General features: G+C 65.6%; 46 protein-coding genes (1 of these 46 running past the window's edge). 26 read left to right on the forward strand and 20 right to left on the reverse strand.

Annotated features, from left to right (window positions below):
• On the forward strand, positions 1 to 100 hold the end of the coding sequence (locus tag N5C91_RS20460; RefSeq protein WP_279831609.1) for a phage baseplate protein. 497 nt of this gene lie to the left of the window's left edge; only the last 100 of its 597 coding nucleotides appear in the window; the start codon falls outside the window, past its left edge; it ends in the stop codon at positions 98 to 100.
• 3 nt (positions 101 to 103) lie between these two features.
• Positions 104 to 418, forward strand: a complete 315-nt coding sequence (locus N5C91_RS20465) for a hypothetical protein (protein WP_279831611.1) — start codon at positions 104 to 106, stop codon at positions 416 to 418.
• 3 nt (positions 419 to 421) lie between these two features.
• On the opposite strand, the gene N5C91_RS20470 is transcribed toward N5C91_RS20465, so the two are convergent.
• Complete coding sequence (locus N5C91_RS20470; RefSeq protein ID WP_279831613.1) at positions 422 to 850, reverse strand: hypothetical protein; 429 nt, start codon at positions 848 to 850, stop codon at positions 422 to 424.
• Positions 851 to 884: 34 nt separating this feature from the next.
• Between N5C91_RS20470 and N5C91_RS20475 the strand changes: the two genes are divergently transcribed.
• A complete protein-coding gene (locus N5C91_RS20475) occupies positions 885 to 1,859 on the forward strand; it encodes a hypothetical protein (RefSeq protein WP_279831614.1) in 975 nt (324 codons plus the stop codon).
• On the opposite strand, the gene N5C91_RS20480 is transcribed toward N5C91_RS20475, so the two are convergent.
• Positions 1,856 to 2,224 (reverse strand): hypothetical protein, encoded by a 369-nt coding sequence (locus tag N5C91_RS20480; protein ID WP_279831615.1) that lies wholly within the window; start codon positions 2,222 to 2,224, stop codon positions 1,856 to 1,858. The two genes, N5C91_RS20475 and N5C91_RS20480, sit on opposite strands and share 4 nt — an antisense overlap.
• A gap of 28 nt (positions 2,225 to 2,252) precedes the next feature.
• Here N5C91_RS20480 and N5C91_RS20485 point away from each other — a divergent pair, with 28 nt between their 5' ends.
• The 9 genes from N5C91_RS20485 (at position 2,253) to N5C91_RS20525 (ending at position 7,987) form a co-directional block, all read left to right on the forward strand.
• Positions 2,253 to 2,915, forward strand: a complete 663-nt coding sequence (locus tag N5C91_RS20485; RefSeq protein WP_279831616.1) for a Gp138 family membrane-puncturing spike protein — start codon at positions 2,253 to 2,255, stop codon at positions 2,913 to 2,915.
• 285 nt (positions 2,916 to 3,200) lie between these two features.
• Complete coding sequence (locus tag N5C91_RS20490; RefSeq protein WP_279831617.1) at positions 3,201 to 3,554, forward strand: hypothetical protein; 354 nt, start codon at positions 3,201 to 3,203, stop codon at positions 3,552 to 3,554.
• On the forward strand, positions 3,555 to 4,733 hold the full coding sequence (locus N5C91_RS20495) for a baseplate J/gp47 family protein (RefSeq protein WP_279831618.1): 1,179 nt from the start codon (positions 3,555 to 3,557) through the stop codon (positions 4,731 to 4,733). It begins immediately after the preceding gene.
• Positions 4,734 to 4,736: 3 nt separating this feature from the next.
• A complete protein-coding gene (locus tag N5C91_RS20500) occupies positions 4,737 to 5,399 on the forward strand; it encodes a DUF2612 domain-containing protein (RefSeq protein ID WP_279831619.1) in 663 nt (220 codons plus the stop codon).
• Positions 5,400 to 5,411: 12 nt separating this feature from the next.
• Positions 5,412 to 6,320, forward strand: a complete 909-nt coding sequence (locus tag N5C91_RS20505; RefSeq protein WP_279831620.1) for a hypothetical protein — start codon at positions 5,412 to 5,414, stop codon at positions 6,318 to 6,320.
• A gap of 4 nt (positions 6,321 to 6,324) precedes the next feature.
• Positions 6,325 to 6,720, forward strand: a complete 396-nt coding sequence (locus N5C91_RS20510) for a tail fiber assembly protein (protein WP_279831621.1) — start codon at positions 6,325 to 6,327, stop codon at positions 6,718 to 6,720.
• A gap of 84 nt (positions 6,721 to 6,804) precedes the next feature.
• On the forward strand, positions 6,805 to 7,299 hold the full coding sequence (locus N5C91_RS20515; protein ID WP_279831622.1) for a glycoside hydrolase family 104 protein: 495 nt from the start codon (positions 6,805 to 6,807) through the stop codon (positions 7,297 to 7,299).
• Between the two features lie 14 nt (positions 7,300 to 7,313).
• Positions 7,314 to 7,667 (forward strand): hypothetical protein, encoded by a 354-nt coding sequence (locus N5C91_RS20520; RefSeq protein ID WP_279831624.1) that lies wholly within the window; start codon positions 7,314 to 7,316, stop codon positions 7,665 to 7,667.
• Between the two features lie 80 nt (positions 7,668 to 7,747).
• Positions 7,748 to 7,987: a hypothetical protein gene (locus N5C91_RS20525; protein WP_279831677.1), complete on the forward strand. Its 240-nt coding sequence runs from the start codon at positions 7,748 to 7,750 to the stop codon at positions 7,985 to 7,987.
• 322 nt (positions 7,988 to 8,309) lie between these two features.
• On the opposite strand, the gene N5C91_RS20530 is transcribed toward N5C91_RS20525, so the two are convergent.
• From N5C91_RS20530 to wecB, 5 genes are all read right to left on the reverse strand, one after another.
• Entirely contained in the window at positions 8,310 to 9,377 is a 1,068-nt protein-coding gene (locus tag N5C91_RS20530; RefSeq protein WP_236171048.1) for a GGDEF domain-containing protein, read from the reverse strand.
• A gap of 96 nt (positions 9,378 to 9,473) precedes the next feature.
• Entirely contained in the window at positions 9,474 to 10,349 is an 876-nt protein-coding gene (locus tag N5C91_RS20535; RefSeq protein WP_279831626.1) for a DUF4434 family protein, read from the reverse strand.
• A complete protein-coding gene (locus tag N5C91_RS20540; RefSeq protein WP_279831628.1) occupies positions 10,349 to 13,531 on the reverse strand; it encodes a phage receptor in 3,183 nt (1,060 codons plus the stop codon). Before N5C91_RS20540 ends, N5C91_RS20535 begins: the two co-directional genes overlap by 1 nt.
• Positions 13,528 to 15,702, reverse strand: coding sequence for a cyclic di-3',5'-guanylate-activated glycosyltransferase NrfB (nrfB, locus tag N5C91_RS20545; protein ID WP_279831630.1), 2,175 nt, complete (start codon positions 15,700 to 15,702; stop codon positions 13,528 to 13,530). Before nrfB ends, N5C91_RS20540 begins: the two co-directional genes overlap by 4 nt.
• Positions 15,699 to 16,853, reverse strand: coding sequence for a UDP-N-acetylglucosamine 2-epimerase (non-hydrolyzing) (wecB, locus tag N5C91_RS20550; protein ID WP_236198511.1), 1,155 nt, complete (start codon positions 16,851 to 16,853; stop codon positions 15,699 to 15,701). Before wecB ends, nrfB begins: the two co-directional genes overlap by 4 nt.
• Before the next feature lie 256 nt (positions 16,854 to 17,109).
• Between wecB and N5C91_RS20555 the strand changes: the two genes are divergently transcribed.
• From N5C91_RS20555 to N5C91_RS20580, 6 genes are all read left to right on the forward strand, one after another.
• Positions 17,110 to 17,961, forward strand: coding sequence for a LysR family transcriptional regulator (locus N5C91_RS20555; RefSeq protein ID WP_279831632.1), 852 nt, complete (start codon positions 17,110 to 17,112; stop codon positions 17,959 to 17,961).
• A 792-nt stretch (positions 17,962 to 18,753) separates the two neighbouring features.
• Positions 18,754 to 19,809, forward strand: coding sequence for a putative 2-aminoethylphosphonate ABC transporter ATP-binding protein (locus N5C91_RS20560; protein ID WP_279831635.1), 1,056 nt, complete (start codon positions 18,754 to 18,756; stop codon positions 19,807 to 19,809).
• A 1-nt stretch (position 19,810) separates the two neighbouring features.
• A complete protein-coding gene (locus N5C91_RS20565) occupies positions 19,811 to 21,526 on the forward strand; it encodes a putative 2-aminoethylphosphonate ABC transporter permease subunit (protein ID WP_279831636.1) in 1,716 nt (571 codons plus the stop codon).
• Positions 21,527 to 21,619: 93 nt separating this feature from the next.
• Positions 21,620 to 22,645, forward strand: coding sequence for a putative 2-aminoethylphosphonate ABC transporter substrate-binding protein (locus tag N5C91_RS20570; RefSeq protein WP_037012373.1), 1,026 nt, complete (start codon positions 21,620 to 21,622; stop codon positions 22,643 to 22,645).
• Positions 22,646 to 22,783: 138 nt separating this feature from the next.
• The gene (locus N5C91_RS20575; RefSeq protein WP_236171040.1) at positions 22,784 to 23,914 is read left to right on the forward strand and encodes a TIGR03364 family FAD-dependent oxidoreductase; all 1,131 of its coding nucleotides are present in this window, start codon (positions 22,784 to 22,786) and stop codon (positions 23,912 to 23,914) included.
• Positions 23,915 to 24,099: 185 nt separating this feature from the next.
• Positions 24,100 to 25,122 (forward strand): transporter, encoded by a 1,023-nt coding sequence (locus N5C91_RS20580; protein WP_279831640.1) that lies wholly within the window; start codon positions 24,100 to 24,102, stop codon positions 25,120 to 25,122.
• A 180-nt stretch (positions 25,123 to 25,302) separates the two neighbouring features.
• Here the strand turns inward: N5C91_RS20580 and N5C91_RS20585 are convergent, their stop codons facing one another.
• The 3 genes from N5C91_RS20585 to phhA all read right to left on the reverse strand — a co-directional run bounded on the left by N5C91_RS20585 (position 25,303) and on the right by phhA (position 27,746).
• A complete protein-coding gene (locus N5C91_RS20585; RefSeq protein WP_279831642.1) occupies positions 25,303 to 26,499 on the reverse strand; it encodes an aspartate/tyrosine/aromatic aminotransferase in 1,197 nt (398 codons plus the stop codon).
• Positions 26,496 to 26,852, reverse strand: coding sequence for a 4a-hydroxytetrahydrobiopterin dehydratase (locus N5C91_RS20590; RefSeq protein ID WP_138522508.1), 357 nt, complete (start codon positions 26,850 to 26,852; stop codon positions 26,496 to 26,498). Before N5C91_RS20590 ends, N5C91_RS20585 begins: the two co-directional genes overlap by 4 nt.
• Positions 26,853 to 26,957: 105 nt before the next feature.
• Positions 26,958 to 27,746, reverse strand: coding sequence for a phenylalanine 4-monooxygenase (gene phhA / locus N5C91_RS20595; protein WP_236171037.1), 789 nt, complete (start codon positions 27,744 to 27,746; stop codon positions 26,958 to 26,960).
• Positions 27,747 to 28,007: 261 nt separating this feature from the next.
• Here phhA and N5C91_RS20600 point away from each other — a divergent pair, with 261 nt between their 5' ends.
• Positions 28,008 to 29,570, forward strand: coding sequence for a sigma-54-dependent transcriptional regulator (locus N5C91_RS20600; RefSeq protein ID WP_279831644.1), 1,563 nt, complete (start codon positions 28,008 to 28,010; stop codon positions 29,568 to 29,570).
• A 311-nt stretch (positions 29,571 to 29,881) separates the two neighbouring features.
• On the opposite strand, the gene N5C91_RS20605 is transcribed toward N5C91_RS20600, so the two are convergent.
• Positions 29,882 to 30,250, reverse strand: a complete 369-nt coding sequence (locus N5C91_RS20605) for a hypothetical protein (protein ID WP_279831646.1) — start codon at positions 30,248 to 30,250, stop codon at positions 29,882 to 29,884.
• Between the two features lie 112 nt (positions 30,251 to 30,362).
• Here N5C91_RS20605 and N5C91_RS20610 point away from each other — a divergent pair, with 112 nt between their 5' ends.
• Both N5C91_RS20610 and N5C91_RS20615 read left to right on the forward strand, forming a co-directional pair.
• Positions 30,363 to 34,679 carry a DEAD/DEAH box helicase gene (locus N5C91_RS20610; RefSeq protein ID WP_279831648.1) on the forward strand — a complete coding sequence of 1,439 codons (4,317 nt, stop codon included), beginning with the start codon at positions 30,363 to 30,365 and terminating at the stop codon, positions 34,677 to 34,679.
• 57 nt (positions 34,680 to 34,736) lie between these two features.
• Positions 34,737 to 36,257: a glycosyltransferase family 39 protein gene (locus tag N5C91_RS20615; RefSeq protein ID WP_279831650.1), complete on the forward strand. Its 1,521-nt coding sequence runs from the start codon at positions 34,737 to 34,739 to the stop codon at positions 36,255 to 36,257.
• Positions 36,258 to 36,301: 44 nt separating this feature from the next.
• On the opposite strand, the gene N5C91_RS20620 is transcribed toward N5C91_RS20615, so the two are convergent.
• Positions 36,302 to 36,619: an Mpo1-like protein gene (locus N5C91_RS20620; protein WP_045210136.1), complete on the reverse strand. Its 318-nt coding sequence runs from the start codon at positions 36,617 to 36,619 to the stop codon at positions 36,302 to 36,304.
• Between the two features lie 147 nt (positions 36,620 to 36,766).
• On the opposite strand from N5C91_RS20620, the gene N5C91_RS20625 reads away from it, so the two are divergent.
• Positions 36,767 to 37,765 carry an AraC family transcriptional regulator gene (locus N5C91_RS20625; protein WP_279831655.1) on the forward strand — a complete coding sequence of 333 codons (999 nt, stop codon included), beginning with the start codon at positions 36,767 to 36,769 and terminating at the stop codon, positions 37,763 to 37,765.
• Positions 37,766 to 38,020: 255 nt separating this feature from the next.
• On the opposite strand, the gene N5C91_RS20630 is transcribed toward N5C91_RS20625, so the two are convergent.
• Positions 38,021 to 39,475, reverse strand: coding sequence for a TrkH family potassium uptake protein (locus tag N5C91_RS20630; protein WP_236171031.1), 1,455 nt, complete (start codon positions 39,473 to 39,475; stop codon positions 38,021 to 38,023).
• A gap of 179 nt (positions 39,476 to 39,654) precedes the next feature.
• Here N5C91_RS20630 and N5C91_RS20635 point away from each other — a divergent pair, with 179 nt between their 5' ends.
• On the forward strand, positions 39,655 to 40,215 hold the full coding sequence (locus tag N5C91_RS20635; protein ID WP_279831662.1) for a nitroreductase family protein: 561 nt from the start codon (positions 39,655 to 39,657) through the stop codon (positions 40,213 to 40,215).
• Here N5C91_RS20635 and N5C91_RS20640 read toward each other — a convergent pair.
• The 7 genes from N5C91_RS20640 to N5C91_RS20670 form a co-directional block, all read right to left on the reverse strand.
• On the reverse strand, positions 40,196 to 40,675 hold the full coding sequence (locus N5C91_RS20640) for a hypothetical protein (RefSeq protein ID WP_279831663.1): 480 nt from the start codon (positions 40,673 to 40,675) through the stop codon (positions 40,196 to 40,198). The two genes, N5C91_RS20635 and N5C91_RS20640, sit on opposite strands and share 20 nt — an antisense overlap.
• Positions 40,676 to 40,701: 26 nt before the next feature.
• On the reverse strand, positions 40,702 to 42,039 hold the full coding sequence (locus tag N5C91_RS20645) for a HAMP domain-containing sensor histidine kinase (RefSeq protein ID WP_236171028.1): 1,338 nt from the start codon (positions 42,037 to 42,039) through the stop codon (positions 40,702 to 40,704).
• A gap of 94 nt (positions 42,040 to 42,133) precedes the next feature.
• Complete coding sequence (locus N5C91_RS20650; protein WP_279831664.1) at positions 42,134 to 42,589, reverse strand: Spy/CpxP family protein refolding chaperone; 456 nt, start codon at positions 42,587 to 42,589, stop codon at positions 42,134 to 42,136.
• 170 nt (positions 42,590 to 42,759) lie between these two features.
• Complete coding sequence (locus tag N5C91_RS20655; protein ID WP_236171026.1) at positions 42,760 to 43,437, reverse strand: response regulator transcription factor; 678 nt, start codon at positions 43,435 to 43,437, stop codon at positions 42,760 to 42,762.
• A 13-nt stretch (positions 43,438 to 43,450) separates the two neighbouring features.
• Positions 43,451 to 43,861: a translation initiation factor 2 (IF-2, GTPase) gene (locus N5C91_RS20660; RefSeq protein ID WP_236171025.1), complete on the reverse strand. Its 411-nt coding sequence runs from the start codon at positions 43,859 to 43,861 to the stop codon at positions 43,451 to 43,453.
• Positions 43,862 to 43,968: 107 nt separating this feature from the next.
• Positions 43,969 to 44,268 (reverse strand): YciI family protein, encoded by a 300-nt coding sequence (locus tag N5C91_RS20665; protein ID WP_152224716.1) that lies wholly within the window; start codon positions 44,266 to 44,268, stop codon positions 43,969 to 43,971.
• A gap of 1 nt (position 44,269) precedes the next feature.
• Positions 44,270 to 44,863, reverse strand: a complete 594-nt coding sequence (locus N5C91_RS20670) for a septation protein A (RefSeq protein WP_279831667.1) — start codon at positions 44,861 to 44,863, stop codon at positions 44,270 to 44,272.
• 170 nt (positions 44,864 to 45,033) lie between these two features.
• Between N5C91_RS20670 and N5C91_RS20675 the strand changes: the two genes are divergently transcribed.
• The 3 genes from N5C91_RS20675 to N5C91_RS20685 all read left to right on the forward strand — a co-directional run bounded on the left by N5C91_RS20675 (position 45,034) and on the right by N5C91_RS20685 (position 47,811).
• Positions 45,034 to 45,909: a PHP domain-containing protein gene (locus N5C91_RS20675; RefSeq protein WP_236171023.1), complete on the forward strand. Its 876-nt coding sequence runs from the start codon at positions 45,034 to 45,036 to the stop codon at positions 45,907 to 45,909.
• Positions 45,906 to 46,535 (forward strand): L-threonylcarbamoyladenylate synthase, encoded by a 630-nt coding sequence (locus N5C91_RS20680; protein ID WP_236171022.1) that lies wholly within the window; start codon positions 45,906 to 45,908, stop codon positions 46,533 to 46,535. The genes N5C91_RS20675 and N5C91_RS20680 overlap by 4 nt, the downstream gene beginning before the upstream one ends.
• Before the next feature lie 61 nt (positions 46,536 to 46,596).
• Entirely contained in the window at positions 46,597 to 47,811 is a 1,215-nt protein-coding gene (locus N5C91_RS20685; protein WP_275094674.1) for a tryptophan--tRNA ligase, read from the forward strand.
• Positions 47,812 to 47,815 lie beyond the last annotated feature (4 nt).

Consider the following 47,815-nt stretch of genomic DNA (forward strand, 5'->3'; position numbering starts at 1 on the left):
CCCGCAAGGTACCGGCGAAGTGTCGAACATGGGGTCCAAGCAAACGGCCCAAGCCTTCCCAGCGCCTGGCGGCTGGCTGCCTCCGAACGGAACAGGGTGACCAATGGCTAACTTCGAGATTCCCCTGAGCCCAGAAGGGCAGCGCTTCAGCATCACCCTCAGCGGTGTCGAGTATCAGCTACGTGTGCAGTGGCGGAACGCCGAGGAAGCTGGCTGGGTTCTGGACATGGCTGATGCCGGCGGCACGCCCATCATCAACGGAATTCCACTGGTGACGGGATGCAACCTGCTGGCTGCCTACGCGCACTTGGGGTTCACGGCGGCGCTGTGGGTGCAGACGACCGCGGACCCTGATGCGGTGCCCAGTTTCGAAAACCTGGGCATTGGCTCGCATCTCTATTGGAGTGTTCCAGATTAGGATCTAGCGCTTGGAATCCCATCCCTTAACCACCCCTTCATCAAGGGTGACCCGAAGCCCGAACCTGTTCGAGCCTTGGTGATAGTACTTCCAAACCTCTCGCGTCTTAGTCTTGAGATATTTGTGATCTTTGGCGGCGGGCTTCCCAAGAGCATCGATTAGCTGTTCAGCGCTCATGCCATCCCAAATTACACGGCTCATTATTTTCTTGACGACTTGAATATCGCCATATTTGCGCATGAGTTCGGACTGTCGTGATAGACGCGAAAGTTCCTTGATGGCGACATATCCAACAAGAATCACAGCTCCAATTCCGATCACTATTGGCCATGCTCCTGCCTCGGTGATCTTTTTGTATGCAAATACCGGAGCAATTAAAACAACAGCGGCTATCACTAGTGCGCCATCGCCTTTAGATGATCTGCGGCCCATTCAATATTCCCTTTGATATTCTGAGTCGAAGACGATGAGCGTACCCCAATACCTGCGGCAGATCAGCCTGAAGATCGGCAATGACCAGACCGCTCTGGATTTGTCCGACCTGCGCATTCGGTTCTCGGTGCGTCGCGGCGACCTGAAAACGCCGAACTCGGCTGACATCAGGGTCTACAACGTCAGCGACCAGACCGCCCAGCGCGCCCAGAAGGAGTTCGAGCGGATCGTGCTGCAGGCCGGTTACGCCGGGAACTTCGGAGTGATCTTCGGCGGTACCATTAAGCAGGTGCGGCGCGGCCGGGAAAGCCAGACCGATACCTACATCGACATTACCGCTGCGGACGGCGACAGCGCCTACAACTTTGCGGTGATGAACACCTCGCTGGCAGCCGGCTCGACACCAGGTGACCACCTGAAGGCGGCTCTGAAGTCGATGGAGTCGCGTGGGATCACGATGGGAGAGGGCGGTGCGCTGTCAGCGAACAAGCTGCCGCGGGGAAAAGTCATGTTCGGTATGGCCCGCGACTACCTGGACACCCTGGGCAAGACGCAGGACCTGAGCTGGAGCTTCCAGGACGGCAAGCTGACGCTGATCCCGAACACCGCCTACCTGCCCGGAGAGGCCGTAGTGGTCAACTCCGCGACGGGAATGGTGGGCCTGCCGGAGCAGACGCAGAACGGCATCACGGTGAAGATGTTGCTGAATCCCGGCGTGAAGGTGGGCCGCCGTCTGCAGATCAACAACGCCAGCATCCAGCAGATGCGATATGGGCTTTCGATCAACGATGCCAAGCCGAATTTGTGGGCAAAGACGAGTTCGTTTATCGCGGCGGATGGCTTCTACCGTTCGATCGTGGTGAACCACAGCGGGGATAGTCGTGGAAACGAGTGGTATACCGATGTCATATGCCTTGCGGTTGATGCGACGGTCCCGCCTGGCTTGATAGATAGGCCTGAAACCCCAGGAAGTGTGGGGCCAGTTGGCCCCGTGAAACCATACGGCTAAGGGCGCTTGTATACCGACTTGGTAACGCGCGCCTGGCCCGTCTTGTCGACAGTGGCAGTGACGAATGCCGACTCCGGCATTTTCAGCGTGTAGCCATCGTCGAAGACAACCACCACATCGCCACCGAGCAAGCGCCCCCAGCAGGCTTTGGAAGGGTGGGTGATTGGTGACGCGTATTCATGCATGTCCTTTGCGTTGACGATGGGCAGTTGGCAAGGTCGGTCTTGATAAAGGACCTGTTTCGCTTCCCGCGCGTTGAACTCATCCCCCACATACCGACGGCCGTCGGCAGGTTCGAACAACACGGTCTCTGCTGCCGCTGTACCCGAAAGCAGCATCGCGCCGATCAACAACATCTTCTTCATGGTGGTCTCCTTGGATAGACGCGAGCGGATGCTCGATCCGATCGAGTGGGTGTCCATTGCCCTGGGCGGCTTGCAGTCCAAATTGTGGACCGCACTGCCAGGGATTATCCAGAGCTTCGACGCGGTGGCCATAACCTGCACGGTCCAGCCGGCTATTCAGGCCCTGGTGCGGGACGAGGCCGGGGCCCTGTCGCCTGTTGACCTACCCCTGCTATTGGACTGCCCAGTGCAGTTCCCTGCCGGCGGCGGGTGCACGCTGACCTTCCCGGTGAAGCCCAACGACGAGTGCCTTGTGGTGTTCGCCTCGCGCTGCATCGATTCCTGGTGGCAGTCGGGCGGCATCCAGGCCCAGGCGGAGCTGCGTATGCATGACCTGTCGGACGGATTCGCGCTGCTGGGCTTCCGGTCGCAGCCGCGGGTGATTGGCGCGGTCAGCACCAGCGCGGCCCAGCTTCGCAGCGATGACGGTGTTGCCTTCGTCGAGATCAATCCGAACACGCATGCAGTGAACGCAACCACATCTGGCCCGATGGCGCTCACCGCGCCTCTCGTGACCATCAACGGGGACGTGAAGGTGAACGGCCGAGTCGATACCACTGGCGACGTGAAGGCTGGAACGATCAGCTTGCAGACCCACCGCACGTCCGGAGTTACGTCGGGCACAGGAACCAGTAGCACACCGATTCCGTAACTGGCTCGCTATCTGGACTGGCCTACTACTCGGACGCAAAACCCCTCACTCACAGCCAAAAAGCAAAACCCCCGGTACGCGCCAACGTCCGGGGGTTTTTATTTCCACCCCCATCAGACCTGGGAGAAGAAATTGGATGAATTTTAACCTCAATGTAGAGGTGCGCAAAGTGCTACAGCTCATCGCTCAAACGCCGTGCCTTCGTCGCATGGCATGGACGGTTCTCTTGATCGGCGTGATGTGGGCTTCCGCCCCGTTGGTCACGGCCGTGCGCTGGTGGTGACGATGCGATACCGGAAACTCGACGCCAACGGCGACTACACCTTTGGCGGCAGCCGGGCCGACTTCCTCGTGAACTCGCCGGAGGCAGTTGGCCAGGCGGTGCTGACTCGACTGCAGCTGTTCAAGGGTGAATGGTTCGTGGACACCGCTGATGGCACGCCCTGGCAGACCGAGGTGCTCGGCGAGCACACCAGGGCCACCTACGACATGGCCATCCGGAACCGCATCCTGGGCACCCAGGGCGTGGTGCAGATCGACAGCTACGACAGTGAGTTCGAGCCCAACAGCCGGAAACTGACGATTACCTGCACCATCACCACGGCCTACGGCCAGACCACTATCAGCGAGACGCTCTGAATGGCCTCTTCGACCGCACCGATCATCGATGCCAGCGGCATCTCGGCGCCCAGCTATGCCGAGGTGCTGGACTACCTGCAACAGCAGTTCCGCTCGATCTATGGGGCGGACGTCTATCTAGGCAACGACAGCCAGGATGGCCAATTCCTGGGCGTGCTCGCGTTGGCCATCAGTGATGCGAACGCGGCGACCATCGCCGCCTATAACTCGTTCTCTCCGCTGACTGGGCAGGGCAACGGCCTGTCCAGCAACGTGAAGATCAACGGGATCGCGCGTGCGGTCGCCACGAATTCTCAGGTGGACCTGAAAGTCGTTGGCCAGGCTGGCACGGTCATTACTCAGGGCATTGCGCGGGACGTAAACGGCAAGACCTGGGCCCTCCCGACTTCCGTGACAATTCCGCCCCCGGGCGAGACCACAGTCACTGCTACCTGCACCGAGATGGGCGAGATCACTGCCGGTGTTGGCCAGGTCAATGTGATCGCGACACCTACTCGCGGCTGGCAGTCGGTCACCAATCCATCGGCTGCTGACCCAGGCGCGCCGGTGGAAACGGATTCTGCCCTTCGTCAGCGCCAACAGGTGTCGGTGGCGCTTCCTTCGCGGACCGTGCTTGAGGGAACGACTGGCGCTGTGGCAAATATCGCGGGCGTCACCCGTCTCGCCACCTATGAGAACGACACCAATTCGACCGATGCCAACGGCATCCCGGCTCATTCGATTTCTCTGGTGGTGGAGGGAGGCGATGCTGCCGCAATAGCGCAGGCGATTGCGGATAAGAAGACCCCGGGCACTGGTACCTACGGGACCACCTCGCAGACCGTCACCGACATCTATGGGCGCCCGCTGACGATGCGGTTCTACCGACCTACCTATCAGGCATTGACCGTCTCGGTTTCCCTGAAAGCACTTGCTGGCTACAGCTCAGTTACGGGCGCGGCAGTCAAACAGGCAATCTCGGACTACATCAACGGCGTCGCCATTGGCGGTGACCTGAGCGGATCGGTGGAATGGGCAGATGCCATCACTGCCGCGAACAGCGTTCCGAACAACACGACCTTCAAGATCACTGCGCTCACCTTGACCGGACCCGGCGGTGCCGGAACTCCAGACGTGCCCCTCGCATTCAACCAGGCCGCCTTGTGCACCCCGGCGTCCGTAACGCTCACGGTGACCTGATCCATGGCCGATCTCTCGGATTACCTTGCGCTGATTACTACGGAGCACTCCAAGCGGTCGAAGTACATGGCGATGGTTGAGGCTGTCATAGGGCCTGTCGTCGACGCATTGAATGCGTCACAGGGACTGCCTGGCGACTTCGACCTCAATCAGGCAATTGGAACTCAACTCGATATCGTTGGGTTGTGGGTAGGAATCAGCAGGCGCGTGCATACGCCGCTGGTAGGTGTTTACTTCTCCCTCGACATGACGGGCGTTGGTTTTGACCAGGGTGTCTGGAAAGGGCCATTCGATCCTGATAGCGGGATTGTTGAGCTCGACGACGACACCTATCGAGTTCTGATCAAGGCGAAGATCGGCGCCAATCACTGGGACGGCACTCTGGGCGCCTCGAAAGAAATCCTCGACCTGGTATTCAACGGTGACACCCACGTTTTTATCCAGGACAACCAAGACATGTCGATGACGATCGGCGTGTCAGGCGCGATGCCTTCTGCGATATCACTCGCACTGCTCACCGGCGGGTACATCCCGATTAAACCGGAGGGAGTACGAGTCGACTACTACATCGTCACCAGTACCGACGGCCCGCTATTCGGCTTCGACGTATCCAACGAGTACATCTCTGGCTTCGACCAAGGAAGCTGGGGAACTGTCTATTCCTGACGGGAGCACTACATGGCAACTAACGACTTCCTGCCGTTCGGCGGCGGGACGGGTTCTAACGTCCTGACGCAGACCGCCTATGCCGAATTGGCTGCTCGTACTGCGGGCTTCAGCTCAGGATTGGCAAAGTCCGCTGAGCTGAACAAGGTCTGGCGACAGTCTTCACTGATGACAGCGGCGCTGGCGCAGTTCGCTGCGGACCAAACCGGCCTGGACATGCTGGATGATGGCTCTACTGCCACTCTGATTGCCAATATCAAAGCCGCCGTTAAAACTCTCTCCGGCGCCCAGGTGTTCAACTCTTCCGGTAGTTTTACGGTACCGCCGGGCGTCACCCAAGTCCGAGTAACGGCGGTGGCTGGCGGTGGCGGCAGCGGCAGTTCCCTGTCGGTGTCGGCGGGCACCATCCAGACGGGTGCCAGTGGCGGCGGGGCCGGGCAATCTATCGTTCGCCAATCGTACGCCGTTACTCCAGGGCAGGTCATCGCAATTACGATTGGGGTAGGTGGTAGCGCGGCTCCCGCTGGGGGCGCCAACGGTGGCGCTGGCGGTAACACGATCATCGGTTCTTTGGTGACCCTCACTGGGGGCTCTGGCGGGGTCCTATCCAACACTGCCGTGGCTCCAGCGATCCCCAACGCAGTGCTCGGGGGCGCCGGGTTCCCACGTGGTGAGCCTGCCGGCACTGTCAGTTCGGGAGGTGGCGGCGGTGGCCGTGGCGGTGCTGGCGGTAGCAGTATCTTTGGCCAGGGAGGGTTCCCGGCGCCGGGAACCAATGGCGGGGCCACCGGTGGCGGTACCAACGCTGCCGCCAACACTGGTGCTGGCGGAGGTGGTGCTGGCGGTTCGTTTGGGACCGCCGCGTCTGTGGGCGCGGCTGGTGGTGCTGGCGGCAGTGGCTGCGTAATCTTTGAGTGGTGATGAAATGGGACGATATGCTGTTATCGATGAGCCAACCGGAACTGTAGTAAACGTCATCGAATGGGATGGGATTGCGGAATGGGAGCAGCCTGAGGGTTGCATCGTTGTTGAATCCGAGGAAGCCCAAATCGGGTGGGGCTACGCTGAAGAAGAATTTCAAGAGCCACCTCCCATTGAAATCCCGCCTCCCGCAGTTGCCCCGGCTCCGGAAATGTTGGCGTTCCTGCTTGCTGAGGCCGCCAAAGTGATGGATCCTTTGCAAGATGCGGTGGACATCGGGGAAGCCACTCCTGAGGAGGAAGCCACACTCGTAGCATGGAAGCGTTACCGGGTCGCCTTGAACCGCGTAGACCTGACGGTTGCTGCTCCGACCTGGCCGACCACGCCACAAGCGGTGTGACATGCCCCTCGCCGATGCGCAGTTCCTGCGCATTTACCCCAACGCCAGCCAGAGAGCTGGCGTTGTCGTTTCTGGAGTCTGACCATGCCGCGAATCAGTACTTCCACAGCGGGCGGAAAGAATGTGTGTGCCTTCCTCGACATGCTGGCCTGGTCGGAAGGAACGCGAATCAGTAGGTACACCAAGGACGATGGGTATGACGTAGTCGTGGGAGGAATTGACTCCCCTAACACCTTCGGCAACTACGCAGGCCACCCTAACATTCTGGTGACGGTGAACAAGCAGGGTCTTAAATCGACCGCTGCCGGCCGCTACCAGCTGCTGTTCCGCTGGTGGAAGCCATACCGCGACCTGCTGCAGCTGAAAGACTTCAGCCCTGAGAGCCAGGACCGGGTTGCGATCCAGCAAATCCGCGAGCGTGGTGCGCTGGGCGACATCCAAGCGGGCCGGGTGCGCGATGCCATCACGAAGTGCGCGAATATCTGGGCGAGCCTGCCCGGTGCGGGCTATGGACAGCGTGAACACAAGCTCGAGGACCTGGTGCAGCAGTACCGCGCAGCGGGCGGGGTGGTGGCGTGAGCGCGGGATGGAAGTTGTCCCTTCTGGCGCTTGCCTCTCTTCTGCTGGTCGTCATCGGTGCGGGTCTCGGTGTGTGGCTGGCGGCCGGGCACTATCGGCCACAGCTCGACGCAGCCAATGACGCGAAGGGTCAGTGCGTGGCCGCTCGGGGCAATCTGGAGGAGTTGACCAAGGAGCAGGGCGCCAAGCTCGGCGAGTTGGCCAACCAGGCCGAGCAGCGGCAGGCGAAGGCGGCCCAGGCGGTCGCCACTGCCCAGCAGCAGGCCGGACAGCACTACGCTGCCGCCCAGCGACTGCAGCAGGAGCGCGCCGAGGGTGACCCGGCCGCGGTAGCAGAGGCGGTCATCGATAAGGAGTTGAGGCTATGAGCCGTAGGAGCGAGAGCGGCACCATTTCGGCGAAATTCCCCGGCGCACATGGTTTCAGCTGTAGGAGCGGACTGCTAGTGATGGTGGTCGCGCTGGCGGGATGCGCCGGCCAGGTCGAGCCTGAGCCGCGCACGGTGCGCGTGGAGGTGCCGGTGACGGTTCCGTGTCGAGCGCCGGCAGTGGATGTGCCGGCTTGGGCCACAGCCTCGCTCCAGAAGAGCGACAGCCTACAGACCAAGGTGCGCGCCTTGCTGGCCGAGATGGAACAGCGGAAGGGTTACGAGGTGCAGTTGTTGGCAGCGCTGCAGGCGTGTAAGTAGCCAAAAACGAGAAGCCCCGCGTTGCAGCGCGGGGCTTCAAGACTTCTGCACAGCTATAGGGATATCAATGGATGAGCCGATCCGTCGGCTACGAATTGACTGTAGCGGAGTGAATTGCGCTTAGTGGGGGCTTATGCGATTTACCGATGAGTGGAACATGGGGAGATACGAGAAGAAAAAGCGATAGCACGTCACGCCATGTATGGGTATTTGTATGGCGCGCCGTTGGAATTAAGCCTAAGCCAGTATACATCGGCTTCTACGTGTCCCTCTCCGGGACACCAGCATGAAAAGGCCCGCCTATGCGGGCCTTTTTCGTTTCTCAGGGCGAATAGGTCGTTCGGTTGCGGCCATTGTGCTTGGAGCTGTAGAGCGCCTTGTCGGCCTTGATCAGTGCTTCGCTGAGACTGCCCTCCAGGCTCAGATGGGCGAGACCCAGGCTGATGGTCACGCTGGGGTGGCCAGGCAGGTCGGCAGTGGCCTGGCGCAGCTGTTCGACTCGCGCCTGCGCCTGGTCGGTGCTCAGGCCCCAGAGATAGAGGCCGAACTCCTCGCCGCCGAGCCGGGCGAACTCGAAGTCGCCCATTTGCTGCTTGATCGCCAGTGCGACGCGAGTCAGCACTTCATCGCCGATGTCATGCCCGTAGGTGTCGTTGACTCGCTTGAAATGGTCGATGTCGATCATTGCCAGGTAGCGCTGTTCGCCGTCTTCCTCCAGGCGCTTGCCCACCCGTGCCATGAATGAGCGCCGATTGGGAATGCCGGTCAGGGTATCGATGTAGGCCTGGTCCAGCAGCAGGCGGGCCATGGCGTAGTTGTGCAGCTTGGCCTGGCTGAGGTGGTGGAAGATGTACACCGTGAGCGCGCTGATGAAGATCGGATAACAGATCAGCATGCTGTGCCGCACATTGAACTCGGGCACGTTTCCGAGGAACGGGTTGAGCAGCACCCAGGTGATGGCCAGTACCGCGTAGAAGGCCGGGCGGTTCAACGGTAGTACCGTCGCGCTGTAGAGCACGGTGGATGCGCAGATCACCAGCCAGGCCTGGCGGACGTCGCTGGGTATGCCTTCGATCAGCAGGCGCGCTCCCCAGGCGAAGGTCACCACGAAGGCGAAGTTGATCAGGTAGAAGTGCAGCGCGCGGCGGGCCACGGCGGTGAGGGCGAAAAGGATGACGAAGGCGGCGAGGAACAGCAGCGAGATGTAGCTGAAACCCTGGCCGGTCTGGAAGCTGACGATCAGGTCGAAGAGAAGCCAGATGCCGATGCTGACGCCGAATACCAGCAGGCTGAAGCCTTTCAATCGCTCGAAATCATGTTGCAGGAACTCGGCGCGCAGTTCGGGTGAAACGTGCTGTTTCACGACTTCCGATTCGATGGTCTTGAACATGAACGGTCCTGTACGGGTGCGGGATCGCTCGCGCGAGCATAGACGAACTCGGTTGCCCCCGCGCGGTCTCCGGCAGGTCGCGCGCAGGGGCGGGTCTCAGGGGTGCAGGGCAGTGCCGGCTCGGGCCCGCTGGTTGTCCAGCAGGGGGGTTCCCCAGGGCCGATAGCGCACTTCGAAGACGGCACTGGCGTGACAGCCAGTGGAGGCGCTGGACGGTGCGGCAGGTTCCGCGCGGAAGGTCTGGCCGGCGGCACTGGTCTGGCGGAAAGCTTCGCGGACGATGCCGACCGGGCAGGGCAGGGCGGCAGCGTAAGCCTGGCGCACGCGCTCGCGCAGCGCGCCGGTGCCGGCGCCGTCCTGCCACCAGACCTGCACGCCCAGCCCGGCGATCTGTCCCAGCCATTCGCCATACACCTGCGGCGCCAGCTTGCCACCGGAGAACGCGCTCAATTGCAGCGGGGCCTTCAACTGGCCGGCGAAGTCCTTGAGCTGGCGTTGCAGTACTTGGCGGCGTTCGACTGCCTGGAAGTGCCAGTCGTCCAGCTCCATTGGCAGGTACCAGGCGGCGACCGGCAGCTTCCACTGCTGGTCCAGCTGCCGCTGCTGCGCCAGGGAGCGCCCCAGCTGATGTTGCCAGTAGGCCTCCAGGCCGGGAGCGTCCAGTTCGCTCTGGCGCTGGTAGTAGGCCGGGTCCATGTACAGGCCCAATACCAGTTGCAGCCCGTTGTCGTGGGCGCTTTTCAGCGAGCGTGCGAGCCAGCCGCTGGCGCCGCCGAAGTCGGAGTCGCCATAGGCGGTCCATTGCACGATCAGGGTCTTCGCGCCCTGGGCCGCGCTGGCGCGCCAGATCTGCTGCCACTGCGCGTCGCTGAGGGAGGCGTCGACATTCAGTGGCTGATAGAACAGGCGGTCGTCGGCCTGTGCCGCAAGCGTGGAGAAGAGCAGGGCGAGGGTGATCAGCAGCCGGCGCATCAGAAGTTCACCTCGAGTCCCACCAGCCAGCCGTTGGCCTTTTCATAGAGATTGCCCGCCATGCCCAACTGGTACTCGGTGCGCACGGTGACGTGGGCGCGGTAGGCGTTGTAGCGGTCCTCGCCATACCAGTACTGCCAGCGCAGGCCGACGCCGCTGCGCAGGTCCTGGCGCCAGTCGTTGCTCGGGTCCTGCGCGGAGAACTCGGCAAAACCGTACGGCATGATGGTTTGCGGCGAGTCCACCGGCAGCTTCCAGGTGTGCCCTTGCTGGTAGCGCGAGACCCACTGGTGATCGCCAGCGTGAGTCCACCAGGCGAAGTCGGTGTAGAGAAAACGTTCGTCCCAGTCGCTCTCGTCCACGCGCCAGTCGTTGCGGTACTCGCCCTGGTCGAGGAATGAGGCGGTGGCGCGCAGCAGGAAGTCGGTGGAGGTCTGGCCGTACTTGTCGCGCTGGCGGATGTAGCGCTCGAACTTCTCGGGTGTGCCGATCTCGTGCAAGCGGATGCCGTCGAAGGCGTAGTCGGCATCGCCGTCGTCCTTCACCGTGTTCTGCTTGTACAGCTCGCTGTAGAGGTTGAGGTTGTAGTCGCCGAAAGGCTTGTAGCGCAGGCCGAAACCGGCGGCGAGGGTCTGGGTGTACTTCTTGCGTCCCTCGTTTCCGGCGATTGCCCGGCCATACACCGAGAGGGTGCTGCCGTTGCGGGTCGGTTCCTCGCCCAGGGCGTGGTCCCAGATGAAGGTCTGCAGGTTCTGCGATTGTGCGCGGCGGCGGTTGCCGGTCTGGGTGTCGCCATTGAGGATCGGCACCGTGGTGACGCCGGCGGGCGACCAGGTGCTGGCGATGGTCAGGTTGTCGCGCTGGGACAGCGTCTGGTGCGCGCGGCGCTGGCGGTAGCGGCGGGCTTCGAGGCTGCCGTAGTCGTCGTCGGCGGCGACGGGCTCCTGTTCCAGGTCGATCACCCGGCGCAGCTCGCGGCGGGCGGCGAAGCTGTCCTCGGCCTCGTCGTAGCGCCAGGCGAGGGTTTCGCCCAGGCGGAAGTCCTCGGGGTAGTCGTGGGTGGCGCGTTCCAGGTAGGGGATCGCGCTGCGCCGCTCTTCCGGCGTATCGGTGCCGGCCAGGCGCATGCCGTAGTCGGCGCGGAAACGCGGGTTATTCGGTTCTCGACGTACTGCCTCCGCCAGCCAGAGCTTGCTCTGTTGCTTGTCGCCGGCTTTCTGTGCGCTGCCCGCGGCATTATAGAAATGCTGGCCGTTGGGTTCGTGCTGCAGGGCCTCGCGGTGCCGGGAAAGCGCTTCGGGGTAATCCCCGCGAGCATCGGCGATGTTCGCGCCCAGCGCCCAGTCGTCGGCGCTGTTTTTCTTCGACTGCTGCCAGAAGTGTTCGGCAGCGGCGTTATCTCCGGTGACCAGGGCGGCGCGGCTGGCGGTCAGGCGCGCGTTGTCGTTGAGTTCGCTGGCCGGCAGCGCCTGGAAGATGCGCAGCGCACCTGCCGGATCGCCGGCAGCTTCCAGTGCGTAGGCCAGTGGCAGCTGGCTTTGCTTGTCGCCATGGGCGATCGCGGCCTGGTAGTAGACCACTGCTTCGCCGGGGCGCGCGGGCATGGCACAGCGGCCGAGGGCGCGCAGTTCGCCGGGGGTATTGGAATCCGGGCTCAGGTAGCGTTGCAGTGCGTCGCAGCGCCCGGCTTCGGCCAGGCGCCCGAGCAGGTAGCCGCGCGAGACGGGGTCGGCCTTGGGCAGCAGGGCTTCGATACGGGCAACGTCCAGCGGCGTATCGCTGCGTGCGTGGATGCCGGCGAGACGCTGCAGCAGCGTTGGCGGCAGGTTGCCGCCGCGGCGGTCGTAGGCGCTTTCCAGCAACTGCTTGGCGCGCTCGGTGCGCCCGGCGTTGAGGGCGAGATAGCTGGCCTGGTCGAGCGCCTTGAGGTCACCGGTCTGGCGGTAGCGCTGTTCCCACAGCGCGGCCGCTTCGCCGGTGCGGCCACGGGCCTGCAGCAGCTCGGCGCGCTGGCGCACGGTATCGGGTGTCTGCGGCTGGCGTGAGAGCCAGGCCAGCGCCAGGTCGGTACGGCCCTGGCGGCGCCAGGAGTCCACCAACTGGTCGCGCCGGGCGGTGTCCCAGGGTTCGGGCAGCCGGGTGTTTTCCAGCAGCTCGGTAGCCTCCAGACGTTGCGCCAATACCAGCCAGGTCTTCGGATCGTCAGCCGGCTTGCATTGCTGCAGCTTTGCCAGCGCTGCGGCCTGGTCATGGCGTGACAGCCACTCGGTGGTTTCCAGGCAGGGACGGTTCTGCGCGTCGCTGAGCTTTTCCACCAGCGCGGCGTCGCTGCTGTCGCGTGCGACCTCCAGCAATTGCGCCTGCCGCGTCGGGTCGTTGCGATCCTGCGCGGGCAGGGTCAGCAGCCAGCGCTTGGCCACTTCTGTCTGCTCGACGGCAATCGCGCGATCGATGATTGCCAGCCGCGCCTTGCGTGCCGAGTCGGGGTCCGGTGCCTGTTGCAGCAGTTGTTCCAGCGGCTTCTCTTCCAGGCGCTGGGCATAGGCGTTGGCCAGCCGGTTCCAGTCCACGGTGGAGAGCTGGTGTGCGGCGGCCAGCGGTGCCAGCTGGGCGATGGTGGTATCCCAGTCGCGCAGCTGCTCGGCCCAGTTCGCCCGCGCCTCGCGCAGTACACGGCCGTCACTGCCCGGCGGCACGGTGCCGAGCCATTCCAGCGCCTTGGCCGCGCCCTGGGTCTGGCCGAGCTTGAGGCTGTAGGCCTGCCACAGGCGCACACGCTCGTTGGCATCGGCATGGGCCAGCCACTGGTTGACCTGGGCTTCGGGCGGCGGGCCGTTCTCGATCAGGTCCAGGCGCAAATTGGTCAGCGCTTCGGCGCCGGCATCGGTACCCGCAAGGGCCTGGGCTTCCTTCTCGGCATCGGCGAAGCGCTGTTGCTTGGCCAGGGACTGGATCAGCAGGGAGCGTGCCTCGGTGTTGTTCGGCACGCGGTCGAGCAAGTGGCGCATCAGCCGTTCGACTTCCGCCCAGTTGTTCTTTTTCGCTTCCTTGTAGCCCTTGTCCAGGTAGGGGAAGCTGCGGAAGCGCTGGAACTCCGTGAGCTGGTCATCGGCGGCTTGCGCCAGCGGTGCGGCGATGCTCGCCAGGATCAGGCCGTAAAGCAGGGGTTGTTGCGGTTTCACACGGCCTCCCGGGCGATGCGATAGGCCTCGTGCTGTTCGCTGGCCTGTTCCTTGAGCGCTTCCTCGAGCACCTGCTGGGTGATGATGCCTCGCTTGATCAGGTGTTCGCCGAGCGAGTCCTGCTCGGGGTCGAAGTCGATCAGGGCCTGGTTGAACAGGCTGGGCGGCACCATCCCGCGTACCTGCAGCAGGGTGCCGAACATCACCACGTGGCCACAGAGGCGCTCCATCAGGGCTTCATCGCCATTGCGCTGACGGAGCGCGTCGACGATGGCGCGGGTTTCCTCGCTCTGGTGGCGCCCGCCGTACCAGTGGCGCAGGCCGAGGGTGACTCGTCCCTGCGGGGCCAGGCGTCCGCGCACCGGGCGCTTGAGGTGGCGGCTGATGGCACCGAGCGAGACCTGGCTGATCTGCTGTTCGCTGGCCAGCACCAGGGTGTCGCCATCCACGGCCACCGGCAGCACGGCATAACGCAGCGCCAGCTTGCGCGGCAGCGCTGCGATCAGCTTCGCATCGAGAGTGAAGGGGTTGAGCGGTGCCCATTCCTCGCCCAGTTCCTCGGCCAGGGTTTCCACCAGTTGTGTGCTGGTGATCAGCTCGCGCAGCAGCAGTTCGCGGCCCAGGCGCCGGCGCACCGGGCTGGTCAGTGCCGACTGCAGCTGTTCTTCGGTGATCAGGCCCTTTTCCTTCAGGCGCTGCCCCAGTGGTGTGCGCTGCGGGCCGGCGAGGGCGGGGAATTCGTGGGTGGTCTTGTCCCAGGCCACGCGGCGCGAGTCGCCCATTTCCATTACCTGCTTGAGCGCGCGCAGGTTGGCGAAGAAGTTGACGAAGTTGCTCCACATCATCCGTGGCGCCGACAGCAGGCCCTCGAAGATGCCGTAGAAACGGGTGACGAACCAGAAGCGCTGGAACAGCCGGTTGAGCAGCATCAGGCCGTTGAGGAACAGCAGCACCACCAGCAACTGGCTGCCTTCCAGGATCGACGGGAAGCGCCAGGCGTTGGGCGACAGCGTGGTGATCAGCCACATGGTGATCAGCACCAGGAACAGCAGATTGACCAGGAAGCTCAGCAGGTAGGCGATCAGCCCCCGGCGGTCGCGCCAGAGGAAGTAGTTGAGCATGCCCTTGCTGCTCCAGCCCAGGTTGCGCGTGCCCTGGAAGACGATCCCGGTGATCCACCGGGACTTCTGCCGGATGGCGTGCTGCCAGGTGCGCGGGAAGTGTTCGCGTACGCAGATGACCTGGGAGAAGCGCCGGTCCATGCCCGGTATCCAGGTGCTTTTCAGGGCCAGCTGCGGGTCGGTGATGGAGTAGCGGGCGAAGATGCACTTCATACCCTTCTGCTTGAGGCGGAAGCCGATGTCGTAGTCCTCGGTGAGACTCTGCACATCGAAGGCGATGCCATCGCCGTCTTCCAGCAGCGCGGCGATCGCGCGGCGGCTGAAGCAGGTGCCGACGCCGGCGCTGGGCACCTGGCCGGTCAGCGCCTCGCGCACCGGCACGTCCTTGCCGTGGTTCTCGGCGAACTCGTCGACGTAGTGGCCGGCGGTGAAGCCGGTCCACTCCGGGGCGTAGGGGTAGACCGGAATCTGGATCAGGTCCTTGGCCGGCAGCAGGTAGTTGAACAGGCGCAGTTCCAGCGGCGAGATGACGTCTTCGGCGTCGTGCAGGATGAAGCCGGAGAACTCGATCCTGGCGTCGGCCTCGAAGCGCAGGATGGCGTCGATGATGTTGTTCAGGCAGTCGGCCTTGCTGGTGGGACCGGGGCGCGCGCAGACCACCTTGTGCACGTTGGGGTAGTGCAGGCACACCGCGTCCACGTCCGCCTGGGTCTGCGGATCGTTGGGGTAGGTGCCGACGAAGATCTGGTAGTTCTCGTAGTCCAGCGTCGAGGCGGCCAGGCGCGCCATCTCGCCGACCACGCCGACCTCGTTCCAGGCCGGTACCATGATCGCCAGCGGCTTCTCCGCCGCGGCGAAGAGGCGCTCTTCGTCGGCCCGGTCGAAGCGGTTGTAGATGCGGAAGCGTCGCACCAGCACCCGCCCCCAGTACACCAGGTCGATGAACAGATCATCCAGGCCGAGCAGGAACATCAGCGCGGCCAGGACGATCGCCAGGTACTTCAGGGCATACAGAACGTAAGTGAGGATATCGACCAGTTCGAGGCTCATTCGAACTCGCTTGGCGTGCGTGATTCACCGAACCAGGACAGCAGCCGGGCGACGATCTTCTCGCTGGCGTGGCCGTCGCCGTAGGGGCTGAAGACCCGGCTCATCTGTTCGTAGACTTCCTCGTCGCGCAGCAGGTGGCTGGCTTCGCTGACGATGCGCCCGGTGTTGGTGCCCACCAGCACCACGGTGCCGCCTTCCAGCACAGCGGGGCGCTCGGTGACGCGGCGCAGCACCAGCAGCGGTTTGCCCAGTGCCGGGGCTTCTTCCTGGATGCCGCCCGAGTCGGTGAGGATGAAATAGGCGCGGTCCATCAGCCAGACGAAGTGCTGGTAGTCCTGCGGGGCGATCAGGTGGATGTTCGGCTTGTCCGAGAGCAGGCCGTAGACGGCGTTCTGCACCTGCGGGTTGAGGTGCACGGGGTAGACGAAGTCGACATCGGGGAAGCGTTGGCCAAGCTCGGCCAGGGCCAGGCAGATGCGTTCGAAACCCTTGCCGAAGTTCTCCCGGCGGTGGCCGGTGATCAGCACCACGCGGCGGTCGCCGGTGAACCTGGCCAGGGGAGAATCGGCAGCGGGTGTCCAGTTGGTCTCGCGCAGGTGTTCGCGCATCCACAGCAGGGCGTCGATCACCGTGTTGCCGGTGACTTCGATCTGGTCGATGTTCACCCCTTCGCGCAGCAGGTTGTCGCGCGAGGCCTTGGTCGGCGGGAAGTGCAGGTCGGCGATCACCGCGGTGAGACGGCGGTTGGCTTCTTCCGGCCAGGGCTGGTGGATGTTGCCGGTGCGCAGCCCGGCCTCGACGTGGCCCACCGGGATCTGCCGGTGGAAGGCGGTGAGGGCGGCGATGAAACTGGTGGTGGTATCGCCATGCACCAGCACGATGTCCGGGCGATGGCGGTCGTAGCTGTCGTCCAGCTTGCCCATCATCTGCAGGGACAGGCTGTTCAGCGTCTGGCCCTGGGTCATGACGTCGAGGTCCTCGTCGACCTCCAGTTCGAAGGAGTCCAGCACTTGCTGTAGCATCTCGCGATGCTGGCCGGTGGAGCAGATGCGCAGTTCGATTTCCGGGGTACGGCGGAGGACGCGGGCGAGGGGGGCCATCTTGATGGCTTCCGGACGGGTACCGAAAACCATGGTGACTTTGTACTTCATCAATTGCTCCTTGGGCGCACCCTTGTGGGGCCGCCTTCGGTTTTCCGTGTGGGGATTTTTCCAAGGGCAATGAAAGTCGCTCAAGTCCAGGCTGTCCAGCGACAATGGGTGTTGCCAGTGATACAGGTCAGGTACATTGACCTTTTAGGTGGTCTGGCGATCAAGCGCAAAGGCGCGTCGTCATTGGGCTGACGCCTAGTTTCTGACAGCGTGCAGGAAAATTATTGGCAAATTTTTCGAGGAGCGGGTCACGCCCATGCTCAGTGCAGAGCTAAAAGCGTTTTACCGGGTTGCCAAGCTGGGCAGCATCACCCAGGCGGCAAAGAAACTCGGTCTCAGCCAGCCGACCGTGACCACCCAGATCCGCAACCTGGAAAGCCAGTACGCGGTGGAGCTGTTCTATCGCGGCGGCCGTCGCCTGACCCTGAGCGACGAGGGCACGCGCCTGCTGCCGATGGTCGAGGCGCTGCTGCAGCAGGAGGCCGACATCGAGTTCTACCTGCGCAATTGCGGGCAGATGCAGGGTGCGTTGCGCATCGGCGCCACCTCTCCTTATTACGTGCTCGGGCTGATCAAGACGTTTCGCGAACGCTTCCCGCAGATCGAGGTGTCGGTGGAAATCGGCAACTCCCAGCAGGTGCTCGAGTCGCTCATCGAGTGCCGGGTCGACCTGGCGGCGTCTTCGCAGCAGGTGGACGACGCGCGCCTGATCCGCGTGGTGCTGGGCAGCGATCCGCTGGTGCTCGCGGTACATCGCAGCCACCCGCTGGCGGCGCTGCAGTCGGTCAGCCTGGGTGATCTGCGCCAGCATTGCCTGCTGATGCGCGAGGCGGGCTCCACCACACGACAGTTGACCGAAGCGATGTTGCAGCAGGCGGGCGTGGTGCCGGCCTCGATGCTGGAGATCGGCAGCCGCGAGTCGATCCGCGAGGCGGTCATCCGCAACCTGGGGGTGAGCATCATCGCCCGCCAGGAAGTGCCGGATAACCCGCAGTTGTGCGTGCTGGAGATCAAGGGCGCGAGTCAGATCGACGAGTACCTGTATTGCCTGAAGGACCGGCGGCAGGCGCGCTTGCCGAGTGCGTTTCTGGCGTTGGCGCAGGCATAGAATCGATTCCCTTGTAAGAGCAACTGTCTTTTCCTGGGGAGTCCGTACCAATGCACCCCCCCTCACCCCAGCCCTGGCTGCGGGCCCCGCTCCTCAGGGAGAGGGGCAGCCCGAGCCGGCTGGCGCCGAAGATTCATCCTGCACTGAACGGCCCCCTCTCCCCCTGGGAGAGGGTTAGGGAGAGGGTTGAGCGGTGCACGGACCGATCAGGCACAAGCGGGCCATGCCCGCGATCCGTCGGTAGGGCCGAGGCTTTCTTTTGCTCTGGTGTTGCAGGATTGCTGCGTTGGCTTGGGTGTTCCAGCGCTGCTTCGGCGTACGCGTTTACTTTGTGTTTCGCCCCCTCGGGCGACCTCCTTTGGCAAACGACGGATGGCCGCCCCGCCCAAAGGAAGCAAAGGTCTTGCCCCGGACATCCGGTTTTTCGCTTAGGCGAAAAATACCCTCGTTGAACGGGGCGGTCCGGAGTGTGTGGGCGCTTCTCTGGAAGTCGTCCAAGTGCGGAGCCAGAACCGGAGCGCGGAGCATGCATTTTCTTTAGGAGCGAGCTTGCTCGCGAACCTGCACAGCACGGTGCCCGGCGGTTCGCGAGCAAGCTCGCTCCTACAAGTCGGCTCAAGTACGGGGCCATCTACGAAAATTTTTTCGCCCCCATACCCAAATCTGCCTATGGATCTATCGGTGCACTTGGCCCTTTAGCAATAGTGCCGTCGCAATCCATCCCTAGCATGGACCTCGTTCCTTCACGCCGCGGCACACGCAGCGTGGACCACAAGAAAACGAGGTACCGCCATGCATCCCACCATCGCCGGCACGCCGCTCAGCGTGCGCCACATCCGCAAGCGTTTCGGCCAGTTCGTCGCTCTCGACGGCGTGTCGCTGGACGTCAAGGCCGGCGAACTGGTCTGCCTGCTCGGGCCCTCCGGTTGTGGCAAGACCACGCTGCTGCGCTGCATCGCCGGTCTCGAACAACAGGACGACGGCAGCCTGCACCTGGGCGAGCGCGACGTGTCGAAGCTGCCGCCGCAAGCGCGGGACTACGGCATCCTGTTCCAGTCCTACGCACTGTTCCCCAATCTCACGGTGGAACAGAACATCGCCTACGGCCTGACCAACGCCTCCAAGGATGAAGCCCGCCGTCGCGTCGCCGAGATGCTTGAACTGGTCGGCCTGACCGGCAGTGAGAAGAAGTACCCCGGCCAGCTCTCCGGTGGCCAGCAGCAGCGCGTCGCCATGGCCCGCGCGCTGGCGCCGAGCCCGTCGCTGCTGCTGCTCGACGAGCCGATGTCGGCCCTCGATGCTCGTGTTCGCGAACACCTGTGCGGCGAGCTGCGCCAGTTGCAGAAGAGCCTGGGCATCACCACCGTGATGGTCACCCACAACCAGGACGAGGCCATGCTGATGGCCGATCGCATCGCGGTGATGAACCACGGGCGCATCGAGCAATACGGCTCCGCCCAGGAGATCTACAGCACCCCGAGCACGCCCTTCGTCGCCGAGTTCGTCGGCCAGGGCAACTGGCTGCCCTTCGAGCGCGGCAGCGACGGCCATGCCCGTGTCGGCAGCCTCAACCTGCGCCTGCACAGCCAGGCGCAGAGCGCCTCGGGCCGGCTGTTCTGCCGCCCGGAAGCGATCAGCGTGAACCCTGCCGTACACCAGGAAAACCTGTTCCGCGCGCAGATCCGCGAGATCACCTTCCTCGGCAACCGCTGCCGCATGAGCTTCGAGCTGGAACAACTGCCGGGCCATGCGCTGCTCGCCGAGCTGGCGCCGGAGGACATGCCGCGCCTGGGCACTCCGGATATCTGGGTGTCGTTGCCGCCGCGCAGCCTGCAGGTGTTCGCCTGAAATGGAAGCCGTGGTGAAGCACAGCCCGACGCTGTCCGTCGGCAAGATTCGCGGCGATCTGGGTGATCGCCTGTTCGTCCGTGGCGGCAAGTACCTGCTGCTGGTCCTGCTTACCCTCGCGGTGCTGATGCCGCTGCTGGCCATCTTCTGGCGCGGCTTCAGCGGCGAGGCGGGGCAGGGCGGCGGCCTGGCGGCCATGGGCGAGCTGCTGCGCAGCGACAACTTCCACTGGCTGCTGGGCAACAGCCTGAAGGTCTCGGTCAGCGTGGCGTGCATCGTCGTGCCGGCGGCCTATCTGTTCGCCTACGCGCTGCAACGCACGCTGATCCCGGCCAAGGGCCTGTGGCGCGGGATTTCCCTGCTGCCGCTGCTGGCGCCGTCGATGCTGCCGGGCATCGCGCTGATCTACCTGTTCGGTAACCAGGGCCTGCTGCGCCACCTGCTGCCGGACAACATCTACGGCTTCTGGGGCATCGTCCTCGGCGAGGCGATCTACACCTTTCCCCATGCGCTGATGATCCTGCTGTCGGCACTCTCGCTGGCCGATGCGCGCCTGTTCGACGCTGCCTCCAGCATGGGCGCCGGCCCGTGGAAAGCCTTCCGCAGCATCACCTGGCCGGCCTCGCGGCAGGGTGTGTTCGCCGCCTTCTGCCTGGTGTTCACCCTGACCATCACCGACTTCGGCGTGCCGGTCGTGGTGGGCGGCGATTACCAGGTGCTGGCGCTGGAAGCCTACAAGGCGGTGGTCGGCCAGCAGCAGTTCGGCCGTGGCGCGCAGATCGGCATGATCCTCCTGCTGCCGGCGCTGTTCAGCTTCGCCGTGGACACCTGGCTGCGCCGGCGCCAGGGCGATGCCATGAGCGGCCGCGCGCAGGTCTATCACCCGAAGCCGTCGCGCCGCCGCGATGCCGCCTTCCTCGCCATCGTCGTGCTGATCAGCACGGTATTGCTGGGCGTGCTGGGCATGGCCGTGTACTCCTCGCTGGTGAAGTTCTGGCCGTACAACCTGTCGTTGTCGCTGAACCACTACGACTTCAACACCACCGCCGGCGGCGGCTGGCTGGCCTACCGCAACAGCCTGACCATGGCCGTGTGCACCGCGATCATCGGCAGCGCGCTGATCTTCACCGGCGCCTACCTGATCGAGAAGACCCGCGAGCAGCGCTGGCTGAGCCAACTGCTGCGCATGCTCTGCTTCGTGCCGATGGCCGTACCGGGCCTCGTGCTGGGCCTGGGCTACGTGTTCTTCTTCAACCTGCCGGGCAACCCGCTGCATGTGTTCTACGGCAGCATGGCGCTGCTGGTGGTGTGCACCATCGCCCACTACCTGACCACCGCGCAGATGACCGCCACCGCCGCGCTGCGCCAGCTCGACGGCGAGTTCGAGGCCGCCGCGCTGTCGCTGAAGATGCCGCTGTGGCGCCACTACCTGCGCGTCACCGTGCCGATCTGCCTGCCGGCGCTGCTGGACATCACCCGCTACCTGTTCGTCTCGGCGATGACCACGGTCTCGGCGGCGATCTTCCTCTACAACCCGGACACCATCCTCGCCGCCGTCGCCGTGCTGAATATGGACGACTCCGGCAACGTCGGCGGTGCTGCCGCCATGTCCACCCTGATCCTGCTCACCTCCGCGGCCGTGTCGCTGCTGCTGGCCGGCGCCTCGCGCGGCCTGCTGCGCCGCTCCCAGGCCTGGAGGAAGGGCGCGAACCCGTAACACCGCTGGACGCTGTCGCCCCCGTTTCGGCGAGGGCTCAACCCCTGACAACACCCGCCCCGCGTGGGGAAAAACACTGCCAAGGAGCTCCACATGTTCAAACGTCTTGCCCTCGCCGCCGCCGTGGTTGCCGGTTTCGCCGCACAGGTCCACGCCGCCGACACCGAACTGACCGTCTACACCGCCCTGGAACCGGAGCAGCTGACCGCCTACAAGCAGGCCTTCGAAGCCGAGAACCCGGACATCAAGATCAAGTGGGTGCGCGACTCCACCGGCATCGTCACCGCCAAGCTGCTGGCCGAGAAGGACCGCCCGCAGGCCGACGCCGTGTGGGGCCTGGCCGCTTCCAGCCTGGCCATCCTCGACCAGCAGGGCATGCTGGAGAAGTACGCGCCCAAGCACCTGGACGCTATCGGCAAGAACTACCGTGACCCGGCGAACCCGCCGGCCTGGGTCGGCATGGACGTCTGGGCCGCGACCATCTGCTTCAACACCGTCGAAGCCGAGAAGCTGGGCCTGGAGAAACCGGTGAGCTGGCAGGACCTGACCAAGCCGGAATACAAGGGCAAGATCGTCATGCCCAACCCGGCATCTTCCGGCACCGGCTTCCTCGACGTTTCCGCCTGGCTGCAGACCTTCGGCGAGAAGCAGGGCTGGGCCTACATGGACGCCCTGCACGAGAACATCGGCCAGTACGTCCACTCCGGCTCCAAGCCGTGCAAGCTGGCCGCCGCCGGCGAATTCCCGATCGGCATCTCCTTCGAGTACCCGGCCGTGCAGCTCAAGCGCCAGGGCGCGCCGCTGGACATCGTCCTGCCGAAGGAAGGCCTGGGCTGGGAAATCGAAGCCACCGGTATCGTCAAGGGCACCCAGCATGAAGCCGCGGCGAAGAAACTCGCCGACTTCTCCGCCAGCCCGAAGGCCATGGAGCTGTACAAGGAAAACTTCGCCGTGCTGGCCCAGCCGGGCATCGCCAAGCCGCAGACCGAACTGCCGGCCGACTACGAGCAGCGCCTGATCAAGAACGACTTCGCCTGGGCCTCGAAGAACCGCGACGAGATCCTCGCCGAGTGGCGCAAGCGCTATGACGGCAAGTCGGAGAAAGTGGCGCAGAAGTAAGCGCCTGAGCCCTCTTCCCGCGTGGGAAGAGGGCGCTGTGCCGGCGCTGCCTTGGCGCCGGCGCGGCTACCCCGTCAGACCTTCGCCCCACGTGCCTTCACGGCCGTGGCGAGGGCATCTCGCAAGAAGGATTTCCCCATGACCCACACCCACTGCGACGTCGCCATCGTCGGCGCCGGCATCCTCGGCCTTTCCCACGCCTACGCCGCTGCTCGCCGCGGCCTCTCCGTGCGTGTCTTCGAGCGCACCGCCACGCCACTGGGCGCCTCGGTACGCAACTTCGGCCAGGCGCTGGTCACCGGCCAGCCGCCGGGCGTGATGTCCGAGCTGGCCCGCACCAGCCGGCCGATCTGGGCGCAGTGGGCGGAAGGCGCCGGGTTCTCCCTGCGGCGCAACGGTTCGTTGCTGTTCGCCCGCACCGAGGCCGAGGAGCATCTGCTGGAAGCCTTCTGCGCCGGCCGCGCGAAGGAGCTGGACTACCGCGTGGGCCTGCTGCGCGGCAGTGAGCTGAACGACCTCTACCAGGGCCACTTCCGCCATCACCGCGCCGCGCTGCTGGGCTTCGACGACCAGCAGTTGTACTCCCGCGAAGCGCTGCCAAGCCTGATCGATTACCTGCGCCGCGAGCACGGCGTGGCGTTCCATTTCTCCACCCTGGTGCGTGACGTCGACAGCGGCGTGTTGCGCACCACGGCGGGCAGCTTCACCGCCGGGCAGGTGATCGTCTGTTCCGGCCACGACTACCAGACGCTGCTGGCTGAGGTCATCGCGCCGCTGCAGCCGCAGGTGTGCCGCCTGCAGATGCTGCGCGCCCGCCCGCAGGTCGATTTCGGCCTCGCCCACTCGATCCTCACCGGCCTGAGTTGCGTGCATTACGGTGCCTTTGCCGACCTGCCCGAGGCCGACGCGGTGCGTGAGCAGATTCGCCGCGAGACGCCGGAACTGGAAGAGCAGGGTATCCACCTGCTGGTCAGCCCGACGCCCCATGGCGAGCTGATCATCGGCGACTCCCACCATTACGGCAGCGACGCCGCGCCGTTCAATGCCGAGGCGGTGGACAGACTCATGCTGGAACTGGCCGAGGACACTCTCGGAATGCGCGTGGAAGTGGTCGAGCGCTGGCAGGGCGTCTACGGCTCGCGCGGGCCGGGGCCGTTCTCGGTGCTGCAGGCCGCCGACGGCATCACCGCCGTGCTGATGCACACCGGCGTCGGCATGAGCATCGGCCCGGCGCTGGGCGAGCGCACCGTGGCGGCGCTGTTTGGCTGAGGTCTGTCACATGGCTGTCATCCGTCGTTCATGGGCCTCTGATAACACCAGAGGGCGCGCGTGAGCTGCTCTTCGTAGGAGCGAGCTTGCTCGCGAACAGTCCGTGCCGTGCGGGTTCGCGAGCAAGCTCGCTCCTACAGGGCCGGTTTCAAGTCCGCAATCCGGCCTCAAGAACCGCAGCCTTCATGAACCACAGCATCGTCCAGAGCCATCAGGATTCCGATCTGTTCGGTCTCCTCTATGGCTTCAGCTTCCGTCCCGGCCAGCCCGGCCTGGAAATCGACTCGCCCACCGCGCTGCAGCGCCTGCAGGAGCCGCGCGCGGCGGATGAGTTTCTCTGGTTGCACCTGAACCTGGCGCATGCGGCCTGCGAGCGCTGGATGAAGTCGCACCTGGAACTGCCCGACTACTTCTTCGAGACCCTCCGCGAAGGTTCGCGCTCCACTCGCATCGAGCATGTCGACGGTGCGCTGCTGGCAGTGGTCAACGACGTGGTCTTCGACTTCAGCAGCCGCATGTCCTCGGACGTCGCCACGCTCTGGGTCTGCGCCCGTGGCCGCGTGCTGGTGACGGCCCGCGCGCAGCCGCTGCGCTCGGTGGATACGCTGCGTTCCTCGGTGAAGCACGGCGAGAACTTCAACTCGCCGCTGGAGCTGCTGGTCCACCTGCTGCGCGACCAGGGCGAAATCCTCACCCGCATCGTCCGCGAGACCAGCATCAGCGTCGACCGCATCGAGGACCAGCTGTTGTCCTCGCGACTCTCCGCCAGCCGCGCCGACCTGGGCGGCATGCGCCGGGTGCTGGTGCGCCTGCAACGCCTGCTGGCGCTGGAGCCGGGCTCGCTGATGCGCCTGCTCAATCGCCCACCGCTGTGGCTGAAGGAGGACGACGTGCGCGTGCTGCGCGAGGCCACCGAGGAATTCTCCCTGGTGATCAACGACCTCACCGCGCTGGGCGAACGCATCAAGCTGCTGCAGGAAGAGATCGCCGCGAAGATCAACGAGCAGAGCAACCGCACGCTGTTCACCCTCACCGTGGTCACGGTGCTGGCGCTGCCGATCAACATCATCGCCGGCTTCTTCGGCATGAACGTCGGCGGCATTCCCTTCTCCAGCGACCCGGAAGGGTTCTGGATTCTGGTGGTGCTGGTGGCCAGCTTCACCGGCCTGGCCGGGCGCTGGGCGTTTCGCAAGCGCGACGATTACTGACCGTTCGGCAGCGATGTTGAGATATGCGTAGGAGCGGACTCCGTCCGCGATGTGCTGCAGGCCAGCTCGGAGCAGCCGGAAAACGATCGCGGACAGAGTCCGCTCCTACGCTCAGGTCAACTCCGCATTAGGGCAAAAAAAGACCGGCTCACAGGCCGGTCGAGGGGGAAGAAAACGGCGTCAGCGGCAGACGCGGGCGATGGCTGCCGCCAGGTGGTCCAGGCGCTCGCCGTCGAGCCCGGCGATGTTGGCGCGGCCGCTGCTGACCAGGTAGATGCTGTGTTCTTCGCGCAGGATGCGCACCTGCTCGGCCTGCAGGCCGGTGTAGGAGAACATCCCGCGCTGGATGGCGATGTGCGCGAAACGCTCTGCCAGCCCATGGGGCCGCAGCGCCTCCACCAGCCCGATGCGCAGCTCGGCGATGCGCCCGCGCATGCCGTCCAGTTCGGCCAGCCACAGGTTCTTCAGCTCCGGATCGCCGAGGATGGTGGCGACCACTTCGGCGCCGTGGGCCGGTGGGGTGGACCACAGGTTGCGGGCGAACAGCGCCAACTGGCTACGGATGTCGGTGAGCTTGTCGGCGGTCTCGGCGCAGACGATCAGCGCGCCGACGCGGTCGCGGTAGAGGCCGAAGTTCTTCGAGCAGGAGCTGGTGATCAGCACCTCCGGCAGGCTCTCGGCCAGCAGGCGCACGGAATACGCGTCCTCCTCCAGCCCATCGCCCAGGCCCTGGTAGGCGAAGTCCAGCAGCGGCAGCAGCTCGCGGCGCCGGACGATCTCCAGCACGCGCTGCCACTGCGCGTGATCCAGGTCGAAGCCGGTGGGGTTGTGGCAGCAGGCGTGCAGCAGCACCACGTCGCCCTGGGGGATTTTCTCCAGCATGGCGAACATGGCCTCCGCGTCGAGGCGGTTGTCCGCGCCGACGTAGGGGTAATGCTTGATCGGCACGCCGGCAGCGGCGAACAGGGTTTCGTGGATCGGCCAGGTCGGGTCGCTCAGCCAGATATTTTTCCCCGGCAGGCAATGCGCGATGAACTCCGCCGCCAGGCGCAGGGCGCCAGTGCCGCCGGGCGTCTGCGTAGCGTCGGCACGCGAGTCGGCCAGCAGCGGTGAGGTAACGCCCAGCACCAGCTCGCACAGGCGCGCGGCGAACAGCGCGTCGCCGTGGCTGCCGACGTAGCTCTTGGTGGTCTCGCTATCCACCAGGCGCTGTTCGGCGAGCTTCACCGCGCGCGGGATCGGCGTGAGGCCTTGGGCGTCCTTGTAGACGCCCACGCCAAGGTCGAGCCGCGCGGGGTTGGGGTCCGCCCGATAGGCTTCGAGCAGGCCCAGGATCGGGTCGCCCGGTACGCGGGTGACCTTGGCGAAATGGCTCATTTGCGTCCCTCTGCTGTCGCGGCCAGCTCGTCGGTGCGCGCGGCCATGATGAAGTCGTTGCGGTGCAGGCCCTTCAGCTCGTGGCTCCACCAGGTCACGGTGACCTTGCCCCACTGGGTCAGCAGGTCGGGGTGGTGGCCTTCTTCCTCGGCGATGGCACCCACCGCGTTGGTGAAGGCCAGGGCGTGACGGAAGTTCTTGAACAGGAAGACCCGCTCCAGCTCCATGTGATTGTCGCGGACCTCGATGTTCCAGTCCGGGATCTGCTTGATCAGCACCGCCAGTTCTTCGTCGGACACCTTCGGGGCGTCGGCGCGGCAGGCTTCGCAATGGGCTTGGGTGAGTGCGGTCATGAAAGGTTCTCCTTGTCGTGGGGTGGCATAGGAGTGCGCTCGCGAACCATCTTAGGCTCGCGAGCACGTCTCATCCTAGGCACAGATGGGATCGATTGCAGCGGATCAGGCGGCCTGTTTCGGCGGAAACTTCGGCGCATGCAGGCCCAGGCGCATGGCTTCGCGCACCAGCGCCATGATGTCTTCATGGGCCAGCTCGAACAGGCGCTTGAGCTCGGGGAGCACGAAATACAGGGGCTGCAGGATGTCGATGCGGTACGGCGTGCGCATGCATTCCAGCGGATCGAAGACCTGGTGCTCGGGAGCGTCGGAGAGGCTGTAGACCGTCTCCCTGGGCGACGAAAGGATGCCGCCGCCGTAGATGCGCAGGCCTTGCGGGGTGTCCAGCAGGCCGAACTCGATGGTCATCCAGTACAGACGGGCGAGGTACACGCGCTCTTCCTTGCTGGCGGCCAGGCCGAGCTTGCCGTAGGTGTGGGTGAACTCGGCGAACCAGGGGTTGGTCAGCAGCGGGCAGTGGCCAAAGATCTCGTGGAAGATGTCCGGCTCCTGCAGGTAGTCCAGTTCTTCCGGGGTGCGGATGAAGGTGGCGACAGGGAATTGCTGGCTGGCCAGCAGCTCGAAGAAGGTCTGGAACGGGATCAACGCTGGCACCCGCGCCACGCGCCAGCCAGTGGTGGCCTGGAGCACCTGGTTGATCTCGCCCAATTGCGGGATGCGATCAAAGGGCAGGCCGAGCTGCTCGATGCCGTCCAGGTATTCCTGACACGCGCGGCCCTCGATCACTTTCAACTGGCGGGTGATCAGGGTGTTCCAGACCTGATGCTCGGCTTCCGGGTAGTCGATAAAGCCATCTTCGTCAGGTTGGCGGGCCACGTACTGCGTTGTCTTCATGGGGCCTCCGGCATCTGGGCCTCGTTGTTGTGATAGACCCACAATTAGCGCGTCTGGTGCCGGCGAACAGCCCCCTCCACGCGAGGTTTGCAGACGTCGCAGGGGGGAATCCGTAAAGAAAAGATTACGCAAAGCGGCGCAGGCATCCGGCCATGGCTTGAAGGTGCGGCAGGGTGTCACATATTCTTGACGGTAATTTCCGGCCGCCTTGCGAAAAAATCGAGCCGGAGTGCCCACCACAACGACAACCACGGGCCCGCCATGCGTATCAAAGTGCACTGCCAGAACCGCGTCGGCATCCTGCGCGACATCCTCAACCTGTTGGTCGACTACGGCATCAACGTCAATCGTGGCGAGGTCGGCGGCGAGCAGGGCAACGCCATCTACCTGCTCTGCCCGAACCTGATCAACCTGCAGTTCCAGTCGCTCAAGCCCAAGCTCGAAGCGGTGCCCGGCGTGTTCGGCGTCAAGCGCGTCGGCCTGATGCCCAGCGAGCGCCGCCACCTGGAGCTGAATGCGCTGCTGGCGGCGCTGGAGTTCCCGGTGCTGTCGATCGACATGGCCGGGCAGATAGTCGCCGCCAATCGTGCTGCCGCGCAGTTGCTGGGCGTGCGCGTCGACGAGGTGCCGGGTATCCCGCTGTCGCGCTACGCCGAAGACCTCGATTTGCCGGAACTGGTGCGGGCCAACAAGGCCCGGATCAATGGCCTGCGGGTAAAGGTGAAAGGCGATGTGTTCCTTGCCGATATCGCGCCGCTGCAATCCGAACATGACGAGAGCGAGGCGCTGGCGGGCGCCGTGCTCACTCTGCACCGTGCCGACCGCGTCGGCGAGCGCATCTACAACGTGCGGCGCCTGGAGCTGCGCGGCTTCGACAGTATCTTCCAGAGCTCGCGGGTGATGGCCGCCGTGGTGCGCGAAGCGCGGCGCATGGCGCCGCTGGATGCGCCGCTGCTGATCGAGGGCGAGACCGGCACCGGCAAGGAATTGCTGGCCCGTGCCTGTCACCTCGCCAGCCCGCGCGGGCAGTCGCCGTTCATGGCGCTGAACTGTGCCGGCCTGCCTGAATCCATGGCCGAGACCGAGCTGTTCGGCTACGGCCCCGGCGCCTTCGAGGGTGCGCGCCCGGAAGGCAAGCTCGGCCTGCTGGAACTCACCGCGGGCGGCACGCTGTTCCTCGACGGTGTCGGCGAGATGAGCCCGCGCCTGCAGGCCAAGCTGCTGCGCTTCCTGCAGGACGGCTGCTTCCGCCGGGTGGGCAGCGACGAGGAAGTGTACCTGGATGTGCGGGTGATCTGCGCGACCCAGGTGGACCTGTCCGAACTGTGCACCAAGGGCGAGTTCCGCCAGGACCTCTACCACCGCCTCAACGTGCTCTCGCTGCACATTCCGCCGCTGCGCGAATGCCTGGATGGCCTGGAGCCGCTGGTGGAGCACTTCCTCGACCAGGCCAGCCGGCAGATCGGCTGCGCGCTGCCCAGGCTCTCGCCCCAGGCGCTGGACCGCCTCGGCCGCTACCACTGGCCGGGCAACGTGCGACAGCTGGAGAACGCGCTGTTCCAGGCGGTTTCATTGTGCGAAGGCGGCACCATCCGCCCCGAGCACATCCGCCTGCCGGACTACGGCGCGGCGCATCCGCTGGGGGATTTTTCCCTCGAAGGCGGGCTGGACGCCATCGTCGGCCGTTTCGAGAAAGCGGTGCTGGAAAGGTTGTATCGGGAGCACCCGAGCAGCCGCCAACTGGGCAAGCGCCTGGGGGTGTCGCATACCACCATTGCCAACAAATTGCGGAGCCATGGGCTGGGGCACAACGACGAGACCTGAGGCGTTGGTCAGCTCTTCGCAGGAGCGAGCTTGCTCGCGAACCACCTGGCACCAGTGCGCCCCTTTGGAAGCAGGCTTTGTCCGCGATCCGGCTTTCCCCTCACGGAAGTCACGGCGAAGCACGTGCGTAGGATGGCGTGGAGCGCAGCGATACCCATCGATAGCCACGCGCCGACGTTACGCGCACCGCCCGTATCAGGCTGGCGAGGGAGACCTGGCGCGGTTCGCGAGCAAGCTCGCTCCTACCAAAGCCGATATGGCGGAGCGAACCGTCATGATCTGCATCCGTCAGCAGGGCCGACGGCAGCCAATCACCAGGTCTTCGGCCGAAAGCCCTTCACGCAGGCCCGCACTTCCTCGTCGATCACGTTGCCCGGCTTGATGCAGTCGGACAGCTTGCGTGGACTGTCGCTATAGGGCGTGGCGGCGGGTGTGGTCTGCAGGCCTTCAGGCGTCATGCCCAGGCGTATCTGTAACAGTACCCAGCGTTCATGCAGCCAGAGCTGGCTGGCGGGGTTGCGCCACAGAGCCGTGCCGGCAGCGAGGATCAGCAGGGGAATCAGGAACCACAACAGCGGTTTCAGCAACATGCGCCAGTTGCGCTTCGGCTCCTCTGGGGGCTTCTGCCGGTTCTGCTGCCTGACCTGCTCCCAGTAGTAATCGCGATCACGGTCGCTCATCGAGTGTCATTCCGCCGGGTGGGTGGGGGAAGAGTAACGGCTGCCGCGGCCCGCGGCGAGGCGCGATCAGTGGTCCTTGTGACAGGCTTCGCGGACCACCATATTGGTTGGCATGACTGCCCCTCGAACTTCTTCCCGCGCCAAGCGAGCCGATGTGCTGTCCGCCTTCCATCCGGCGGTGGCGGCCTGGTTCCGTACGCATTTCAGCGCGCCGACCCAGGCGCAGGTCGAGGCCTGGCCGGCGATCCAGGCCGGCGAGTCGACGCTGGTGGCGGCGCCTACCGGCTCGGGCAAGACGCTCACGGCGTTCCTGTCGGCCATCGACGCGCTGGTCCGCGAGGGGCTGGCGAACGGTGGTGCGCTGCCCGATCGCACCACGGTGATCTACGTCTCGCCACTCAAGGCGTTGTCCAACGACATCCGCATCAACCTCGAGGAACCGCTCGCCGGGATTCGCGCGACGCTGGTGGAGATGGGCCTGCCGGAAGTGGACATCCGCACCGCGGTGCGCACCGGCGATAGCACCTCGAAAGAGCGCGAGGCGATGCGCAAGCGGGTGCCGCATATCCTGGTCACCACCCCCGAATCACTCTATGTCCTGCTCGGCTCGGACTCTGGTCGCGCGATGCTGGCGGGCGCGCGCAGCGTGATCGTCGACGAGATCCACGCGCTCGCCGCGAGCAAGCGCGGCAGCCACCTGGCGTTGTCACTGGAGCGCCTGCAGGCCCTGTGCGAAGCACCGCTGGTGCGCATCGGCCTGTCCGCCACGCAAAAGCCCATTGAGGCGGTGGCGGCCTTTCTCGTCGGTCGTCACCCGGCCTGCCGCATCGTCGATATCGGCTACAGCCGTCGGCGCGACCTGAACCTGGAAGTGCCGACGGCGCCACTCGAGGCGGTGATGTCCCATGATGTCTGGGACAAGGTCTACGACCGCCTCGCCGAGCTGGCCGGCGAACACCGCACCACGCTGGTGTTCGTCAACACCCGGCGGCTGTCCGAGCGGATCACCCGGCACCTGGCCGAGCGCATTGGCGCCGGCTGGGTGGCGGCGCACCACGGCAGCCTCTCGAAAGAGCTGCGCCTGGGCGCCGAACGACGGCTCAAGGCCGGGCAGCTGAAGGTGCTGGTGGCCACCGCTTCGCTGGAGCTGGGCATCGATATCGGTGACGTTGAACTGGTCTGCCAGATCGGCTCGCCGCGCTCCATCGCCGCTTTCCTGCAACGTGTCGGCCGCTCCGGCCACAGCGTTGGCGGCACGCCCAAGGGGCGGCTATTCCCCACCTCGCGGGACGACCTGGTGGAGTGCGTGGCGCTGCTCGACAGCGTGCGGCAGAACGAGTTGGACGCGCTGAGCATTCCCCACGCGCCACTGGATGTGCTGGCGCAACAGATGGTCGCGGAAGTGGCCTGCCAGGAATGGCGCGAGGATGCGCTGTTCGAACTGTTCACCGCCGCACAGCCCTACGCCGACCTCAGCCGCGAGCAGTTCGATGCCCTGCTGCGTACCCTTGCCGAGGGCTACTCCAGCCGCAACGGTCAGCGTGGCGCCTACCTGCACCGCGATGCGGTCCACCAGCGCCTGCGCGGCCGGCGCGGCGCCAAGCTGACCGCCGTGACCTCCGGCGGCACCATTCCCGACACTGGCGACTACGCCGTGCTGCTGGAACCGCAGGGCCTGACCGTCGGTACGGTGAACGAGGACTTCGCGGTGGAAAGCCTGGCCGGCGACGTGTTCCAGCTGGGCAATATTTCCTATCGCATCCTGCGCGTCGAACCGGGCCGCGTGCGCGTCGAGGATGCCCAGGGCCAGCCGCCGAACATTCCGTTCTGGCTCGGCGAAGCGCCGGGGCGCAGCGACGAGCTGTCCACCAGCGTTGCGCGGTTGCGTGGCCAGCTGGACGAGCTGCTGGCCCGGGGCGAGAACGATCCCGAGCCGCTGGCGCGGGCCATCGACTGGCTGCGGGGCCTGCTCGGCCTGGACGACGCGGCGGCGCGACAACTGGTGGAATACCTGGCCCGCGCGCGCCACGCCCTCGGTGCGTTGCCGACGCAGAAGACCCTGATCCTCGAGCGCTTCTTCGATGAATCCGACGGTATGCAACTGGTCATCCATTCGCCCTACGGCAGCCGCCTCAACCGCGCCTGGGGCCTGGCGCTGCGCAAGCGCTTCTGCCGCACCTTCAACTTCGAATTGCAGGCCGCGGCGACCGAGGACGCGATCATCCTTTCGTTGTCCACCAGCCACAGCTTCCCGCTGGACGAGGTGTGGCGCTACCTGCATTCCAACAGCGCCGAGCAGGTGCTGATCCAGGCGCTGCTCGATGCGCCGCTGTTCGGCGTGCGCTGGCGCTGGAACGCCACCACGGCGCTGGCCCTGCCGCGCTACAGCGGCGGCCGAAAAGTCGCCCCGCAGTTGCAGCGCATGCGCAGCGAAGACCTGCTGGCCTCGGTATTCCCCGATCAGGTGGCGTGCCTGGAAAACATCGTCGGCGAGCGCGAGATTCCCGATCACCCGCTGGTGGCGCAGACCCTCGATGACTGCCTGCACGAGGCCATGGACAGCCAGGGCTGGCTGGCCTTGCTGCGGCGCATGGAGCGCGGCGAAGTCAGCCTGTTGGCGCGCGACCTGCCGGCGCCGTCGCCGCTGGCGGCAGAGGTGCTGTCCGCCAGCCCCTATGCCTTCCTCGACGACGCGCCACTGGAAGAGCGCCGCACCCAGGCCGTACAGAGCCGCCGCTGGACTGATCCGGAAAGCGCCGACGACCTTGGCGCGCTCGATGCCGAGGCCATCGATGCGGTGCGCGCCGAGGCCTGGCCGGAGGCTCGTGACGCCGACGAGATGCACGAGGCGTTGAGCGGGTTGGGCGGCATCCGCGACAGCGAGGCGCAAGCCAACGAGGGCTGGCCTTTGCTGCTCAAGTCGCTGGCCAAGGCCGGCAGGGCAACGCGCCTGGCGTTGCCGGTGGGCGATGTCTGGGTGGCGGCGGAGCGGCTCAGCCAGTGGCTGGCGCTGCACCCGCAGGTCGCGATGAAGCCGGTGCTGGAGCTGCCACCATCACTGCTTCAGCCCTGCCCGATCGATGAGGCGCAGGTCGAACTGGTGCGGGCGCGCCTGACCGGCTTCGGTCCGCGCCTGTTGTGCGAACTGGCGACCGACCTGGGGATTTCCACCGCCGATGCCGGCGTCGCCCTGGCCAGTCTCGAACGCGAGGGTTACGTACTGCGCGGCCGCTTCACCCCGGGCGGGCAAGAACAGGAGTGGTGCGAGCGCCATTTGCTGGCGCGTATCCATCGCTACACAGTGAAGCGCTTGCGCCGGGAAATCGAGCCGGTGCAGCGCGCCGACTTCATGCGCTTCCTCTTCGACTGGCAGCGGGTTTCCACGGGCACGCGGGTGCGCGGCGCGGAATCCCTGGCCGGCGTGCTCAGTCAACTGGAGGGCTTCCAGGCTGCCGCGTCCGCCTGGGAGAACGACATCCTGCCCAGCCGGGTGGCCGACTACGGGATCAACTGGCTGGACGACCTGTGCCGCGCCGGACGCATCGTCTGGGCGCGCTTGCCCGGTCGCAGCCCAGGCAAGGCACGCGGTGGCCCGCTGAAAAGTACGCCCATCGTGCTGCTGCCGCGCGCACAGATGGCGCACTGGAGCGCATTGAGCGTCGCGCCAGTGGAGAGCGAGCTGTCGGCCAAGGCTAACAAGGTGCTCGACGTGCTCAAGGAGCAGGGCGCGTCGTTCTTCGAGGAGTTGGCCAGCGACAGCCATCTGCTGCGCACCGAGCTGGAAACCGTACTGGGCGAACTGGTGGCGGCGGGCCGAGTGAATGCCGACAGCTTCGCCGGACTGCGCGCCTTGCTGATGCCGGCGGCGCGCCGGCACCCGCAGCGTCGTTCGCGTACGCCACTGTTCGGCATGGCCGACGCGGGGCGCTGGGCATTGCTGCGCCGCTCCACCCTGGAGCCGGGCGCGCGGCTGCCGGCAGAAGTTCTCGAGCACGTCGCCATGACCCTGCTGCGTCGCTATGGCGTGGTCTGCTGGCGCCTGCTCGATCGTGAAGCCGACTGGTTGCCGCCGTGGCGCGATCTGCTGCGGGTCTATCACCGCCTGGAGGCGCGCGGGGAAATCCGTGGCGGACGCTTCGTCGCCGGGCTGACTGGTGAGCAGTTTGCCCTGCCGGAAGCAGTTGGCCTGCTGCGTGAAGTGCGCCGCCGGGAGGCGAACGGGGAGTGGCTGGTGGTTTGCGCGGTGGACCCGCTGAACCTCGCCGGCACGCTGCTGCCTGGGCGCAAGGTGCCGGCGGTGAGCGGCAACCGCGTGCTCTACCGTGATGGTGTGCCGGTGGGCGCACTGATCGCCAGTGAAGTGGAATGGCTGGCGGAACTGGCGCCGGAGGACCAGGCGCGGGCGCGGGAGCTGTTGATCCGTCGCTGATCCCGGCCGTGCTTGGCTTACACTCAGCGGCACGCCAGTCTTTCCTGCGAGGGTGTGATGCTGTCCCGCGAGCCGCCGAGTCTGCCTGCCCTGTTGCGCCAGTGGTGGTTCCTGCCGCTGCTGGCGCTCGCCCTGTGCCTGCGCCTGTATGGCCTGTCCGATTCGGCGCTGTGGGGCGATGAAAGCTCCAGCCTGTTCCTCGCCCGCTATTCGCCCTTGCAACTCTGGCAGCACGCCGCCCATGACGTGCATCCCCCGCTGTACTTCTTCTTCCTCCACGGGTGGGTTCAGGTCGTGGGCGAGGGCGTCCTGTCGCTGCGCCTGTTCAGCGCGCTGTTCGGCACGTTCGCGGTGTTTCTCGGCGGCTGGTTGATGTGGCGGCTGGCGTCGGCGCGCGCCGCCTTCATCGCCCTGCTGTTGCTGGCGCTGCTGCCCACGGCCGTGCGCTACAGCCAGGAAGTGCGCATGTACTCGCTGCTCGGCTGCTGGTTGCTGGCGGCCACCCTGGCCTTGCTCTACTGGCTGGAGGAGGGGCGGCGGCGTTATCTGCTGATGTATGCCGCGCTGATGACGGCGGCCTTCTACACCCATTACTTCAGCCTGTTCGGCGCACTGGTGCAGTGGCTCTGGCTGGCGACGCTGCCGAACAGCCCGCTGCGGCGCCGCGACTGGTGGCTGGCCAACCTGGCCATCGCCGCACTGTTCCTGCCCTGGTTGCCCGGGCTGCTGGACCTGATTCGGCATATGGCGGTACTGGAGGCCGGGGGCGACGTCGGCTGGCAGCCGCCGGTGGATGCGCGCTCGTTGCCCTCGATGCTCTGGCAGTGGTTGGCGCAGTCCGACGGCAACGCGTTGTCCTGGCCCGTGCTGCTCGGCGCGCCGTTGCTGGTGGTCGCGGTGACGCTGCTGGTGCTGCGTATGGATGACAGCCGGCAGCGCGGTGGCGTGCTGCTGGCCCTGTACTGCGGCTTGCCGCTGCTGCTGTTGTATGGCGTTTCGTTCCTCTCCCCGGTATTCGTCGAACGCTATCTCACTGCCTTCGCCCTGGGCCTGCCGCTACTGCTGGCGTTGGCCCTGGATCGCCTGCTGCAGCAGCGCCGTGTGCTCGGCGCCGCGCTGCTGGTGACCCTGCTGGGGCTGCAGGGGATCGGGGTGGGGCGCGCGATCGCGGTCGACCCGGACGAGCAGTTCGACGGCATGGCGGCCTACGTCAACGCGCACTACCGTGCCGGCGACCGGGTGGTGGTGGATGACATCCTCTGGTACCTGACCTTCCGCTACTACAACCATACCGGCCAGGAACCCTTGCTCTACACCGCGCCGGCGGCGGACGGCAGTTCGGGGCGGCCGGGACGCTATGGCTTCGGTTCGCTGATCGACGACCGCCAGCATGCCTTCGTCGACCACCTGGCCGATCTGCCGCAGGACGAGGGCCGTGTCTGGCTGGTGATGAGCCGCTACAACGACCAGGAGATTCCCGACGTGCCGGCTACCTGGCGGCGGGTGGCGCAGCATGCCGGCGGCGAAGTGCAGGCCATCCTCTTCGAGCGCACGGCGCAGCGCAACGCTGCGCGCTGAGGGCTGATGCCCTGGGGGGACGGCTTACCCCGAGGGGTGATGGCTCAGAAACGGATGCGCCCGGTAAAGGCATCCTTGAGCATCACCCAGTCGCCCATCAGCGACCACAGCGGGTACTTGAAGGTCGCCGGGCGGTTCTTCTCGAACACGAAGTGGCCGACCCAGGCGAAGCCGTAGCCGGCCAATGGCATGGCCAGCAGCCACAGCCAGTGCCCGCTGACGATGGCGTAGGCGAGGATCGACAGCACCAGCAGGCTGCCGACGTAATGCAGACGGCGGCATACGGCATTGCTGTGTTCCTGCAGGTAGTACGGGTAGAACTCGGCGAAGCTCTGGAATCGATCGGCGGTCTGGGTGCTCATGGCGCACCTCCTGTTGTTGTGATGGCGCCAGTGTAGGCTGCCACCTTCAGACTTGCGGATGACATAGGGTGCCAGTTTAGTATCCCCGTGTGCCGCCTGCGCCCAAGCGGTCCGGCGCGGATCACCACCATAACCAGAAGAATATGCATGCCTGAGCGTACAACCCTGTCGAGCTGGGTGCGGGGGATCGTCCAGTCGCTGGAGCTGGAAGGCCTCGACTGCCGCGCGTTGTTCACCGAACTGGGGCTGGATTTCGCGGCCCTCGACGATCCCGATGCGCGCTTCCCGCAGGACGCCCTGAGCCAGCTGTGGAACCGCGCCGTGGAGCTGTCCGGCAACCCGGCCATCGGCCTCAACATTGCCCGCGTGCACACCCCGGCGTTCCCGGTGGTGGGCTACGCGCTGATGTCCAGTCGCAACCTGGGCGAGGGTTTCGAGCGCCTGGAGCGCTACCAGCGGATCATCGCCGAGGGCGCCGACCTGACCTTCCGCCGTCTGCCCGAGGGCTGCCTGTATCGCATCGTGGTCCATGGTGATCGCCTGCCGGTGCCACGGCAGAGTGCGGAGTGCTCGCTGGCCAGCTTGACCGCCATGCTGCGCTGGATCACCGGGCGAGCGATCAAGCCACTGGAAGTGCGCCTGGCCGGCGAGGCACCGCAGAACCTTGAGCCCTACCGCGAGTTGTTCCAGGCGCCGCTGAGTTTCGGCCATTCGGATTGCGCGATGCTGTTTTCCCACGAGGACATGAGCGCGCCGCTGCCCACCGCCAACGAAGAGCTGGCGCGCCTGCATGACCGCTTTGCCGGGGAATACCTGGCGCGCTTCGTCAGCAGCCGCTTCAGCCACCAGACACGCCAGGTGCTGTGCCGCCTACTGCCGCAGGGCGAGCCCAAGCGTGAGAGCGTGGCGCAGGCGCTGCACCTGTCCGAGCGCACCTTGCAGCGGCGCCTGCAGGAAGAGGGCAGCAGCTATCAGCAACTGCTCGACGACACCCGCCGTGAACTGGCCCAGCAATACCTCGCCACGCCGCGCATGACGCTGCTGGAAATTGCCTACCTGCTGGGGTTCTCGGAGCCGAGCAATTTCTTCCGCGCCTTCCGCCGCTGGTTCGGCAAGACGCCGGGGGAGTACCGCGAAGAGCTCTAGGCTCTTGTAGGAGCGAGCTTGCTCGCGAACCGCTTGAGGCCGGAGCTGCCGGGAGACTCGTTCGCGAGCAAGCTCGCTCCTACAGGGGGCTGATCGCCGCGCTCAATGCCGCCAGAACGCCAGGCTGAATAGTCAGTAGGATGGGTGGAGCGCAGCGATACCCATGCCGTTGGCGGCCGGGATTGATGGGTATCGCTGCGCTCCACGCCATCCTACGAGGTGTTTATCCTGCAGGACGGAGCGCCGCCGTGTGCCTCAATGCCGCCAGAACGCCGGGGTGAACAGCACCAGCACGGTGATGATCTCCAGGCGCCCCGCCAGCATGCCGCCGCAGAGCAGCCACTTGGCGGCGTCCGGCAGCGAGGCGAAGTTGCCCGACGGGCCGATGATCGGGCCCATGCCCGGGCCGACACCCGCAACGGTGCTGGCGGCGCCGGTCAGCGAGGTCATCCAGTCCAGGCCGAGGAACGACAGGCCCAGTGCCAGCGCGCCGACGGTAGCGCCGAAGAAGAACGAGAAGGTCAGGATCGAGCGCACGATCTCTTCGTCCAGGCGATGGCCGTTGTAGCTCTGGCGGATCACCGCGCGTGGGTGGATCAACTGGTAGAGGCTGGCGCGCAGCAGGGTGAAGGCGACCTGGAAGCGGAAGATCTTGATCCCGCCGGCGGTGGAACCGGAGCAACCGCCGATGAAGCCCAGGTAGAAAAACAGCATGATCGAGAAGTGGCCCCACAGGCTGTAGTCACCCAGGGCGAAGCCGGTGGTGGTGACTACCGAGGTGACGTTCACTGCAACGATACGGAAGGCGTCCAGCCAGGGCAGGTCGGAGTTCACCGAGTACCAGGTGCCCATTACCAGCCAGGTGAACACCAGCAGGCCGAGGAAACCGTGCACCTGGTGGTCACGGATCAGCGCCTTGCGGTTGCCGCGCAGGGTGGCGACATAGAGTACGAAGGGGATGCTGCCCAGGATCATTACCACCACCGCGACCCAGTGCACCGCCGGTTGGTGCCATTTGGCCAGTGACTGGTCGGAGGTGGAGAAGCCGCCGGTGGAGATTGCCGACATGGCGTGGTTGAGCGAATCGAACAGGCCCATGCCGGCCCACCAGAAGGCCAGGGTGCCGGCGATGGTGATGGCCACGTAAACCCCGACGATGTACTTGGCCACCATGTGCGAGCGCGGCATGACCTTGTCGGAGCGGTCCGAGGACTCGGTCTGGAACAGGCGCATGCCACCGATGCGCAGCATCGGCAGGATCGCCACCGCCATGGCGATGAAGCCGATACCGCCGAGCCAGTGCAGCAGCGAGCGCCAGATCAGGATCCCCGGCGACATCTTGTCCAGCCCGGAAAGCACGGTCGAACCGGTGGCGGTGATGCCGGACATGCTCTCGAAAATCGCGTCGGTGAAACTGATATGCCGGGCGAACATGAAGGGCAGGGAGGAGAAGAAACAGACGATCACCCAACTCGACACGGTGAGCATGTACATGTCCCGCGGGCGCAGGTGCACTTGCTCCGGGCGGCCGGGGATGACCATGCCCAGCCCGCAGGTGAAGGTGATGATTGCCGACCAGATGAAGGGATGCAGTTCGTTGGCGCGGCCGTAGTAGAGCAGCGTGGCCATGGGGACCAGCATGGCGACCGCCAGCGTGATCACGAAGATGCCGATGATGAATCCGAGTGTGCGTAGTGTCGGCAGGGCCATGCGCTGAGGTCTGAAACGAAAAGGAATCGGCCATTTTACCTGCCGTCTGGCGAGAGTAAACCGCGTGACCGCGTTCCTCTTTACAAGTTGAGCGGGTAAGGCTTGCGTTGCCTTTGCTGGGCAAATGCGAACCCTTTGCGTCTACAATGGCGGCTTTCGAGATTGACTGGAGGCAGCCCATGGAGGCTCTCGACGCGTTGCTCAACCGTGTGTCCCATGCCCGCCTGAGCGAGCCGGCACCGTCTGCCGAGCAACTGGACCGGCTGTTCCGCAGCGCCTTGCGCGCTCCGGACCACGGGCAGTTGCGCCCCTGGCGCTTCATTACCGTGGAAGGCGAGGCGCGCCAGCAGCTGGGTGAGCTGTTTGCCCGCGCCGTGGCGGCGAATGAGCCCGATGGCAAGCCTGAGGCGCTGGACAAGGCCCGTGCCATGCCGCTGCGCGCTCCGCTGCTGGTGGTGGCCGTGGCACGCCTGCAGGATCACCCCAAGGTGCCGGAGATCGAGCAGTGGCTGGCGGCGGGTTGTGCCGCTCACGGCATCATCCAGGCCGCCTACGTCGAGGGACTGGGGGCGATGTGGCGCACCGGTGCGATGGCGTTCGATCCGTTGGTGCGCGCAGGCCTGGGCCTGGAGGAGAACGAGCGTATCGTCGGCTTCATCTATCTCGGCACGCCGATCGGCGAGCTGCGCCGCCCGGCGCCGCTGGACCCGGCAGGTTTCGTCAGCGCCTGGCGGGGCTGAGCGGCAGTTCCAGGCGAACTTTCCAGCCACCGTCGCGGGCACGCCAGAGCAGGTGCCCGCCCTGCCAGCTAGTCAACCGGCGAGCCGCAGGCAGCGCTTCCGCCAGCCATGCCCGCGCCTGCGGATCGTGGCCTTGCAGGTCCAGCCTGAGGGCGCCGTGCGCCGAACCGAGCGACAGCTTCAGGTTGGCATGCGGATGCCGCATCAGCGCTGCTTCCAGTAATGCGTCCAGAGCTTCGCCCAGCGCATCCGGCCAGCTTTCCAGCGGCCAGGTGCCGTTCTGCGGCAGGCTCAGGCGCAAGCCGGGCCAGCGTGCGCGCCATTGTTCGGCGAGCCGTGCCAGCTCCACCGCCAGCACCAGGTACTGCGGATCGTCGTAGGGTTCGCTGCGCAGCAGGACTGCCGGAGGAAGCGGCTGTTGCAGAGCGGGAATCGGGGTAGCGAAGGCGGGAAGGCTCATGGTCACTCTCCGAAAGTGCGCTCGACTCAGGCGGCCTGGCGGCGCAGCGGCAGGTCGATGCTCGCGAGGAAGCCGCCGTCGGGATGGTTGGCCAGGCGCAGCCGTCCGTGGTGGCGCTCGATGGCGCGACGGGCGATGGCCAGGCCCAGGCCATGGCCGGGGCTGCTCTGGTTGGGAGCGCGGAAGAAGGGTTCGCCCATCTGCGCCAGGTGTTCGTCGCTGGCGCCGGGGCCGTGGTCGCGCACACTGATGTGCAGGCGCTCTCCATCGATCCGCGCCTGCACTTCCAGCGGCTGTTCAGCTGGATTGAAGCGCAGGGCGTTGCGCAGCAGGTTGTCGAGGGCACGTTCGAGCATGTCTGGCCAGCCGTCGACGGCCAGTTGTGGCGCGATGTCGAGCTGGACGTGCTGCTCGGGGTAGAGCAGTTGCGCATCGCTGCGCAGGCGCTCGAACAAGGGCAGCAGCTCGATGCGGCTGGTCGGGCCCGGTTCGGCGTCGAGGCGGGCGAGGGCGAGGATTTCGCCGATCAGCGCTTCCAGGCGATCGCACTCCTGTTCCAGGCGCGGCCACATGGCGGCACGCTGCTCGGGGCCGGCGCGTTCGGCCAGGGCCAGGGCGATGCGCAGGCGCGCCAGCGGTGAGCGCAGTTCGTGGGATACGTCGCGCAGCAGTTGGCGCTGGCTGCCGATCAGCCCTTGCAGGCGGGCGCCCATGCGGTTGAAGTCGCGGGCCAGCACGCCCAGTTCGTCGCCACGGCGTGAGAGGCGGGCGAGGCTGTCCTGTTGATAACTGGTCTGGCCGAGGTCATGCACGGCGCGGCGCAGGCGATTCAGCGGGCGGGTGATGGACAGCGTCAGCAGCAGGCTGAATACGGTCAGTACCACCAGTGCGATACCCAGCGCGCTGAGCGGCCAGAGCAGGCTGCTGCGGTGCCAGGCCTGCAGTGTCGGGTGTGGAATTCGGTAGATGAACAGGTAGGTCTGGTCGGTGCGGCTGCTGGTGTATTCCTGGCTCAACTGGCGCCAGGGGAAGCGCGGCAGGTTTTCACGGTCGAAGCTGTTGTCGCGTGGACGCGGTGGTCGTGGCAGGTAGGTGCCATTGACCAGACGCTGGCCGGTTTCGTCGAGCACCTGTACCGAGAGCTCGTAATCCTTGCGCCGGCTTTCCAGCAGTTGTTGCGCGGCATCCGGGCCTTTGGTCTCGTACAGCAGGGTCCATTGCCTGGCGATGTCGTGCAGCCCCGGATAGCGGGCGATGACCCAGGTGTCCTGGTTCAGCGCACGGCCCAGCAGGATCGACAGTCCGGCCACCAGCAACAGGGCGAGCCAGAAGGCGGCGAGGATCCGCCAGAAGAGTGAACGCATGGTCTTCCTGTTCAGCCGCATGGTCTATCCGTTGTCAGGGGCTCCACGGCAAGACGCCGGGATAGAACCCGGCGCCTGCGTTTGCTGGAGCGAATCAGTTGGTCTTGGCGCCGTCCCTCTGGGCCTTCCAGGTCTGGAATTCCGCCCATTCGGCCTTGCGCTGTTCGCGCTGCTTCTTCAACTCGTCGAACTTCTTCTGCTGCTCGGGAGTGAGGATGCCGCGGACGCTGGCGTCGGTCTTGTCGTGGTTGGCCTTGAGCTCTTCCTGCATGGCCTTGCGGTCGGCCTCAGGCAGCTTGTTCCAGTATTTCTCGGTGATGGCGCGGCGATCTTTCATCGAGTCGCCCATCAGCTTGCCGATCTGCTGGCGCTGGTCCTGGGTCAGGTTCAGCTCGCGGAACGGGCCGCCGTGTTCGCCGCGGTGCATGCCCGGGCCGTGGTCTTTCATGAACGGGGCCGGCGGCGGTGCGTCGGTCGGCGCGGGAGTGGCCGCCAGCGCGACGGTCGGCAGGGCGGCGGCGATCAGCAGGGCGGTCAGGGTCTTGCGCATGGTGTTTCTCCTTTCAGGGGCCGGTCGTTACCGGATGAGCCCAGTCTAGGGTCGGCAAGGTCAAGGGCAGTCAGTCCCACGTAAAGCTTCGGTAAAGATTAGGTGAAGCCCTGCTGGAATCTTTACGAAAGCCCGGACCAGAGCGGCCCGGGTCGGAAGCGTGGCGCTGCTCAGGGCGCGTAGAAGTAGCCGCGCCCGCGCAGGGCGAGGATGCGCGGGCGGCCATCGGGGTGGCCGCCGAGCTTCTTGCGCAGGTTGCTGACGTGCATGTCCAGGCTGCGGTCGTACAGGGTCAGCTTGCGGCCCAGTGCGAGCTGGGCCAGCGCCTGCTTGTCCAGCGGCTCGCCGGGCTGGCGCAGCAGGGCTTCGAGAATGCGGCTCTCGGAGAGCGTCAGGCTGATTTCTTCCGCGCCGATGCTGGCCACGCCGCGCGACAGGTTCAGCGCCAGGTCGCCCAGCTCCAGTTGCGCGGCGGGTTGCGCCGGGTGGCTGCGGCGCAGCACGGCACGCAGGCGGGCGGTCAGCTCGCGGGGGTCGCAGGGTTTGGCCAGGTAATCGTCGGCGCCCAACTCCAGGCCAAGGATGCGGTCCAGCGGCTCGCCGCGGGCGGAGAGCATCAGTACCGGCAGGTCCGGGTGGTCGCTGCGCAATGACTTGAGCAGTTCCAGGCCGCTGCCGTCGGGCAGCATCACGTCGAGCACCACTGCGTCCGGCGCGCGGCTGCCCAGGGCGGCGCGAGCCTGCGCACCATCGTGGGCGGCGCGGATGCTGAAGCCTTCCTGGGCCAGCCAGGTAGTCAGCAGTTCGCAGAGTTCGACGTCGTCGTCGATCAGCAGCAGTTCACTCATGGAGAGGCTTCTTTCAGTTGATCCATTCGCGGCGCGAACGGCGCCGGCCACGGCTGAGCATGCCGAGGATGAACGCCAGCAGGGCAGTGCCGGCACCGCTTACGTACCAGGTCTGCTGCTCGCTGAGCAGGCGCGGCGGCTGGTTGGCCTGGGCCTCGCGCAGCTGCAGCTTCAGGCGCTGGTTTTCCTGGGTCAGACGAGCGATGCGCGCTTCATCCTGGCTGTTGTCAGGGTTGGCGAGCTGCGCGGCCAGTTCGGCACGCTGCCGTTCGCTTTCGGCCAGGCGCTGTTCCAGTTCAGGACCGGCGTCCGGTGCTTGGGCCGTTTCTTGGACAGCGGTTTGTGCCGGTTGCTCCGTGACGGGCTCTTCGGCGAGGGCGGGCAGTGGCAGGGCGAGGCAGGCGAGCAGGGGCAAACGGCGCATCGGGACTCCTTGTTCGATGACGTGCCGCCGTCCATGGCCTTCCCGGCGGTGTCCGGCTGCGATGCCCCGTGGCGCTCCGTGCCGCGGGGTGCAACGCTCGCGCGCTGTTAGGGCAGGACTTTCTTGAACGGCTTGACCACGACGTCTGCATAGACGCCGGCGGCACGGTACGGGTCGGCGTCAGCCCAGGCCTGGGCGGCGGCCAGGGACTCGAACTCGGCGACGATCAGGCTGCCGGTGAAGCCGGCAGCGCCCGGGTCGTTGCTGTCGATGGCCGGGTGCGGGCCGGCCAGTACCAGGCGGCCCTCTTCCTTCAGTTGCTCCAGGCGCGCGATGTGCGCCGGACGGGTTGCCAGGCGGCGTTCTTGGGATGCAGTGATATCACGGGCAATGATCGCGTAGAGCATGTCAGTCCTTGGGTTTTTCGCCGGTAGGTTCATCGTGCATGTGGCGGGCCAGGAATACACCCTGGCCGATCAGGAACAGCAGGGTCATGCCCAGGCTGCCGAACACCTTGAAGTCCACCCAGATGCTCTGGAAGGTGAAGGCGACGAACAGCTGGACACAGCCGCAGATCAGGAAGAACAGCACCCAGGCGATGTTCAGCTTCGCCCAGAGGGAATCGGTCAGGTTCACCGCGTGGCCCATGATGCGCTGGATCAGCGGGCGGTCGCCGATGAAGTGGCTGCCGGCGAAAGCCAGGGCGAAGAGCCAGTTCACCACCGGCGCTTTCCACTTGAGGAAGGTTTCGCTGTGGAAGGCCAGGGTCATGCCACCGAACACCAGGCAGGCGGCGAGCGTCACCCACTGGGCCTTGTCCAGCTTGCGCTGCTTGATCAGCAGGGCGCCATAGACCACCACGGAAGTGGCGATCAGCACGGCCGTGGCGCTGTAGATCCCGCCGACCGAGAAGCTCTGGCCGGCGAGTTCGACGTTGCGCGGGTCGAGCTTGTAGACGATGAAGAAGAGGATGAGGGGAATGAAATCGATGAATTGCTTCATTACGGCAGCCAGAGCCCAGTTGAGCCGGCATAATACCAACCTGCGGGTGAACTGAAAGGGCCATCCGCCCAACGCTGCGTCATATCATGGTTTCAAGCGATTGCCGTGATCGTGTTGGCAGCAAAGCGTCTATAACAGAAAGTTATCCCATCGCCCCTCCTGGATACCGCATGCGAGTTGACCTGCACTGCCACAGTACCGCGTCCGACGGACAGCTCAGCCCGACGGCACTGGTCGAGCGCGCCCACGGGCGCGGCGTGCGCGTGCTGGCGCTGACCGACCACGACACGCTCGACGGCCTGCCCGAAGCGCGTAGCGCGGCACAGGCACTGGGCATGGAGCTGGTCGACGGCGTCGAGCTGTCCTGCACCTGGGGCGGAGCGACCATCCATGTGCTCGGCTATGGTTTCGACGCCCAGTCGGAGCCGCTGGTCAGGGCGCTGGATGACCTGCACCGCGCGCGCTGGACCCGCGCCGAGGAGATCGGCCGACGCCTGGAAGCCAAGGGCATGCCCGGTGCCTTCGAGGGCGCGCGGGCGGTGCAGGCTGAGCTGGGCGATAGCGAGAACGCCCCGGCTCGCCCGCACTTCGCCGAGTTCCTGCTGCGCCAGGGGCACGTCAAGGATCGCGCCGAAGCCTTCCGCAAGTGGCTGGGCGCCGGCAAGCTGGGCGACGTCAAGCAGCACTGGCCGAGCCTTGCGGATGCAGTCGGCACGCTGCGCGCGGCGGGCGCCTGGATCAGCCTGGCGCACCCGTACCAGTACGATTTCACCCGCACCAAGCGACGCAAGCTGGTGGCGGAGTTCATTGCCGCCGGCGGCCATGCGCTGGAAGTCTGCAACGGCCCGCAGCCGGCCGAACAGGTCGGGGTGCTGAGCATCCTGGTTCGCGAGTTCGGCCTGATGGTCACTGCCGGCAGCGACTTCCACGGCCCCAGCGACTGGTCGGAGCTGGGCCTCTACCGGAGCGTGCCGGAAGACCTGCCACCGCTCTGGCCGCGCTTCGCCAGCGCCGAGAACGCCATCGGGATCAAGGAGACGCCATGAGCCAGTTCTTTCAGATCCATCCGGAAAACCCCCAGGCGCGCCTGATCAAGCAGGCGGTGGAGATCGTCCGTCAGGGGGGCGTGATCGCCTATCCCACCGACTCGTCCTATGCGCTGGGCTGCCGCATCGGCGAGAAGTCCGCGGTGGAACGCATCCGCCACATCCGCCGGCTGGACGACAAGCACAACTTCACCCTGGTCTGCCGCGACCTGTCGGAGCTCGGCCTCTATGCCAAGGTCGATACCGGCCTGTTCCGCCTGCTCAAGGCGCATACGCCCGGCCCCTACACGTTCATCCTCAACGCAACGCGCGAAGTGCCGCGCATGCTGCTGCACCCCAAGCGCCGTACCATCGGCTTGCGGGTACCGGCCTGCCCGATCGCCCTGGCGCTGCTGGAGGAGCTGGGTGAGCCGCTGATGAGCGTCAGCCTGATCCTGCCGGGGGAGACGGAGCCGCTGAACGACCCTTATGAAATGCGCGATCAACTGGAGCACGTGGTCGACCTCATCATTGACGGCGGCTTTGGCGGCGGCGAAGCCTCCACGGTGATCGCCCTGACCGACGAAGACCCGGTGGTCGTGCGGGTCGGTTGTGGCGACCCGGAGCCCTTCATGGTCAACGCCTGAGCACGCCCGGCGTGCTGGCTATACTCCCCCGTTCCATCGCCGAACCCGCGAGGTTGATCGCTTGACCAGCGTCGAATCCCTGCGTCGTGTGCTGTCCGGCATGCGCCCCACCGGGCGCCTGCACCTGGGGCATTACCACGGTGTGCTGCAGAACTGGGTGAAGCTGCAGCACGAGTACGAATGCTACTTCTCGATTGTCGACTGGCACGCCCTGACCACCGAGTACGACGAGACCGCCAGCATCCGCCAGCACGTGCGCGACATGGCCATCGACTGGCTGGCGGTGGGCATCAGCCCCAGCGCCGCGACGATGTTCGTCCAGTCCCAGGTCCCCGAGCACGCCGAGTTGCACCTGTTGCTGTCGATGATCTGCCCGCTGTCCTGGCTGGAGCGCGTGCCGACCTACAAGGAACTGCAGGAGAAGCTGGTCCACAAGGACCTTTCCACTTTCGGCTTCCTCGGTTACCCGCTGCTGCAGGCGGCGGATATCCTGATCTATCGCGCCGGTCTCGTGCCGGTGGGCTCGGACCAGTTCGCCCACGTCGAGTTCACCCGCGAGATCGCCCGCCGCTTCAACCACCTGTACGGTGGCGAGGTGGATTTCGAGGACCGCGCCCAGACCGCCATCGCCCGCCTGGGCAAGAAGACCGGCAAGCTCTACAGCAGCCTGCGTCGGGCCTGGCAGGAGCAGGGTGACGGCGAAGCCCTGGAAACCGCCCGGGCGCTGCTCATGGAGCAGCAGAGCCTGACCCTGGGCGACCGCGATCGACTGTTCGGCTACCTCGAAGGCACCAGCCGCGTGCTGCTGCCCGAGCCGCAGACCCTCACCAGCCATGCGCCGAAGATGCCGGGGCTGGACGGGCAGAAGATGTCCAAGTCGCACCACAACACCATCGCCCTGCGCGATAGCCCGGAGGTGATCGAGGAGAAAGTCGCGCGCATGCCCACCGACCCCGCGCGCGTGCACCGTCACGATCCAGGTGAGCCGGAGCGTTGCCCGGTGTGGCAGTGGCACCTGATCTATTCCGACGATGGCTGTCGCCAGTGGGTGCAGGAGGGATGCCGCAGCGCAGGCATCGGCTGCCTGGACTGCAAGCGCCCGCTGATCGAATCGATCCGCCACGAACTGGCGCCGATCCAGGCCCGCGCGCTGGACTACGAGGACAACCCCGAACTGGTGCGCAGCATCCTCGCCGAAGGCGCCGAACGCGCTCGCGAGGCGGCGCGGGAGACGCTGGTGGAGGTGCGGCATGCGATGGGGCTGTCCTACCGATAGGCAG

The organism is Pseudomonas sp. GD03903, from assembly GCF_029840045.1.
Taxonomy (GTDB): domain Bacteria; phylum Pseudomonadota; class Gammaproteobacteria; order Pseudomonadales; family Pseudomonadaceae; genus Pseudomonas; species Pseudomonas pseudonitroreducens.

Excerpts from the sequence above, each read along its gene's own strand:
- N5C91_RS20465 (WP_279831611.1), top strand. The coding sequence starts at position 104 with ATGGCTAACTTCGAGATTCCCCTGAGCCCAGAAGGGCAGCGCTTCAGC.
- N5C91_RS20470 (WP_279831613.1), bottom strand. The coding sequence starts at position 850 with ATGGGCCGCAGATCATCTAAAGGCGATGGCGCACTAGTGATAGCCGCT.
- N5C91_RS20475 (WP_279831614.1), top strand. The coding sequence starts at position 885 with ATGAGCGTACCCCAATACCTGCGGCAGATCAGCCTGAAGATCGGCAAT.
- N5C91_RS20480 (WP_279831615.1), bottom strand. The coding sequence starts at position 2,224 with ATGAAGAAGATGTTGTTGATCGGCGCGATGCTGCTTTCGGGTACAGCG.
- N5C91_RS20485 (WP_279831616.1), top strand. The coding sequence starts at position 2,253 with ATGCTCGATCCGATCGAGTGGGTGTCCATTGCCCTGGGCGGCTTGCAG.
- N5C91_RS20490 (WP_279831617.1), top strand. The coding sequence starts at position 3,201 with ATGCGATACCGGAAACTCGACGCCAACGGCGACTACACCTTTGGCGGC.
- N5C91_RS20495 (WP_279831618.1), top strand. The coding sequence starts at position 3,555 with ATGGCCTCTTCGACCGCACCGATCATCGATGCCAGCGGCATCTCGGCG.
- N5C91_RS20500 (WP_279831619.1), top strand. The coding sequence starts at position 4,737 with ATGGCCGATCTCTCGGATTACCTTGCGCTGATTACTACGGAGCACTCC.
- N5C91_RS20505 (WP_279831620.1), top strand. The coding sequence starts at position 5,412 with ATGGCAACTAACGACTTCCTGCCGTTCGGCGGCGGGACGGGTTCTAAC.
- N5C91_RS20510 (WP_279831621.1), top strand. The coding sequence starts at position 6,325 with ATGGGACGATATGCTGTTATCGATGAGCCAACCGGAACTGTAGTAAAC.
- N5C91_RS20515 (WP_279831622.1), top strand. The coding sequence starts at position 6,805 with ATGCCGCGAATCAGTACTTCCACAGCGGGCGGAAAGAATGTGTGTGCC.
- N5C91_RS20525 (WP_279831677.1), top strand. The coding sequence starts at position 7,748 with ATGGTGGTCGCGCTGGCGGGATGCGCCGGCCAGGTCGAGCCTGAGCCG.
- N5C91_RS20530 (WP_236171048.1), bottom strand. The coding sequence starts at position 9,377 with ATGTTCAAGACCATCGAATCGGAAGTCGTGAAACAGCACGTTTCACCC.
- N5C91_RS20535 (WP_279831626.1), bottom strand. The coding sequence starts at position 10,349 with ATGCGCCGGCTGCTGATCACCCTCGCCCTGCTCTTCTCCACGCTTGCG.
- nrfB (WP_279831630.1), bottom strand. The coding sequence starts at position 15,702 with ATGAGCCTCGAACTGGTCGATATCCTCACTTACGTTCTGTATGCCCTG.
- wecB (WP_236198511.1), bottom strand. The coding sequence starts at position 16,853 with ATGAAGTACAAAGTCACCATGGTTTTCGGTACCCGTCCGGAAGCCATC.
- N5C91_RS20555 (WP_279831632.1), top strand. The coding sequence starts at position 17,110 with ATGCTCAGTGCAGAGCTAAAAGCGTTTTACCGGGTTGCCAAGCTGGGC.
- N5C91_RS20560 (WP_279831635.1), top strand. The coding sequence starts at position 18,754 with ATGCATCCCACCATCGCCGGCACGCCGCTCAGCGTGCGCCACATCCGC.
- N5C91_RS20565 (WP_279831636.1), top strand. The coding sequence starts at position 19,811 with ATGGAAGCCGTGGTGAAGCACAGCCCGACGCTGTCCGTCGGCAAGATT.
- N5C91_RS20570 (WP_037012373.1), top strand. The coding sequence starts at position 21,620 with ATGTTCAAACGTCTTGCCCTCGCCGCCGCCGTGGTTGCCGGTTTCGCC.
- N5C91_RS20575 (WP_236171040.1), top strand. The coding sequence starts at position 22,784 with ATGACCCACACCCACTGCGACGTCGCCATCGTCGGCGCCGGCATCCTC.
- N5C91_RS20580 (WP_279831640.1), top strand. The coding sequence starts at position 24,100 with ATGAACCACAGCATCGTCCAGAGCCATCAGGATTCCGATCTGTTCGGT.
- N5C91_RS20585 (WP_279831642.1), bottom strand. The coding sequence starts at position 26,499 with ATGAGCCATTTCGCCAAGGTCACCCGCGTACCGGGCGACCCGATCCTG.
- N5C91_RS20590 (WP_138522508.1), bottom strand. The coding sequence starts at position 26,852 with ATGACCGCACTCACCCAAGCCCATTGCGAAGCCTGCCGCGCCGACGCC.
- phhA (WP_236171037.1), bottom strand. The coding sequence starts at position 27,746 with ATGAAGACAACGCAGTACGTGGCCCGCCAACCTGACGAAGATGGCTTT.
- N5C91_RS20600 (WP_279831644.1), top strand. The coding sequence starts at position 28,008 with ATGCGTATCAAAGTGCACTGCCAGAACCGCGTCGGCATCCTGCGCGAC.
- N5C91_RS20605 (WP_279831646.1), bottom strand. The coding sequence starts at position 30,250 with ATGAGCGACCGTGATCGCGATTACTACTGGGAGCAGGTCAGGCAGCAG.
- N5C91_RS20610 (WP_279831648.1), top strand. The coding sequence starts at position 30,363 with ATGACTGCCCCTCGAACTTCTTCCCGCGCCAAGCGAGCCGATGTGCTG.
- N5C91_RS20615 (WP_279831650.1), top strand. The coding sequence starts at position 34,737 with ATGCTGTCCCGCGAGCCGCCGAGTCTGCCTGCCCTGTTGCGCCAGTGG.
- N5C91_RS20620 (WP_045210136.1), bottom strand. The coding sequence starts at position 36,619 with ATGAGCACCCAGACCGCCGATCGATTCCAGAGCTTCGCCGAGTTCTAC.
- N5C91_RS20625 (WP_279831655.1), top strand. The coding sequence starts at position 36,767 with ATGCCTGAGCGTACAACCCTGTCGAGCTGGGTGCGGGGGATCGTCCAG.
- N5C91_RS20630 (WP_236171031.1), bottom strand. The coding sequence starts at position 39,475 with ATGGCCCTGCCGACACTACGCACACTCGGATTCATCATCGGCATCTTC.
- N5C91_RS20635 (WP_279831662.1), top strand. The coding sequence starts at position 39,655 with ATGGAGGCTCTCGACGCGTTGCTCAACCGTGTGTCCCATGCCCGCCTG.
- N5C91_RS20640 (WP_279831663.1), bottom strand. The coding sequence starts at position 40,675 with ATGAGCCTTCCCGCCTTCGCTACCCCGATTCCCGCTCTGCAACAGCCG.
- N5C91_RS20645 (WP_236171028.1), bottom strand. The coding sequence starts at position 42,039 with ATGCGTTCACTCTTCTGGCGGATCCTCGCCGCCTTCTGGCTCGCCCTG.
- N5C91_RS20650 (WP_279831664.1), bottom strand. The coding sequence starts at position 42,589 with ATGCGCAAGACCCTGACCGCCCTGCTGATCGCCGCCGCCCTGCCGACC.
- N5C91_RS20655 (WP_236171026.1), bottom strand. The coding sequence starts at position 43,437 with ATGAGTGAACTGCTGCTGATCGACGACGACGTCGAACTCTGCGAACTG.
- N5C91_RS20660 (WP_236171025.1), bottom strand. The coding sequence starts at position 43,861 with ATGCGCCGTTTGCCCCTGCTCGCCTGCCTCGCCCTGCCACTGCCCGCC.
- N5C91_RS20665 (WP_152224716.1), bottom strand. The coding sequence starts at position 44,268 with ATGCTCTACGCGATCATTGCCCGTGATATCACTGCATCCCAAGAACGC.
- N5C91_RS20670 (WP_279831667.1), bottom strand. The coding sequence starts at position 44,863 with ATGAAGCAATTCATCGATTTCATTCCCCTCATCCTCTTCTTCATCGTC.
- N5C91_RS20675 (WP_236171023.1), top strand. The coding sequence starts at position 45,034 with ATGCGAGTTGACCTGCACTGCCACAGTACCGCGTCCGACGGACAGCTC.
- N5C91_RS20680 (WP_236171022.1), top strand. The coding sequence starts at position 45,906 with ATGAGCCAGTTCTTTCAGATCCATCCGGAAAACCCCCAGGCGCGCCTG.